52 protein-coding genes, 1 tRNA gene, 1 pseudogene and 1 riboswitch are annotated in these 45,896 nt (G+C 61.0%); of the genes and pseudogenes, 15 read left to right on the forward strand and 39 right to left on the reverse strand.

The features are described from left to right. Positions 1-667: hypothetical protein (locus tag NW826_RS04345; RefSeq protein WP_414509534.1), on the forward strand; the 667-nt coding region annotated here is incomplete at its 5' end. Positions 668-680: 13 nt separating this feature from the next. Here the strand turns inward: NW826_RS04345 and folD are convergent. From folD to xseA, 3 genes are all read right to left on the reverse strand, one after another. Beyond that, positions 681-1,550 (reverse strand): bifunctional methylenetetrahydrofolate dehydrogenase/methenyltetrahydrofolate cyclohydrolase FolD, encoded by an 870-nt coding sequence (gene folD, locus NW826_RS04350; protein ID WP_414509535.1) that lies wholly within the window; start codon positions 1,548-1,550, stop codon positions 681-683. Between the two features lie 144 nt (positions 1,551-1,694). Further along, positions 1,695-1,931, reverse strand: a complete 237-nt coding sequence (gene xseB, locus NW826_RS04355) for an exodeoxyribonuclease VII small subunit (RefSeq protein ID WP_414333250.1) — start codon at positions 1,929-1,931, stop codon at positions 1,695-1,697. Beyond that, positions 1,912-3,198: an exodeoxyribonuclease VII large subunit gene (gene xseA, locus NW826_RS04360; protein ID WP_414509536.1), complete on the reverse strand. Its 1,287-nt coding sequence runs from the start codon at positions 3,196-3,198 to the stop codon at positions 1,912-1,914. Before xseA ends, xseB begins: the two co-directional genes overlap by 20 nt. Positions 3,199-3,275: 77 nt before the next feature. Between xseA and NW826_RS04365 the strand changes: the two genes are divergently transcribed. The 4 genes from NW826_RS04365 (at position 3,276) to NW826_RS04380 (ending at position 7,185) form a co-directional block, all read left to right on the forward strand. Continuing rightward, positions 3,276-4,406 (forward strand): AI-2E family transporter, encoded by a 1,131-nt coding sequence (locus NW826_RS04365; protein ID WP_414509537.1) that lies wholly within the window; start codon positions 3,276-3,278, stop codon positions 4,404-4,406. 174 nt (positions 4,407-4,580) lie between these two features. Next, complete coding sequence (locus NW826_RS04370) at positions 4,581-5,024, forward strand: ubiquinol-cytochrome c reductase iron-sulfur subunit (protein ID WP_414333255.1); 444 nt, start codon at positions 4,581-4,583, stop codon at positions 5,022-5,024. Between the two features lie 71 nt (positions 5,025-5,095). Beyond that, positions 5,096-6,232, forward strand: a complete 1,137-nt coding sequence (locus NW826_RS04375; protein WP_414509538.1) for a glycosyltransferase family 4 protein — start codon at positions 5,096-5,098, stop codon at positions 6,230-6,232. A gap of 74 nt (positions 6,233-6,306) precedes the next feature. Continuing rightward, entirely contained in the window at positions 6,307-7,185 is an 879-nt protein-coding gene (locus tag NW826_RS04380; protein WP_414509539.1) for a PRC-barrel domain-containing protein, read from the forward strand. A 51-nt stretch (positions 7,186-7,236) separates the two neighbouring features. Here NW826_RS04380 and NW826_RS04385 read toward each other — a convergent pair whose 3' ends face one another. The 23 genes and pseudogenes from NW826_RS04385 to rplC all read right to left on the reverse strand — a co-directional run bounded on the left by NW826_RS04385 (position 7,237) and on the right by rplC (position 20,738). After that, positions 7,237-8,217 (reverse strand): alpha/beta fold hydrolase, encoded by a 981-nt coding sequence (locus tag NW826_RS04385; protein WP_414333261.1) that lies wholly within the window; start codon positions 8,215-8,217, stop codon positions 7,237-7,239. Positions 8,218-8,241: 24 nt separating this feature from the next. Further along, positions 8,242-8,466 carry a translation initiation factor IF-1 gene (gene infA / locus NW826_RS04390; protein WP_011434173.1) on the reverse strand — a complete coding sequence of 75 codons (225 nt, stop codon included), beginning with the start codon at positions 8,464-8,466 and terminating at the stop codon, positions 8,242-8,244. A gap of 266 nt (positions 8,467-8,732) precedes the next feature. Further along, positions 8,733-9,506: a type I methionyl aminopeptidase gene (map, locus tag NW826_RS04395; protein ID WP_414367909.1), complete on the reverse strand. Its 774-nt coding sequence runs from the start codon at positions 9,504-9,506 to the stop codon at positions 8,733-8,735. A 32-nt stretch (positions 9,507-9,538) separates the two neighbouring features. Then, entirely contained in the window at positions 9,539-10,120 is a 582-nt protein-coding gene (locus tag NW826_RS04400; protein ID WP_414333263.1) for an adenylate kinase, read from the reverse strand. Continuing rightward, the gene (secY, locus tag NW826_RS04405) at positions 10,120-11,418 is read right to left on the reverse strand and encodes a preprotein translocase subunit SecY (RefSeq protein ID WP_414509540.1); all 1,299 of its coding nucleotides are present in this window, start codon (positions 11,416-11,418) and stop codon (positions 10,120-10,122) included. The genes NW826_RS04400 and secY overlap by 1 nt, the downstream gene beginning before the upstream one ends. Before the next feature lie 105 nt (positions 11,419-11,523). Further along, positions 11,524-11,991: a 50S ribosomal protein L15 gene (gene rplO, locus NW826_RS04410; RefSeq protein ID WP_414333266.1), complete on the reverse strand. Its 468-nt coding sequence runs from the start codon at positions 11,989-11,991 to the stop codon at positions 11,524-11,526. Positions 11,992-12,026: 35 nt separating this feature from the next. Continuing rightward, on the reverse strand, positions 12,027-12,563 hold the full coding sequence (gene rpsE, locus NW826_RS04415; protein ID WP_414333268.1) for a 30S ribosomal protein S5: 537 nt from the start codon (positions 12,561-12,563) through the stop codon (positions 12,027-12,029). Between the two features lie 18 nt (positions 12,564-12,581). Further along, positions 12,582-12,950, reverse strand: coding sequence for a 50S ribosomal protein L18 (gene rplR / locus NW826_RS04420; RefSeq protein WP_414333269.1), 369 nt, complete (start codon positions 12,948-12,950; stop codon positions 12,582-12,584). A gap of 7 nt (positions 12,951-12,957) precedes the next feature. After that, complete coding sequence (rplF, locus tag NW826_RS04425; protein WP_414333271.1) at positions 12,958-13,503, reverse strand: 50S ribosomal protein L6; 546 nt, start codon at positions 13,501-13,503, stop codon at positions 12,958-12,960. A gap of 33 nt (positions 13,504-13,536) precedes the next feature. Further along, on the reverse strand, positions 13,537-13,947 hold the full coding sequence (gene rpsH, locus NW826_RS04430; protein ID WP_414333273.1) for a 30S ribosomal protein S8: 411 nt from the start codon (positions 13,945-13,947) through the stop codon (positions 13,537-13,539). 54 nt (positions 13,948-14,001) lie between these two features. Further along, on the reverse strand, positions 14,002-14,544 hold the full coding sequence (gene rplE, locus NW826_RS04435; RefSeq protein ID WP_414333275.1) for a 50S ribosomal protein L5: 543 nt from the start codon (positions 14,542-14,544) through the stop codon (positions 14,002-14,004). A 59-nt stretch (positions 14,545-14,603) separates the two neighbouring features. Beyond that, on the reverse strand, positions 14,604-15,002 hold the full coding sequence (gene rplX / locus NW826_RS04440) for a 50S ribosomal protein L24 (RefSeq protein WP_414333276.1): 399 nt from the start codon (positions 15,000-15,002) through the stop codon (positions 14,604-14,606). Beyond that, a complete protein-coding gene (gene rplN / locus NW826_RS04445; protein WP_011434162.1) occupies positions 15,003-15,371 on the reverse strand; it encodes a 50S ribosomal protein L14 in 369 nt (122 codons plus the stop codon). After that, entirely contained in the window at positions 15,368-15,619 is a 252-nt protein-coding gene (gene rpsQ, locus NW826_RS04450; RefSeq protein ID WP_414333277.1) for a 30S ribosomal protein S17, read from the reverse strand. The genes rplN and rpsQ overlap by 4 nt, the downstream gene beginning before the upstream one ends. Continuing rightward, positions 15,619-15,855 (reverse strand): 50S ribosomal protein L29, encoded by a 237-nt coding sequence (gene rpmC, locus NW826_RS04455; protein WP_414333279.1) that lies wholly within the window; start codon positions 15,853-15,855, stop codon positions 15,619-15,621. The genes rpsQ and rpmC overlap by 1 nt, the downstream gene beginning before the upstream one ends. Positions 15,856-15,871: 16 nt before the next feature. Continuing rightward, a complete protein-coding gene (gene rplP / locus NW826_RS04460; protein WP_414333281.1) occupies positions 15,872-16,348 on the reverse strand; it encodes a 50S ribosomal protein L16 in 477 nt (158 codons plus the stop codon). A 47-nt stretch (positions 16,349-16,395) separates the two neighbouring features. Next, complete coding sequence (gene rpsC / locus NW826_RS04465; protein ID WP_414509541.1) at positions 16,396-17,145, reverse strand: 30S ribosomal protein S3; 750 nt, start codon at positions 17,143-17,145, stop codon at positions 16,396-16,398. A 42-nt stretch (positions 17,146-17,187) separates the two neighbouring features. Continuing rightward, a complete protein-coding gene (gene rplV / locus NW826_RS04470; RefSeq protein WP_414333285.1) occupies positions 17,188-17,562 on the reverse strand; it encodes a 50S ribosomal protein L22 in 375 nt (124 codons plus the stop codon). A 41-nt stretch (positions 17,563-17,603) separates the two neighbouring features. Then, positions 17,604-17,885: a 30S ribosomal protein S19 gene (rpsS, locus tag NW826_RS04475; protein WP_414333287.1), complete on the reverse strand. Its 282-nt coding sequence runs from the start codon at positions 17,883-17,885 to the stop codon at positions 17,604-17,606. 70 nt (positions 17,886-17,955) lie between these two features. Beyond that, positions 17,956-18,840 (reverse strand): 50S ribosomal protein L2, encoded by an 885-nt coding sequence (gene rplB, locus NW826_RS04480; RefSeq protein ID WP_414509542.1) that lies wholly within the window; start codon positions 18,838-18,840, stop codon positions 17,956-17,958. A gap of 58 nt (positions 18,841-18,898) precedes the next feature. Next, a complete protein-coding gene (locus NW826_RS04485; protein WP_414333291.1) occupies positions 18,899-19,198 on the reverse strand; it encodes a 50S ribosomal protein L23 in 300 nt (99 codons plus the stop codon). A gap of 226 nt (positions 19,199-19,424) precedes the next feature. Then, positions 19,425-20,051, reverse strand: a pseudogene (gene rplD, locus NW826_RS04490) (50S ribosomal protein L4); the annotation flags it as partial. Positions 20,052-20,093: 42 nt separating this feature from the next. Beyond that, entirely contained in the window at positions 20,094-20,738 is a 645-nt protein-coding gene (gene rplC, locus NW826_RS04495; RefSeq protein WP_414333293.1) for a 50S ribosomal protein L3, read from the reverse strand. A 443-nt stretch (positions 20,739-21,181) separates the two neighbouring features. Between rplC and NW826_RS04500 the strand changes: the two genes are divergently transcribed. The 4 genes from NW826_RS04500 to NW826_RS04515 all read left to right on the forward strand — a co-directional run bounded on the left by NW826_RS04500 (position 21,182) and on the right by NW826_RS04515 (position 26,648). Beyond that, positions 21,182-23,170 (forward strand): hypothetical protein, encoded by a 1,989-nt coding sequence (locus NW826_RS04500; protein ID WP_414333295.1) that lies wholly within the window; start codon positions 21,182-21,184, stop codon positions 23,168-23,170. 16 nt (positions 23,171-23,186) lie between these two features. Continuing rightward, positions 23,187-23,480 carry a hypothetical protein gene (locus NW826_RS04505; RefSeq protein WP_414509543.1) on the forward strand — a complete coding sequence of 98 codons (294 nt, stop codon included), beginning with the start codon at positions 23,187-23,189 and terminating at the stop codon, positions 23,478-23,480. Positions 23,481-23,578: 98 nt separating this feature from the next. After that, positions 23,579-25,939, forward strand: a complete 2,361-nt coding sequence (locus NW826_RS04510) for a tetratricopeptide repeat protein (protein ID WP_414509544.1) — start codon at positions 23,579-23,581, stop codon at positions 25,937-25,939. A gap of 148 nt (positions 25,940-26,087) precedes the next feature. Next, a complete protein-coding gene (locus tag NW826_RS04515; RefSeq protein ID WP_414509545.1) occupies positions 26,088-26,648 on the forward strand; it encodes a hypothetical protein in 561 nt (186 codons plus the stop codon). Positions 26,649-27,123: 475 nt separating this feature from the next. On the opposite strand, the gene metK is transcribed toward NW826_RS04515, so the two are convergent. Both metK and NW826_RS04525 read right to left on the reverse strand, forming a co-directional pair. Continuing rightward, on the reverse strand, positions 27,124-28,368 hold the full coding sequence (gene metK / locus NW826_RS04520) for a methionine adenosyltransferase (RefSeq protein ID WP_414509554.1): 1,245 nt from the start codon (positions 28,366-28,368) through the stop codon (positions 27,124-27,126). Between the two features lie 298 nt (positions 28,369-28,666). Next, a riboswitch (SAM riboswitch) is annotated at positions 28,667-28,777 on the reverse strand. Between the two features lie 68 nt (positions 28,778-28,845). Beyond that, entirely contained in the window at positions 28,846-29,214 is a 369-nt protein-coding gene (locus NW826_RS04525) for a hypothetical protein (RefSeq protein ID WP_414509546.1), read from the reverse strand. Positions 29,215-29,314: 100 nt separating this feature from the next. Between NW826_RS04525 and cobO the strand changes: the two genes are divergently transcribed. Further along, positions 29,315-30,040: a cob(I)yrinic acid a,c-diamide adenosyltransferase gene (gene cobO, locus NW826_RS04530; RefSeq protein WP_414352266.1), complete on the forward strand. Its 726-nt coding sequence runs from the start codon at positions 29,315-29,317 to the stop codon at positions 30,038-30,040. A 17-nt stretch (positions 30,041-30,057) separates the two neighbouring features. After that, positions 30,058-31,425: a cobyrinate a,c-diamide synthase gene (locus NW826_RS04535; RefSeq protein ID WP_414509547.1), complete on the forward strand. Its 1,368-nt coding sequence runs from the start codon at positions 30,058-30,060 to the stop codon at positions 31,423-31,425. Here NW826_RS04535 and NW826_RS04540 read toward each other — a convergent pair. Then, complete coding sequence (locus tag NW826_RS04540; protein WP_414509548.1) at positions 31,422-31,574, reverse strand: hypothetical protein; 153 nt, start codon at positions 31,572-31,574, stop codon at positions 31,422-31,424. The two genes, NW826_RS04535 and NW826_RS04540, sit on opposite strands and share 4 nt — an antisense overlap. Before the next feature lie 703 nt (positions 31,575-32,277). Between NW826_RS04540 and NW826_RS04545 the strand changes: the two genes are divergently transcribed. Further along, positions 32,278-32,622 carry a DUF1815 family protein gene (locus tag NW826_RS04545; protein ID WP_414335905.1) on the forward strand — a complete coding sequence of 115 codons (345 nt, stop codon included), beginning with the start codon at positions 32,278-32,280 and terminating at the stop codon, positions 32,620-32,622. Between the two features lie 157 nt (positions 32,623-32,779). Here the strand turns inward: NW826_RS04545 and NW826_RS04550 are convergent. After that, a tRNA-Glu gene (locus NW826_RS04550) sits at positions 32,780-32,852 on the reverse strand. Between the two features lie 318 nt (positions 32,853-33,170). On the opposite strand from NW826_RS04550, the gene NW826_RS04555 reads away from it, so the two are divergent. After that, on the forward strand, positions 33,171-33,899 hold the full coding sequence (locus NW826_RS04555; RefSeq protein ID WP_414509549.1) for an HAD family hydrolase: 729 nt from the start codon (positions 33,171-33,173) through the stop codon (positions 33,897-33,899). Positions 33,900-33,912: 13 nt separating this feature from the next. Then, a complete protein-coding gene (locus tag NW826_RS04560) occupies positions 33,913-35,565 on the forward strand; it encodes a gamma-glutamyltransferase family protein (RefSeq protein ID WP_414509550.1) in 1,653 nt (550 codons plus the stop codon). Positions 35,566-35,570: 5 nt separating this feature from the next. Here the strand turns inward: NW826_RS04560 and fabG are convergent, their stop codons facing one another. From fabG to NW826_RS04575, 3 genes are all read right to left on the reverse strand, one after another. Then, a complete protein-coding gene (fabG, locus tag NW826_RS04565) occupies positions 35,571-36,314 on the reverse strand; it encodes a 3-oxoacyl-[acyl-carrier-protein] reductase (RefSeq protein WP_414334828.1) in 744 nt (247 codons plus the stop codon). 306 nt (positions 36,315-36,620) lie between these two features. Next, entirely contained in the window at positions 36,621-37,331 is a 711-nt protein-coding gene (locus NW826_RS04570) for a class I SAM-dependent methyltransferase (protein WP_414334816.1), read from the reverse strand. Between the two features lie 49 nt (positions 37,332-37,380). Next, entirely contained in the window at positions 37,381-38,328 is a 948-nt protein-coding gene (locus NW826_RS04575) for a sugar phosphate nucleotidyltransferase (protein WP_414334817.1), read from the reverse strand. 119 nt (positions 38,329-38,447) lie between these two features. Between NW826_RS04575 and NW826_RS04580 the strand changes: the two genes are divergently transcribed. Continuing rightward, the gene (locus NW826_RS04580; RefSeq protein ID WP_414509551.1) at positions 38,448-39,371 is read left to right on the forward strand and encodes an NAD(+) kinase; all 924 of its coding nucleotides are present in this window, start codon (positions 38,448-38,450) and stop codon (positions 39,369-39,371) included. A gap of 14 nt (positions 39,372-39,385) precedes the next feature. Here the strand turns inward: NW826_RS04580 and NW826_RS04585 are convergent, their stop codons facing one another. The 6 genes from NW826_RS04585 to ychF form a co-directional block, all read right to left on the reverse strand. Next, positions 39,386-40,525 (reverse strand): glucose-6-phosphate dehydrogenase assembly protein OpcA, encoded by a 1,140-nt coding sequence (locus tag NW826_RS04585; RefSeq protein ID WP_414334819.1) that lies wholly within the window; start codon positions 40,523-40,525, stop codon positions 39,386-39,388. A gap of 125 nt (positions 40,526-40,650) precedes the next feature. After that, positions 40,651-42,249 (reverse strand): glucose-6-phosphate isomerase, encoded by a 1,599-nt coding sequence (locus NW826_RS04590; protein WP_414509552.1) that lies wholly within the window; start codon positions 42,247-42,249, stop codon positions 40,651-40,653. 46 nt (positions 42,250-42,295) lie between these two features. Next, a complete protein-coding gene (gene folK, locus NW826_RS04595; RefSeq protein WP_414334821.1) occupies positions 42,296-42,802 on the reverse strand; it encodes a 2-amino-4-hydroxy-6-hydroxymethyldihydropteridine diphosphokinase in 507 nt (168 codons plus the stop codon). 8 nt (positions 42,803-42,810) lie between these two features. Beyond that, a complete protein-coding gene (gene folB / locus NW826_RS04600; RefSeq protein ID WP_414509553.1) occupies positions 42,811-43,182 on the reverse strand; it encodes a dihydroneopterin aldolase in 372 nt (123 codons plus the stop codon). Beyond that, positions 43,169-44,071, reverse strand: coding sequence for a dihydropteroate synthase (folP, locus tag NW826_RS04605; RefSeq protein WP_414334823.1), 903 nt, complete (start codon positions 44,069-44,071; stop codon positions 43,169-43,171). Before folP ends, folB begins: the two co-directional genes overlap by 14 nt. 520 nt (positions 44,072-44,591) lie before the next feature. Then, positions 44,592-45,683: a redox-regulated ATPase YchF gene (gene ychF / locus NW826_RS04610; protein WP_414334824.1), complete on the reverse strand. Its 1,092-nt coding sequence runs from the start codon at positions 45,681-45,683 to the stop codon at positions 44,592-44,594. Between the last annotated feature and the right edge of the window lie 213 nt (positions 45,684-45,896).

The raw sequence follows: 45,896 nt of genomic DNA on the forward strand, positions 1-45,896 counted from the left end.
TGCCCACCCCACCGACGCTGTGAGGGTGGTCGCTCGGGTTTTTCTCCATCTGGTATGTAGCATTCCTGGTTGCGGTAATCTGATGTTCGCCTTGATCCCCTCATTTCCTGACCGCATTGCCCAAGCTGTTGCCGCTCTTCTTGCCGGCGGGCCGTCGGTGAACATGACTGCGAAAGGCAAGGGATCCCTGTTTTTAGCTGCCGCCTTGTTTGGGGTGAGCGTTGCCGTGCAGGGGTTGAGAGCACAAACTCTGGGGAGACCGACGCCGGAAGCTCTAGAAGACTCGGTTGAGGGGAATGTTGCTCCTGTTCTGCTTGCAGAAGCGGCCTCACCCTCGCAGACCGGCCCCACCTCTGCCCGCACAGGCTCCTTTCGTGTTGGCAACCGCACCCCCCATCCGGTGCGGGTGGTGATCTTGATGCGCAGCGGCGGGCGGCTGCTCAACCCAGAAACGGCCCACTGGGATTTTGCGCCCGGAGAAGGCGGTAGCGAAGGATTGGTGCTGAGCTTGGGGGAAGAGCCGCTGCAGATCGGCCCCGGAGACATTGTGGTGGCTTTTGTCCTCGATGGAACCCGCCGCTACTGGGGGCCGAACGTGGTGGGAGAGTCTCTGGCCCCGTTTTGGAATGAGGAGAGCGGCTCCTGGTCGATGATCCTGCAGCCTTAGGGCAGTCTCCAAGCTACAGGTGGCTGCGCAGTTTGTAGCTCTCTAGGGTGTTGGCCAGCAGCATCGCTACCGTCATGGGTCCCACACCACCCGGCACGGGCGTGATGGCGGCGGCCCACTCCTTGACTGCCGCGTAATCCACATCTCCCACCAATTGCTCAGATCCGTCGGGGCCCTGGATACGGTTGATGCCTACATCGACGACCACGGCTCCCGGTTTTACCATCTCTGCCTTGAGCAAGTGGGGGCGACCGACGGCCATCACCACAATGTCGGCGGCGCGGGTTACTTCGGCTAAGTCGGGGGTGCGGGAATGGGCCAGGGTAACGGTGGCATCGGCAGCCAACAACATCAGGCTCAGGGGCTTGCCCACCAGGATGCTGCGACCGACCACCACCGCCTTTCGTCCGGCAATCGGGATCCCTTCCGCTTGCAACAGGCGCATCACGCCCAGGGGGGTACAACTGCGCAGCCCGGGCTCGCCGCGCAGCAGCCGGCCCAGGTTGAGGGGGTGAAGCCCGTCCACGTCTTTGTCGGGGTCGATGGCCAGAAGGGGCGGGATGGGATCCCAGCCGGGGGGTAAGGGCAGTTGCACGAGGATGCCATCGACGCGCTCGTCCTGGTTGAGTTGGGCGATGGCGTCGAGCAGGTAGGCGGGGGAGTCTTGGGCGGAAAAATGGCGGCCAAAGGAGGCGATGCCCACCCGCTCACAGGCCCGCTCTTTGCCGCGCACGTAAGCTGCACTGGCGGGATCCTCCCCAACCCGCAGCACCGCCAATCCCGGCGGACGCCCCACCCGCGGCAGCCAAGCCTGCACTTGGGCGGCCATCTCCGCTTGCAGGCGGGCGGCCAAGGCTTTGCCATCCAAGATCTTGGCGGACATAGAGGGCGCCCCAAGAGATCTTGACAACTTGACCATCTTCAGGGGCGCCGCCCCCTTCGTCAAGTCTTGCCGCCGTTGAGAAACAGCAGCACGGCCACCTGGGGCCTTTGCCCAGTTTTTTGGGCTGCCCCATTCCCCCCGGCTCTAGAACTCGCGCGACTCTTCTTCGCCGGGCCCTAACTCCTCAATGAGGATCTCCACCTGCTGCCGCTTTTCCTCCAAAAACTGGGCGCAGCGCTTTAGGGTCTGGGCGGCCTGCTGGAAGCGCTCCACCACCTCTGCCAGATCCAGCTCTCCCGATTCGATCTGGGCGATCAGACTTTCCACTTCGGCGATGGCTGCTTCGTAGCGCCAGGGATCCTCACGTTTGCGGCGGCTCATGGCTCTCCTCCACTCGGGCCCAGAGGCTTCCCGAGGCCAGTTGTATCCTCAGCCGGGTCTGCGGCGGTAGGTGGTGGGTGCGAACCAGGGATCCCCGTTCGTCCCGCACCAGGGCATAGCCCCGCCTGAGGACGGCGGCAGGGTCGAGGGCTTGCAGGTGCTCCTGGAGGGCCTGTTGGCGCTGTTGGTGATGGTGAAAGCGGTGGCGCACCGCCTGCACTAGGCGCTGCTGCCGTTGGGTCAAGCTCTCCTGCGCCTGTTGCAGCAGCCGCTCCGGATGGATTTGGGCGAGATGGCGCTGGGTGTGCTGGAAGCGCCGCTGTGCCCTCTCCAAAGCCTGCAGCGTGCGTTCGATCAACTTCTGACGCAACTGGGATCCCTGGCGCTGCAATTCCCGCAGATCGGGCACGATCCGCTCGGCCGCCGCTGTGGGGGTGTGGGCCGCGTAGTCGGCCGCGTAGTCCGCCAAGGTCTCGTCCCGCTGGTGGCCGATCCCCGTCACCACCGGAATAGGGCACTCGGCAATGGCCCGCACCACCCGCTCATCGTCGAAGCAAGCCAAATCCTCGCCGGATCCACCCCCTCGAGCAATCAGCAGCACTTCCGCCCGCCCATCCTGTTCCACCCGGCGAATGGCCCGCACAATCGACTCCGGGGCCGCTTCCCCTTGCACCTGGGCCGGCGAAAACAGCACCCGCAGCCCGGGGTAGCGCTGGTTGAGGGTGCGGCGGATATCGCCCCAGCCGGCGGCGTCGGGAGAGCTGACGACGGCAATGCACTGAGGGTGGGTAGGTAGAGGCCGCTGGTTGTCGAACAGGCCCTCGGCAGCCAGGCGGGCCTTGAGCTGCTGCAAGCGCCACGCCAACGGCCCCTCGCCCGCCGGCAGCAGTTGCCAGATAACGAGGCGATAGTAGCTGCCGCCGCTGTAGATGCCGATTTGCCCCAGCGCAAGCACCTGTTGCCCCACTTCCGGCCAGAAGCTGAGCCTGGAAGTTTGGCTCCGCCAGATCACCCCCTTGAGGACATCGCCGCTTTCCGGATCCACCAAGGTCAGAAACAGGTGGCCGTTGCGGTTGCGCTGGCAACTGGAGACTTCTCCAACCACCCACAGCCTGGCCAAGTAGGGATCCCCGGCCAGCAGCGACTTCAAGTAGCCGGACACTCCCCCCACCGAGAGGAGAGGGACTTCCTCGGCAGGAAAGGATTCTGTCCCGAAGTCGAGGCCATCAAAGGCCAGAGCCATTGCTTGCGGATCCAGATCGCGCATACGGCGCTTCCCCATGGGAATGCTCGGGATCCCATCTAGAATAGGCGACGACAGGACGAGAGAGGAGGTGAGCTGCGGTGACCTTCGCCCATTGGCTGGGGCTGGCAGCGCTGCTGGGCCTGTTGGTTCTGCTCTGGCAGATCCGGCAGATCCTGCTATTGGTGTTTGCGGCCATCGTCTTGGCAGTAGCTTTGGACACCCTGGCCCAGATCCCGCAGCGCTACGGCTTTCGCCGCGGCCCCTCGCTCCTCATCACCGGTTTGACGGTTCTGGTGGGGGCGATTCTGGTGGGGCTGATCGTAGTGCCTCCCCTGGCGGATCAGTTGCGGCGGCTGTTTACCGATGGGGTGCCCGCCGGGATCGTGCAGGCGCAGCGGCTATTTGAGAGCCTCATCCTCTCGTTGCCGACGGATATCGAGCTGCCGACGCTGCGGGAGTTGGCCAATAGCCTCGTGCCCCAGGCCACTGAGTTGGTGCGCCAGGTGCGGGACTTTTTCTCCCAGTCCTTCACCGCCTTCTTTGCCACCCTGCTCAATCTGTTGTTTGTCATCATCCTCACCATCCTGCTGTTGGTGGATCCCCAGGCCTACAGCCGCGCCTTTGTCTCGGTTTTCCCCGCCTTTTACCGCCCCCGCGTCCGCTACATCCTCAAGCGCTGCGAGCTGGCGCTGCGAGGGTGGCTGGTGGGGATCCTCTTCACCAGCAGCCTGGTGATGCTGCTGAGCGGCATTGGGCTGTGGATTTTGGGCGTGCCTTTAATCTTGGCCAATGCCGTGCTGGCGGGACTGTTTAATTTCATCCCCAACATCGGCCCCACCTTGAGCGTGGTCGCCCCCATGCTGGTGGCCCTCACCGATGCCCCCTGGAAATCGCTGGCGGTGCTGGGGCTCTACATCTTCATCCAACAGTTGGAAAGCAGCGTCTTCACCCCCATCGTCATGTCGCGGCAGGTGTCGCTTTTGCCGGCTCTGACTTTGGTGGCCCAAATTACCTCGGCCTTTTTCTTCGGGGTGCTGGGCCTGTTTTTGGCTGTGCCCTTGGCAGCCATCCTGCAGGTGTGGATCCAAGAGGTGCTGATTCGGGATGTGTTGGATCCTTGGCAGGGATCCCGGACGCTCCCCTTGCTCAGATTGGAGAGCAGGGCAGACCAGAGCTCCACCCATCTGCCGGACTCCGCCTCGCTACCGCAATCGGCGCCAACAGATTGAAGCAACCCAGATGCCTGCTGCGGACTTTGGCCAGAAAAAATGGGGCTCAGCTCTGGCCGAAACTGTCTTGGCGTAACAAAATATTAAGGGCAGCACTTGCATTGGGATCCCTTGCGGGGCAGGCTGTTGCTGGCCCACGACCGACATTTGCCAGATATTTAGGGACACATAGCCATGTACAACAATCGTCGCGGTTTTCTTCGCTGGTTGGCTCTCGGTTTCGGCTCGCTGGCGGGTTTGTTACCGGCCTTGGCCCGGCGCCGTTTTGCCCTTGCCCGGGAAACCAAGGCTCCTGAACCAGAGTTTGTGAAAGTGGCCAACCTCGCCGATTTCAAAGATGGCCCCTTCAAAGTGGAAAACGCCTTTGGAAAGAACACCGCCACCCTCTGGTTGGTCAAGGATCCCCAAAAAGAAGACTCTTTCCTGGCTCTGGATGCCGCTTGTCCCCATGCCGGGTGTGACGTGGACTGGCGGGGGGAGAACTTTGTCTGCCCTTGTCATGGCTCGGCCTTTGCTGTCGATGGCAGCCGTACCCGGGGCCCGGCCAAGGCCGACCTGACCGCTTACAAAGTTAAGGTGGAGAAGGAGGAGATTTTCGTAGCCAAAAGCCAATCCTAGGCGGGTAGCCAGCTTTCTGCAAAAGCAGGTAATGGGCTGAGCCAATGAGGCCACCCAGGGAGCGTTGCTACTTGCGCTATTTGTTTGTCTCCACCCCCGTTGGCCCGCTCGGATCGGGGGCTGGCGGCGGCGTGGAGCTCAATCTTGCCAACCTGACCCGTGTCTTGCTGCAGATGGGATCCCAGGTGCGGGTGTTGGCCCCCGAGGGATCCCAAATCGACGCATTGCCGGTGGAGGTGATCGAGGCGGTAACCGGCCTTCCCCCGACCTATGCGCAAAGCCAGCGCCGCGACCAGCCGGTTCAGATCCACACCCCCTCTCTGCTGGCCAATCTGTGGCAGCGGGCTGCCCAACTGCAAGACCAGTTCGATCTGATTGTGAACTGGAGCTACGATTGGCTGTCGTTTTATTTGACGGATTTTTTCCGCACCCCGGTGGCCCACATCGTCAGCATGGGATCCCTCAGCGACGCCGTCGATCAGGCCTTGGAGCACATTGCGCAGACCTACCCTGGCCGGCTGGCGGTGCACTCGCGGGCGCAAGCCCAGACCTTTGCCTTTGCCCGCGCCCAGATGGCGGCAGGTCGGGATCCCTTTGTCTATCTGCCCTGCGGCGTTGATCTCAGCCGCTACGACTTTGTGCCCGAAGGGAACGGATCCCTGTGTTGGATTGGCCGCATTGCTCCGGAAAAGGGCCTGGAAGACTGTGCTGCCCTGGCCGAGAAGACGGGAAGATCGGTGGTGCTCCTGGGCCACCTGCAAGAGCCAAGCTACTGGCAGCAGATCCAGGAACAGTACCCACAGGCCCAACTGGATTACCGAGGGTTTCTGCCCACATCGCAAATGCAGCGAATTTTAGGTCAATGCTCCGCCTTGGTCATGACCCCCAAGTGGGTGGAAGCCTTTGGCCTGGTGGCAGTGGAGGCTTTGGCTTGTGGCGTGCCGGTGATCACCTACCGGCGCGGGGGCCCGGCGGAAATCGTTGGCAATGGCGAAACCGGCTGGGTGGTGGATCCAGACGACGTGGCGGCCTTGGCCAGGGCTGTAGAAAACTTGGATCGCATCGACCGCAGCCGCTGCCGACACCATGCAGAACAGCGCTATTCCCTGCAGGCCATGGCGGAGCGGTTTTTGGCCTGGAGCGAGGCAATTGGCCGGGATCCCATCTGGGCAGCCCGCGAGGGAGGAGACAGGCAATGGTACTATTAACTTGATTCTGGCAATCTGCGCCAGACGCGCAGCCCAACGACGCGAACATTTTGACTTACGACAGGGAAACCACCATGACGACTGGGAAAGGATCTGTTGCGCTGGTGCGATCAGAGGTTCGTCGGCGGTCACAGGTTCTGGGAACGCAGGTGATCAGCCAGGTCAATGCGGCCCGGCTCGGAGTAGTTAGCGAAGTTTGGGCAGATCTGGAAGCCAAGCAAGTGCTGGTGCTGGGGGTGCTGGAGAAAGCCTTTGCCGGATCCCCACGGTTGCTGGAGCTGCGGCAGGTAACGGCCTTGGGCCAGGATGCCATCCTCGTCCCCAACGATGAGGTTTTCGACGACTTGGATTTGGAAGGCCTGAGCCGGGTGGTTGGCAGCGAGGTGGTTACGGAAGAAGGGATCCGCCTCGGCAAGGTCAAAGATTTTCAATTTAACTCCGTCTCCGGCCTGATCACGGGTTTAATCCTCTCCAACCTTGGCCTCACCTTTTTGCCCGGCTTTATCCTCAGCACCTATTTGCTTCCGGCTAATGAGATCGTCTCGGTTGGCGGCGAGCGCCTCATTGTTGCCGATGGCGCCGAAACCCGCCTGACCCAACTGGCCAAGGGAATCTTGGAAACCCTGGGACTCGGCAAGCCTCCTTGGGAATCCGGAGTCAGTCCTGCCCCTGCCCTGCCCAGGGCTGTCGATGACTACTCTGCCGTCGAGGAAAACTACGAGTACGACGAGGAAGGCGAACAAGAAGACGATTACGCCGAAGAAGAGCCCGAACTCCAGGGCGAAGCAGGGTCTCCCCGTCGGCCCGAGCCGCCTCCTGTCTCTGAACAACCGGAATGGGAGCAAGAGTACGCCAAAGAGGAAGCTCCTCCTTCTCCTCCCGAGCCCACTCCTCCCCCCTCTACGCCCACGGATATCGACCCCTGGGAAGACAAGTCCGGCGAGCCCACCTGATGGCGGAGCGTATCCCATCCCCAACGGATGCGACGCCTGGGGCGTTGAGGTCTATCCCGGCAGGGCAGGATCGGCCTCGGCTAAAAAGCGCAAAGCCACCGATAAAAAAGCTTGCGGCGCTTCGATGTGGGGGAAAGCAGCTCCCGGCAATCGGTAAACCGGCACCTCTGGCCGCAGAGCGCGATACCGCTCCACCTGCTCAAGGCCGGTAAGGCGGTTCTGTTCCCCCCAAACCAAAGCCATGGGTTTGGCCACAACGCGAAAGTCGTCTTGAATGGGCAAATTGAGTTTGCCGGTCAAAAAAGAACGGGGAGCAAATTGGGCCCCCGCCTGGTGAGCCGCCTGATAGTAGTAATCCACCACCGCCTCCTCCAGAGCATACCCCGGCGAGAACAGGCTCTGCTCCGTAAACAGACGTATATTCCAGGGGGCGGTGATGCCGTTGTAAAAGGCTAACCCCAACACAGGCAGGCTGAGGAAGCCGTAGAGGGCCTCGGCCAAAGGGATCCCCAGCGCCGGGGGGATAAGGCTGTTGTCTCCCAGGGGGGCGATGAGCAGCAGCTTCTGCCACTGCTGAGGTTGCAGCCGGGCCGAGCGCAGCACAAATCCTGCCGAGAGGGAATTGGCGATGGCGTGGCAGGGCCGCCCGATCACCTGCCGAACAAAATCCCCGATCAGCTCGGCGTAGAGATAACCGGTGTACTCCAGATCGGGGCGCTCCGAGTTGCCCCAACCCAACCAATCCAAAGCATAAACCTGATAGTGCTGGCTCAGCTCCGCCATGATGGCGCGGAACTCGTAGCTGGAAGAGCCAGCCCCGATGCCGTGCAGCAGCAACAAGGGCTGGCCGGATCCCGCCACTTTGTAAAACAGGCGATGGCCCCGCCAAAAGTGGTGCCTCTCCTCTCCCGGCAACAGGCTGGGCAAAGGCTGGGTGCGAGAAGCAATCCAGGCGTTGAGAACGGCCAGGGCGCCCACCCCGCCGGCTGCAACCCAAAGACCGGTCTTGAAAACTTGGCTCAGCTCCTTCATGAGCAGCAACCCCCGCCGGGGATCCTACTTTTTCTTGAGGCGGTAGGTGATGCGCCCTTTGTTGAGGTCATAAGGGCTGAGCTCCACCTTGACCCGATCTCCGGGCAGGATCTTGATGTAGTTACGGCGAATCTTGCCGGAGATATGAGCGAGCACGTTGAAGCCGTTATCCAGATCCACCCGGAACATGGCGTTGGGCAGGGACTCTGTGACGACCCCTTCCATTTCAATGGCATCTTCCTTAGACAAGGAGACCTCCCAAAAAACGACACAGTGAGCAACGCACTCCTCACAGCCGCGACGACACGCGCTGTTAAGAAGTGAAAAAATACTCCACCTCTTCTATCCTAGCTGTTGCAGTCCTTCACTAGGGGATCCTTCAGCTAGAAACCGCAGGAGCCCGTCCCTATACCGTCTCGACCCCTCCCCCCCTATACGGGGAGAGAGGGGCCCGGGCTGTTGGCTTGCCAACTGCAGGGCTACCCAAAGCCCGCTCCGTATCGGGGTTGGTTAGTTTAGGACTGAAAAGGCGTGCGATCGGTCAAAATCTCTGCTCCCGATTCGGTGACCAAGACCGTGTGCTCGAACTGAGCCGACCAAGCGCCATCCACCGTAACCACCGTCCACCCATCCGACAACACTCGGGTGGCCTCTCCTCCTGCATTCACCATGGGCTCAATGGCCACGGTCATGCCGGAGCGCAGCTTGGGATTGGGCAGATCGCGGGTGCGATAGTTGGGGAATTGCGGCTCTTCGTGCAGGTTGCGCCCCACCCCGTGACCGACATACTGCTTCACCACAGAATAGCCCCGCCCCTCGATGTAATCTTCAATGGCACCCGAAACATCCTGCAGCCAGACGCCGTGGCGCACCTGGTCGATGCCCGTCTGCAAGGCTTTGGCCGCAGTATCGATCAGATCCCGGGCTGCATCGCTCAGGGGTTCTAGGCCGATGCTGAGGCAAGAATCCGCATGCCAGCCCTCCACAACGGCGCCGAAATCCACCTTGACCACATCTCCCGGCTGCACCACTTTGCGGGGACTGGGGATCCCGTGCACCACCTCGTGGTTAATGCTGACACAGACGCAGGCCGGGAAGCCGTAGTAGCCTTTGAAGCTGGGCAGAGCGTTCAGTTCGGCCACCCGTCGCTCGGCGTAGGCATCGATATCTGCCGTCGTCCAGCCCGGCTCTAAGCGCTCGGCGATCTCCTGCAACACTTGGGCCACCACCCGCCCGGCCCGCCGCATTTTTTCCACTTCGCGGCGAGATTTGATCTCGATGAGCTGCATGCCCCGCCGCTGCTTCTCAGCTCCTGGTCTGATCACGCTGTCCTCCTGAAGCCGTCCAAAAGAGCCTGCAGATGTTCTTGTACGGATTCCATCGGCTGGTTGCCGTTGACTCGCTGCAAGCGCCCCTTGGCCGCATAAAAATCGATCAGGGGAGCCGTCTGCTGCCGATAGACCTCCAAACGCTTGAGAATCACCGAGGGATCCGCATCATCGCTGCGCCCCTGTTCCTTGCCCCGGGCCAACAGACGGGCCACCACCACTTCGTCCGGCACATCCAAGTTGAGGACGCAGTCGTAATCTTGCCCCAGCTCGCGCAGCAGCTCTTCCAGGGCTTCCGCCTGGGCTAGGGTGCGAGGAAATCCGTCCAGGATCCAACCCTGCTCTGGAGACTGCTGCAACTGGCCTCTGACCATCCCGATCAACACCTCATCGGGCACCAGCTCTCCCGCGTCCATGTATACTTTGGCCTGGCATCCCAGCGGGGTCTGGGCCTTCACCTCTGCCCGCAGCAGATCGCCTGTGGAAATTTTGGGCGTGTGGTAGATGGCCGCCAGCCGCTCCGCCTGTGTACCCTTGCCCGCCCCCGGCGGCCCCAAAAAGATCAACCTCGGCACTACTGCTTGACCATCCCTTCGTAGCGTTGTGAGATGACATAGGTCTGGATTTGTTTGGAGGTCTCGATCGCCACCCCCACCAAAATCAGCAGCGAAGTCGCCCCCAAACCTTGGAAAGTGGTGATGCCGGTCGCCCGCTCCACCGTCGTCGGGATGATGGCCACCGCACACAAGAATAGGGCTCCCAGCAGCGTCAGCCGGTTGAGGATCCCTTCGATGTATTCAGCCGTAGCCTTGCCCGGTCGCACCCCTGGAATACTGGCCCCCATCTTCTTCAAGTTTTGCGCCAGATCCACCGGGTTGATGATCAAGGAAGCATAGAAGTAGCTGAAGAAAAGGATCAGCACGAAATAGAAGGGAATGTAAAACCAGGAGGTGGGAGATAAAAAGTTGGCCACCTGCACCAACGTTAGGTTCTGGGTGTACTGAGCCAAAGCCAAGGGCAGAGACATCACCGAGTAGGCGAAGATGATCGGCATCACCCCCCCTTGGTTTAGCCGCAGGGGCAGGTAGCTCTTCTGCTCGCGGAATAGTTTGTTGCCCACCTGGCGCTTGGCGTAGACGATCGGGATCTTGCGGCTGCCCTCTTGGACAAAGACAATACCGACAATGGTGGCCAAAAAGATAGCCGTCAACAGCAAGATGCCGCCGATGGTGCTGCTATCGGCGCGGGCCAAGCTGATGGTCTGGCCCAGGGCGCGGGGCAGCGTGGCCACGATGTTGACAAAGATCAGCAGCGACGGGCCACTGCCCACCCCCTTTTCCGTGATCATTTCCCCCAACCACATGACGAACATGGATCCCGCCGCCAGAGCCAAGGTGGTGGAGGCCATAAAGGCCAGCTCATTGTTGGTGTTGGCAAACTCCCGCACCCAGAAGGAGATGCCGATGCCCTGGATGATGGCCCAAATCAAAGTAACGTAGCGGGTGTACTGAGAAATCTGTCGCCGCCCCTGTTCTCCCTCGTTTTTCTGCAGGTTCTCCAGGGCCGGAATGGCCGAGACCAGCAGTTGCATGATGATGGAAGCGTTGATGAAGGGCAGGATCCCAAGGGCGAAGATCCCGAGGGCAGAGATACCGCCTCCGGAGAAGATATCCAGAAAGCCGAACACTGGGCTGTTGGCGGCCTCGGCGGCAAAGCGGGCCCGGTCAATGCTGGGGATCGGAATGTAGATGCCCAGCCGCACCAACAACAACAGTCCTAGGGTCAGCAACAGACGGCTGCGCAGGCCAGAGGCCATCGCCATCTGCATGAAGGTCTCTTGGGCGGAGGGAGCAGAGCCTCGTGTGTCAGCCATAGGTAAAGAAAACCTCGCAGGAGCAAAGGGCCAGGTGAGCTACTTACCACTCTACGCTTCCGCTGGGGAAGTCGGCAAAATGAAATGCTGCCAACCTCGGCCCATCTAGGAGCCGGCGGCTTGGGATCCCACAAGCTCGACCCGGCCGCCGGCTGCCTCGATCTTGGCTTGGGCTGAGGGGGTGATGGCAGCCGCCCTGATCGTCAGGGGCACGCCGATTTCCCCATCTCCCAAGATCTTCAGCGGGCCATCGTTGGTGGTCACGATCCCCCGTTCCATCAGACTTTCCAGGCTAACCTCGCTGCCGGCAGGCAGCTCTGTCAAGGCGCGCAGGTTGATCAGCGTGTACTCCAGACGCCGGGTGTAGCGGGGGAAATGTTTAAGCTTGGGCAAACGCCGATAAAGAGGGGTCTGGCCGCCTTCAAAGCCGGGTCGCGTGCTGCCTCCCTTGCGGGCCTTCTGCCCTCGCATCCCCTTGCCACAGGAGGCTCCCTGCCCGGCAGCAACGCCACGGCCCAGGCGCCGCCGCCGCCGCCTCGAACCTGCTTGAGGTCGAATGTCTTCCAGTCGCATGGCTTCCAGCTCCCTTGCTCTATATCATGGGTTCATCACTTGCTGAATAGGCGGCGCACATCGATATCTCGATCTTGAGCCACCTGTTCAAAGGTTCGCATCCGCCGCAGCGCATCAATGGTGGCACGGGCATTGTTGAGGGGGTTGCTGGATCCCAGTTGCTTGGCCAAGCTGTTGCGTACACCTGCCAACTCCAGAACGGTGCGCACCGCTCCCCCGGCGATGACGCCTGTGCCGGGAGCTGCTGGCATCACCAAGACGGCGGCACCGCCACCTGCCCCCCGCATGGGATGGGGGACGGACAATCCTTTGGTGAGGGGAACTTCAATGAGGTGCTTTTTGCCGTCCACCACTCCCTTGCGCACGGCCCCGATCACGTCGTTGGCTTTGCCCACGCCGACTCCAACTTGGCCGCGCTCGTTGCCGACCACCACCACCGCGCGAAAGCTCAGTTTTTTGCCGCCCTTGACCACCTTGGTGACGCGCCGAATCTGGATAACCCGTTCTTGCCACTCGGTGGGTTGCTCTTCGCGGCTTTTTTTGCTTCTGCGACGTTCTCTCTGCTCAGCCATGTGCCTTTTCCTCAGTAGCTAGAACTGTAACCCCGCCTCTCGGGCAGCCTCTGCCAGCGCTTGAACGCGCCCGTGATAAAGCTTGCCCCCCCGATCGAAAACCACGCGAGAAATACCCATTTGCAAGGCCCGCTCGGCAACTGAGCGGCCCACCAAGGCAGCCGCCTCTTGGGTGGCCGTCCCGGTCTCTTTGAATTTTTCGCGCAGCTCCGTGTCCAGGGTGGAGGCAGAGGTTAGGGTATGCTGAGCTACATCGTCGATCACCTGGGCGTAGATGTGTCGATGGGAGCGAAACACAGCCAGGCGAGGCCGCTCGGCAGTGCCAAAGACCTTGCGGCGAATGCGGCGATGGCGACGTTGGGTGGTGATTTTGCGGTTGGTTTTCATAGGCTATTTACTTCTTGGCTTTGCCCGATTTACCTGCCTTACGGCGAACTTGTTCTCCCAGATAACGGATCCCTTTTCCCTTGTAGGGCTCTGGGGGCCGGACGGCCCGAATGCGGGCGGCAGTGTTGCCCACCAGTTCTTTATCCATACCTGAGACGACAACGATGTTGTTTCCTTCAACGGCCATTTGGATGCCGGGGGGAAAGGGGATCTCCACCGGGTGGCTGTAGCCGACGTTCAGGATTAACTTGCTGCCTTGGGTGGAAGCGCGGTAACCGACACCTACCAGCTCCAGCCGCCGCTCAAATCCCTTCGATACCCCATCTACCATGTTGGCCACCAGGGTGCGGCAGAGGCCGTGCAGTTGGCGGGCGGGACGGGAATCGTTGAGCCGGCTGACCGTGAGCATCTGAGCGTCTTGCCGGACGGTGATCAGGGGAGGCAAACTGCGGGACAGTTGTCCTTTCGGGCCTTTCACCGCAATGTGCTGGCCGTCGATCTGGATCTCCACCTTGGCAGGAAGGGCGATGGGGCGTCTACCGATGCGAGACATGGGAAAAACTCCTGACAAGAGAAAACTGAGAACCTAGTAGACAAAACAGAGTACTTCGCCACCAATGCCCTGTTTGCGAGCCTCCCGATCGGTCATGATGCCGTTGGAAGTAGAGATGATGGCAATCCCAATTCCGCCCAATACGCGGGGCAGCTCTTTGTGGCTGCGGTAAACCCGCAGGCCCGGTCGGCTCACTCGCTTTAAGCCGTTGATGATGGGCCTGCAGTTGCGCCCTTTGCCTTTATACTTCAACCGCAACACCACGCGGGCTTGGATCCCTTCTCCTTCCTCTTTCCATTCGCTGACGAACCCTTCTTCATGAAGAACGCGAGCGATGCTGCGGGTCATGCGCGTGGCCGGAACTGCCACCGACTCGTGCCGAGCCAGGGTGGCATTGCGAATGCGGGTGAGCATGTCGGCGATCGTGTCGTTGGTGTGGGCCATCGGTGGGTCAGTGCTCCTCGGAAGATCGATCAAGAAAACTCAGGATAGGCAAACCTAAGAAGCAAAGGGCATGCCAAACGCCTTGAGCAGGGCACGGCCTTCTTCATCGGTTTTAGCAGTGGTCACGATGGAGATATCCATACCTCGCAGCTGATCTACAGAGTCGTAGTTAATTTCCGGAAAGATCAGTTGTTCACGAATGCCAAGGGTGTAGTTGCCGCGTCCGTCGAAGGCTTTGGGGCTGATGCCGCGGAAGTCGCGGATACGGGGCAGGGCAACATTGATCAAGCGATCCAAAAATGCATACATGCGCTCCCGCCTTAGGGTTACCATCAGGCCAACCGGCATGCCCTTGCGGATTTTGAAGCTGGCGATGGCCTTTCTGGCGCGGGTGATCACCGGACGCTGGCCGGTGATGGCGCTGATCTCGGCAATGGAGGACTCCAGAGCTTTGGCATTTTGGGAGGCTTCCCCTAAGCCGCGGTTGATGACGATCTTCTCCAGGCGGGGCACCTGATGGATGTTGGTGTAGCCCAACTCTTTTTGTAGCTTGGGGACGATGACAGTGTTGTAGTGGATTTGCAGGCGTTGCGGCATGGTGGCTTCTCCTTTTGGCTCTGGGCTGGGTCAGAGCCCTAGTCAACTTCAAGGGACACTTAGTCGAGGATCTCGCCTGTTTTCTTGAGGACACGGACTTTGCGGCCATCGGCGGTGATTTGATAGCGGATGCGGCTGGCCACCTCTTGCTTCTTGGAATAGAGCATCACCTTGCAGGCGTGGATCGGGGCTTCTTTGGTCTCAATTCGGCCACTTTCCCCTTCTCGCTGCGGCTTGCGGTGGTAGGTGACGATGTTGACTCCTTCCACCACAACCATGTTGCGCTCGGGAAAAACCCGCAGCACCTCGCCGATTTTGCCTTTGTCATCGCCGGAGATCACCTGCACGGTATCCCCCTGCTTGATGCGCATTTTGTAGCGCAGGCTGTTGCGGTGCTTGCGAATGCCGGGTTGCCGGATTAAGCGCCGAATTTGGCTGGGCTTGAGGGGGCGGGCCATCTAGAGTACCTCCGGAGCAAGGGAGATGATCTTGGTGAAGTTTTTCTCCCGCAGCTCGCGAGCCACAGGGCCGAAAACACGAGTCCCACGGGGGTTACCGTCGTTGTTGATGATCACGGCGGCGTTGTCGTCGAAGCGGATGCACATGCCGTCAGGGCGACGTACGGTATCGACGGTGCGGATGACCACGGCCTTGACGACGTCAGATTTTTTGACGGGCATGTTGGGCAGGGCATCTTTGACGACGCCGATAATCACATCGCCCAAGCTGGCGTAGCGGCGGCCACTGCTGCCCAACACGCGAATACACATCATCTTGCGGGCGCCGGTGTTATCGGCAACCGTCAGCATGGTTTGCTGCTGAATCATAGTTTCTTCACCTCCCGTAAGATTTCGGCCACTTGCCAACGCTTGGTGCGGCTGAGGGGACGGGTTTCGGTGATGCGCACCAGATCCCCTTCTTGGCAGCGGTTCTCCTCGTCGTGGGCTTTAAACTTTTTGGTTTTGACGACGATTTTGCCGTATTTGGGGTGGGCAACCCGGTTTTCCACGGCAACAACCACCGTCTTTTGCATCTTGTTGCTGACAACAACGCCGATCTTTTCGCGAGCAGGCATTACTCCTCCTTCTGGGTCTGAGTTGAGGGCAAGAACTTGCCGCGTTTGCGCTCGGATTCAACGGTCAGCAGTTGAGCCAGCTTGTGTTTGCGCAGGCGAATGAGGTGGGGCTGGTTCAACTGCCGCGTGGCCTGCTGCAAACGCAGCTCGAACAACTCTTTTTTGACGGCGTAGATCTCCTGGCTCAGTTCCTCGTCCGATAGGGCACGGGCATCGGCAATTTTGGGCATGGGCATGGTTGACTCTCCTCCCTCAGGTAGGGCTAGCTACCGGTTCTGGGGTTTCCGGAACTGCTTCCTGGGCAGGTTCCGGCTTCTCAAAGTCGGCTTTGGTTACAAACTTGACTTTGATCGGCAGCTTTTGGGCGGCCAGGCGCATGGCCTCTCGAGCCGTGGCTTCAGGCACTCCTCCCATCTCAAAGAGGATGCGGCCTGGCTTGACGACGCAAACCCAATACTCGGGGTTGCCTTTGCCGGATCCCATGCGGGTTTCGGCAGGCCGTTGGGTAACAGGCTTGTCGGGAAAGATGCGGATCCAGATTTGGCCGCCTCGCCGGACGTAGCGCGTCATGGCCCGACGGCTGGCTTCGATCTGCCGAGCCGTAATCCAGGCGGGTTCTAGGGCCACAAGGCCGTATTCCCCAAAGTTGATGCGGTTGCCGCGGGTCGCTTTGCCTTTCATGCGCCCGCGCTGTTGCTTACGGTATTTGGTGCGTTTGGGGCTTAACATAGCCGTTCCTCAATCATTGGCGAACCGATGGGATCCCTAGCCAACGCTCAAGTCTCTGCTGTTGCCGAGCGATCTTCAAAGGTGGGCCGCCGCCGCTGCTGCCGGCGTTTGGGCTGTTGCAGGGGAACCTTTTGTTCGGGACGTTCCTGCCCGGGCAGAACTTCTCCTTTAAAGACCCAAACTTTGACCCCGATGATGCCGAAGGTGGTGCGGGCGAGGTGCTCGGCGTAGTCGATGTCGGCCCGCAGGGTGTGCAAAGGGATCCGCCCCTCCCGCGTCCATTCGGTGCGGGCGATCTCGGCCCCGTTGAGGCGACCGGCAATTTGGATTTTGATCCCTTGTACACCGGCCCGCTGCGCCCGCTGGATGACCTGGCGCACGATGCGGCGAAAGGCAATCCGCCGTTCCAACTGTTGAGCAATGTTTTCCGCCAGCAAAGCTGCTTCGGCATCGGCACGGGTAACTTCCACAACGTTGATGCGGATGGTTCGTTCGCCGCCACCTCGTGAGCTCAGCTCTTTTTGTAGGCCTTGGCGCAAAGTCTCTAAGCCGGATCCTCCCCGACCCACCACCACCCCAGGGCGAGCAGCGCGGATCTCGAGGTCAATTTGATCCGCCTTACGCTCAATCTGGATGTCGGCCAGGCCGGCACTGCTCAACTGCTTGGTCAGGTAGGCGCGGATCTGATCGTCCTCCTGCAACAAGGCCGGGTAGCGGGCCGGATCGGCAAACCAGCGGCTGCGATGTTCTTTGATCACGCCGAGGCGGAAACCGGTGGGGTGGATCTTCTGTCCCATGGTGTTGTCGGTTGAGGGGTAGAGGTCTGGGAATAGGGAAGGTTAGGAAGTTGTTGCTGCTCCAGCTTCTTCTATGGGCCGGACGGCGATGGTGATGTGACAGGTGCGCTTGCGAATGGGGTAGGCCCGACCTTGAGCGCGGGGGCGAAACCGCTTCAGCACAGGCCCCTGATCGGCGTAGGCTTGGCTGATCACCAGATCCCGCGGATCCAGGCCGCTGTTGTGTTCCGCATTGGCCACCGCCGAGCGCAGCACCTTGCGCACCGGCTCACAAGCAGCGTAGGGCATGAACTCCAACAGGATCAGGGCGTCGGCATAGGTGCGCCCTCGGATCTGGTTCAGCACCCGCCGCACTTTGAAGGGGGACATGCGGATGTAGCGGGCTACCGCTTTAATATCCGATGATGAATCAGCCATAACGCTCTCCTACTAGATCGCTCTCCTTATCAGCCGCTCAGTTAACGGCGAGATGCTTTTTTGTCGCTACCCGCATGGCCGCGGAAGGTACGGGTGGGAACAAACTCGCCCAGCTTGTGGCCCACCATCTGATCGGTGATGTAGATGGGCACGTGTTGCTTGCCGTTGTGCACGGCAATGGTGTGGCCGATCATCACCGGCAGGATGGTGCTGGCCCGCGACCAGGTTTTGATCATGTGCTTCTCGTTGCGCTCATTCATCTTCTCCACCTTGAGAAGAAGCTTGGCATCCACAAAGGGGCCTTTTTTTAGCGAACGTCCCATAAGAACCTCGACAGTTTGACAAGCAATTCAGCCTCGAAAACGCTTGAGGATACGGATGGCCAGCAGATTGCTATTGAGCGGCTCTCCCACCTCTGTCGCGACGACCTCCACGACGGCGACCGCGCACGATGAACTTGTTGCTGGGCTTGTTGCGCTTACGAGTTTTGTAGCCCAGGGTGGGCTTGCCCCAAGGGGTGACAGGGGTACTGCGACCGATGGGTGCTTTTCCTTCCCCGCCGCCGTGGGGGTGATCGACGGGGTTCATCACCGAGCCACGCACGTGGGGACGGCGCCCCAACCAACGGCTGCGACCGGCCTTGCCCAGGCTGAGGTTGTTGTGGTCGACGTTGCCCAGTTGGCCGATGGTGGCGTAGCACTCGCCGCGGATCATGCGGACTTCGCCAGAGGGCAGCTTAAGGGAGACATATTTGCCCTCTCTGGCCACCACTTGAGCTCCAGCCCCGGCAGCGCGAACGATCTGCCCGCCGCGACCGGGATACAGCTCCACATTGTGAACCACCGTTCCCAACGGGATCCGCTCTAAAGGCATGGCATTGCCGATCTCAAAGGGGGCCTCAGGCCCGGCCATGATGGTGGATCCCACCTGTAGGTTACGGGGAGCGAGGATGTAGCGTTTCTCACCGTCTTTGTATTCCACCAGGCAGATGTGGGCACTGCGGTTGGGATCGTACTCCACGGTTTTGACGGTGGCCGGGATCCCGCGTTTGTCGCGGCGGAAGTCGATGATGCGATAAAGCCGCTTGTGGCCGCCGCCCCGGTGGCGGCAGGTGATGACGCCGCGGTTGTTGCGCCCTTTCTTGCGGTGAAGAAATTGCAGCAGAGACTTTTCCGGTCTGGGCCGCTTGCCGTTCTCGTCACGGGACAGCTCCTCGAAGTCAGAGACCGTCATGTGACGGGTGCTGGGGGTGTACGGTCGGAGAGTACGAATGCCCATGGCTCGGGTGGGGGTGGAGGACTAGGGGTAGCGGCTTAGTAACAAGGGATCAAAGGGTCTAGGTATCCGGGAAGAGGGTGATGGAATCTCCCTCGGCCAAGGTGACGATGGCTCGCTTGGGACGGGTGCGATAGCCAACAAAGCGACCCACCCGCCGTTGCTTGCGGGGCAGCTTTAGGGTGTTGACCGAGGTGACCCGCACTCCGAACATCTCCTCGACGGCGGCTCGGATGAGGGGCTTGGTGGCGGTGGGCATCACTTCAAAGACGTATTTGCGCTGTTCCATCAGGGCGGTTGCCTTTTCGGTGATGACGGGTCGCAACAAGATATCGGCCAGGATCCGCTTGCTCTCAGTCATCGTCTTCCTCCTCTGCTGCGGCTGTTTCGGCCTCTTCTACGGCTGGTGGCTGGGCACTGTCCTGCTCCTGCAACTCTTCCTCGGCTACAGCCTGATCTGTTGGCTCTTGGAGAGTTGCTGGAGCAACTTCTTGATCCGCCTGATCTGCTTGCGCTTTTGGATCTTCTGGCTGAGCTTGACCTTCGGCGGCTTCGGCTTGGGTTACAGCTTCTGTTGCTGCGCCGGATCCCCAGCGGGCCTTGAGCTGTTCCAGGGCAGAGGTGGTGATCAGCACCCAATCGACGTTGAGCAGATCAAAAACGTTGATCTGATCCAGGCCGATCAGCTTGACGCGGGCAATGTTGCGCACGGCCCGCTCTACAGCTTGCGAGCGTTCGGCAACAATGAGCAAAGCTGATTGATCCTCCATCACTCCCCAGCGCAGCAGAGCTTGGGCCACGGCGCGGGTCTTGGGTGGGTTGAGCTGCTCCTGGAAATCTTCCACCACGATCAGGTCTTCCACCCGGCTTTGCAGAGCGGTGCGCAGGGCCAGTTGCCGCTCTTTGCGGTTCATGGCCAGGTTGTACTCCCGCTTGCGGGGGCCGAAGATCACCCCACCTTTGCGCCACAGGGGGGAGCGAATGGAGCCGGCGCGAGCCCGACCGGTACCTTTCTGCTTCCAAGGCTTGCGACCGCCACCCCGCACTTCGGCTCGGGTCTTGGTGTGGGCGTTGCCCTGGCGAGCGTTGGTCATCTGCCGGCGCAGAGCCAGATAGAGGATGTGGGGAGCTGTTGCGGGACGAGCCACTTTAAGACTTAGCTCGGCGCTGCCCACCGTTTCCCCTTGCCAATTTTTCACCACACAACTTGCCATGGTTTCCTCGTCTTCGCGGATGCCGGTCAGCCTTGGTTTTGCCTAACGTCTGTTGCCCACCTGCTTAGCAGGGGTGATCTCCAGCAGCCCCCCTTCCACGCCGGGCACGCAACCCTTGATCACCAGCAGATCCCGCTCCGGATCCACCTGCACCAATTGCAATTTACGGGTGGTGGCTCGGCCACCTCCCAGCCGCCCTGCCATGCGCATCCCCGGAAAGACGCGGCCTGGAGTTGTGCCGGCGCCGATGGAGCCTGGCCGGCGGTGGTTTTTGGAGCCGTGGGACATGGGGCCACGGCCGAAGTGGTGCCGCTTCTGATAGCCGGCAAACCCTCGCCCGATGGAGGTGCCCGCCACATCCACCAATTGGCCGGGGGAGAAAATCTCAACGGTAATTTTTTGCCCCAACTGGTAGGCTTCTGGCTGGTCAACCCGAAACTCCCGCAGGTGGCGCAGTAGCTCTGCCACCCCCGCTTTGCTGAGGTGGCCCCGCTGCGCCCGCGTGAGATGCTTTTCGGCAGTGGGCAAGTAGCCCAACTGAACGGCGTTGTAGCCATCTGTGGCTTGGGTTTTGATCTGGGTCACCGTGCAAGGCCCGGCCTGTACAACGGTGACCGGAATGGCCAGCCCTTCTGGAGAGAAGATCTGGGTCATGCCGACTTTTCTGCCAAGGATGCCAAGTGCCACAAGAACCTCCCCTCGAGCCTGCACGACTCGTTTTCATCAACTCAGAACCGGCTCACTCCGACAATCAGCTAGCCGTCGAGACGGAGCCCTTTGGCTGGGTCAGCCAGATGCGTAGAGCAGCAGCGTGACGGCAGGAAAATCAGACTCTGGCTAAGTCTGCTGGCTCAGGCAAAAAAACAGTGCAGGGAGAGGCTAGGATCCCTGCCAATCTGAACAGCACTGGGCCTGCTGCTCAGCTCGGCCTGAAGTTACACGCCAAACTGCTTTTGCTTAGAACTGCTCAGACTTGCCTGCAAAGAGGCAGTATCTGGAATAGCAGTACGTTGGGTTGCCGAAGCGCGTGGGCTTAGTTGGCAACGAAAACCAATCATAATGAAGCGAAGGCCTATTTGTCCAGTCTTTTGCCGAGAAAATGGTTGGGGAGGCCAATGACGGTGGAAGCAATGAGGAACCATTGGCGGGATCCCTTCCAAAGTGTGCTGGGCTGGGCAGGCAGTGGGCTGACCCAGGCTTGTGTGGAGCGCTATTGGAGTTTGTTGCAGGCGGGATCCGATCCGGCGCGGATCTTGTTTTTGGTGCGGAGTCAACGGCAGGCGGATGAGGTGTTGCGGCGCTTGCAGCAGTCCAGCTTGGGTTTGGTGGGGCCGTGGCGGATCGAGACGTTCTTGCAGCGGGTGGGGCGCTCTCTGGCCGATCATTGGCCGCAGGTGTGTGCCCGCCTCCCGCAGTTGCCCCCTCAGTTTGAGCCGATCCCCTTGGCCAAGGATCTGACTCAATTTCTCTGCCAACGGGCCTGCGCTTTGTGCCCGCGGCATGGGCAAGTCTTTGCCGGCGTTGGGCTCAAGGAGTTCCAGATCTGGGATCAGATCAGCAGTGCTGCCTATATTGCGGGGGCTTCGGGTTTGGCGGCGGAAGCGGTGGGATCCCGGCTGGCAGCGGCCTGGCCAGCGGAGGGGGATCCGGGGCGGGCAGAGGCTTTGCAGGCGATGGGCTGTTGTGTGGAGCGGCTGTGGGAGGTGGGGTTGCGGCTGGGATCCCTGGATTTTGGCTTGCAGATCCGGCTGTTTGGTGAGTACATCTTGCCGCTGGCGGAGTTTTGGCAGGAGTGGGATCACCTGATCGTGGATCAGGCGGAAGACAGTTGCGGGGTGGCGCTGGAGTTTTACCGGCAAGGGCAAGCCCATCTGCAAAGCCAGTTTTTTAGCTACACCCTCGGCGGCGGAGTCTCGTTGACCGGGATCCCGGAGGCAGTAGCTGACTTTTTGATGGAAAACACCCGGGTTCAGCTTCTGGAGAGGAGCTATCGCGGCTCGGCCGGCATGATTCGGCTGGGGGTGCAGATTGTGCGGGTGCTGGATCCCCAGTTTTCGCATTCGCTGCCCGAACCGAAGGGGGGAGAGCCGCCGAAGGTGCAGGTGCTGGAGGGAGAGACTCTGTTTACAGCGGTGGAAGGGATGGTTGCTGAGATCCGGCAGCTTTTGCGGGCCGGGATCCCGGCCTCTCGCATTGCTGTTTTGCTGCCGCGTATGGATGTGGGGGTGAGCCTGAGGCTGCAGGAGCAATTGCCGGAGGTCTTGCCGATCGCCCCTTTCCCGGCGTTGATCCGCTACCCGTTGGTGCGCGCAGTGCTGACGGCAGCGGAATTGGCCCATCCCGAGTGGGGCGCTTTTCCCACCCTGCCGGCCTGGCGGCTGCTGTTGAGCTGGGTGTTGGATCTGGATCCCATCCGGGCAGCCCTGTTGGCCCAAGATACCTGGGATCCGGTGGGTCGTTCTCTGCGTTCCCGAACCGCGGTACGGCAGCCGGAGCGGGTGGGGTTTGCCAACCTGGAGCGCTACCAGCGATTGTTCGATTGGCTACGCGGCTATCCTCCTGGGCCTTCATTGGCCGTCTTCTTTCAGCGGTTTTTTGCCGATCACTTGGCCCCGGTGATTTCCTCCCCTCAGGATCAGGAGCTGCTGCGCGTGCTGATAGAGGCGGCGCAACGGTTTCGCCGGGCCTTCCCTACCGAAGGGGATGCCGCCTTTTTGGCCATGATCCGCTCGGGACAAACCCCCAGCAGCGGACGCTTTGAGCCCGACTATTCCCGCTACCTGGTGGTGGCGACGCCGGTGGCCTATATCAATCGAGGTTTAGAGGCAGATTACCAGTTTTGGTTCGACATCACCAATCCGCTTTGGTCCCGTTCTCTCTGGCGTGTGCTTTACAACAGCCGTGTGCTGACACCGGAGTGGGATGGGGAGGTTTTCGACGCGGCCCAAGACCTACAGGCGCGTCAACAAATTCTGGCTCGCACGCTGCTCAACCTCTGTTGCCGAACTCGGAAGGGGCTGTGGCTGGTGCGCTCCACTTGTAACTACCGCGGCGAAGAGAACACCGGCATGTTAGATTACCTCATTTTAAAGGCCGCGAAGGCCATGGCCACGGCTTGATTCAGAGCGCTACGACTTGCTCCTGGCGGCAGATGTGTTCATCTATCTGGGGGATTTGGGCCAGGTCTTGCCGGCCTGTGGGCAGGTGCTCAATCCCGGCGGGCTTTTGGCCTTCACCGTCGAGCAGGGATCCGTCCCCGGCTACGAGCTGGGATCCACCACGGAGCGCTCTGCCCACTCCGCCGCCTACGTGCTGCGGCAGGCAGAACGGGCAGGGCTGGATCCCGTCTATCATCAGAACTTTACCCTGCGGCGAGAGGGAGAAACCGACGTGCCCGGAGCCGTGTGGTGTTTACGTCGGCAGCCGTGATCGAAAGCGGCCGGCCCGAAATGGCTGTAGGCCCTCTATCCGCGCTCGGAAAGAATCGAGTAGAGTGGGGACGCCCGCCTGGACTTGGATTGGGTTTTATGAATCCGGATACCCCGGCGCCCTCGTCCCGCCGCTTTCCCCTTCGTCCTGTGGCAACGCTGGCCCTCGCCGCCAGCCTCCTGGCGGGGCTGGGAGCAGGGGGCTACGTCCTACTGCAGCGGCTACGGCTGCAGATGCACCGGGATCTGATCCTCTATCGGTACGCCGCTTTCTCCGGCTATGAAGATGTGGCAGCGTTCGATCCCGGCCCAAGCGACCGCTGGTTTCCTCTGATCTATCCTGTGATAGCCCGCTGGGGGGGATCCGCCGACCCAAGCCGCCGCAGCTACGCCTTTTACACTTTACAAAGCCATGGCCTGCCTTACAGCCGCTGGTGGTTGGAGGATCGGCTGCGGCAAAATCCGGCTGAGTTTTTCGCCCCAGCGGCGTTGTTCGGGGGCTACGACTACTCCAGCGGTCAGGAGATCCCGCCCCAGTACGAGCTGTTTGGGCTGGATCGGCCAGAGTCGGTGCAGCGCCTCACCGAGCTGGCCTTGGCCGGGATCCAAGCCGATAGCCCGGAGTGGAGTTTCAATCTCAACTGGCTCAACAGCTTGCTCACCCAAGAAGGATTTCCCTTTCGAGAGCAGGTCTACGGGGTGCTGATCCCCGCCTTGGAAAGCAGCCCTCCACAGCGGGCCAAGAAACTCTTGAGCGTCTTGCCCTATGAGGAGGAAGGGATCCCATCCTGGGCGCTATCCCAGGTGCAGGCGGTGCGGCAGCGGGTTGAGGGGAGTACCACCTCTTACATCGATTTTTATGGGCGCGCCGACCAGGTGCTGCTCCTAGAACAGCCAACGGTGCAGGCGGTGCGCCCTCTGTATGAAGGTTTGCCACCCTCATCTCGAGAGTTTTTTCTGCTGCAGATAGCGGAGCCGGAAACCCTCAACCCTGGTGCTCAGGTGTTGTTGCGCAGTGTGGTGGCCGATGATGCCGACCCACAGCGGTTTTTGGCGGCGGCCCTGCTCTACATCAAGGGGGATCCCGTCGGGGAGCCGCTGCTGCAGAGGTCTCTCAACGAGGATTTGGCCGCCCTGCACGGCATCAGCAATGGTTTGGTTTTGCTGCAGCTGGCGGAGGCTTTTCCCAACTCCCGCTTTACCCAAGCTTGCCGGGAATATGCCCGCATTCGCGGGGGCAGCTATTTTGGCTATTCCCCCCACAATCCCGAGACCGGCGAGCCGATCCCGCGGCCTTTCCCCCCGGCAGAAGAAGAGGCCCTTTGGCGGGCTTGGCTGACCACCTACCCGGATCACCCCGGCGCCGACGATGCCCTCTTTTGGTTGACGCGCACCTTGGAGTGGCAAAGCAAGCGGGAGGAGGCGCTGCTCCTTTTGGCCAACTGGCTGGCGGAGCCCTTTGGCGATGGGGACATGCGCTACGTCTTGCGCCGCCGCCTGCTTTTGCTCCTAGACAGCGGCGCAACCCCCGGCGAGTTGCAGGCTTTTCTCGACCGCCACGGGGATCATCCTCTGGCTGCCGCCGTCCGCTATGCGCTGGCGGTGCGCTACGCCCGCGAGCACCGCTACGACCAAGCCCTCCGGTTGACGGAAAATCTGGCTTTGGATGCGGTGTTGGAGCGCTACCCCTTGCTGGATGGCAGCTACTGGCTTTACGACTGGGATCCAGAACCCGGCAGCCGCACCCCTTTGGATCCGGAAATCCAGGCCCAACGAGAACGCTGGCGAGAATTGAGCCGTTGGCAAGCCCAATCCACCCCCCAACAACGCTATCAACTGGCCGCCCACTGGGCCGCTGCCGACGGTTGGCGCAATGGGTACCTGTGGCTGTTTAACCGCAACCGTGCGGGTGGCCTGAGTGGGAATGCCGATGCGCCGCCGCGACCGGCTTCCTCTGGTTCTCTATCCGACTATCAGCGGGCCAATCACCATGCTGTGGCAGCAGAGTTGCTCGGCTCTGTGCTGGCGGATCCCGCTGCCCCTGACCACTGGCAAGAGAAAAGTCTTTACTGGCAGGTGGTGATCCTCTACCGCCAGTACACCGCCTACCCTCCCGACGAAACGGCAGCCATCTATCCGCTGCCGGGTTTTCCCCCAGGGGTGACCGAAGATGCCAGCTTGTTCGACACGCCGCTGCCCGACTACGTGGATCCCAGTGACCCTGGAGATCGCTACTTTCTGGAAGCCAAAGTCCTGCGGGACGGCTATGCCCGCCAGGCGATCTACGCCGGGAATGAGCTGCTGGCCCGCTTCCCGCAGAGCCGCTATGCCGGGGATGTGCTCATGAGTCTGTACGGCCTGACGGGAGAGGCCACCTTTCTAGGGCGGCTGCTAGCGCAATTTCCCGACAGCGATCGCGCTCTGGAGGCAGCGCTGGAGCTGGGGCCCGTTGACCACTGAGTCTTCACCGTACCGCAGCTTCATAGCCTCTTCACAGAGCCTGCATGGAAGGCCAATAGCGGTATTCTAGGACGAGAGCCGTCTTGCGGGATCCGGGAAGGAAAGCTTTATCTCCCCTTTATCTCGCCCGATCTGGGTTAGCCTTGGGTTGAGTTTCCTTGGGCCCTGCCTGATGGATCCCGCCACCTTTTTGGAGCGCTACGGGTTTGAGCTGGAGGGGCAGCCCGGCCAGGCGTGGGTGGAGCGCTGGAGCCAGCGGTTCCCGGCCTCTTGGATCCCGGCGGCCCTGGTGGAAGCCCTCTACCAGGGGCGCTACAAGGCCGCCTCTGTGGAACAGATCCTCCGCCTCTGGCAGCGCCGCGGCGCTCCTCACCTCACCTTTCCCCCAGAAATCAGCCAATCCCTGTGGCGGGAACAGCAGGAGCTGATCCGGTCTTTGGTTGCGGATGCCCTTGCCCGTTCTCCTTTGCCACCCGTAGCCCCGGCGGGATCCCTGTTTTCCAGAGAATCGGCCATATCTCTAAACTTGTTGTTGGATCAGTTGCAGGATCTCCCGCCCAAGCTGCGCCACCTGCTCGTTCATTTGCATCCTGCCCCGCCAACCTCCTCGGCGGCTCGCGCTGGCGGGACGGAGCTTTTGGTAACTTTGGAGCTGCAGCTTGCCGACCCTTCGGATCCTGCCCAGCCATCCCAAGGACAGCCTCGGTGAGTTTGCAATTTTGCCTCAGGGATCCTTGCCATCACCAACTCCGGCGTACTCCCGCCACAGCAGAGCTTGTCGGGATGGGGGATAGGATTGACACTCCCCCGACTAAAGTCGGGGGATTCTTACGCAGTCCATAGACGGACTCGCAAAGGCGCTGTCAAGACGCCCCTAGACGGTTCCTTGGAACCAAGTCTCAAGGTTCCGCTTACTTGCTGACTTACAGCACTGTCCGGGTCTTTCACCGGGGTGGGTGCTTGCTTGGGATTGGTAATCATAGCATTGGCGAGCGACTCAAGTCGCTCAAGGACTACGTCCCGCTAACGCGAACAGGCTTTTCCGCTCCGTACTACTCGCGTCAGCGGTGCGGAGCGCTTAGTACAGGGCTACCCAGCTGCCCCCCTGTGTCGCCACCCTGGCAGAGCCAAAACCGAGGGCCCCCAAACCGTCTCTGTCGCCGCCTGGGGATCCCAACTCTTGCCTAGGCCAGGATGGCGGCCGCTCCCGCGAGAGCTTCCTCCCGCAGCAGGGCAGCTTTGTCAGTGCGCTCCCAGGGCAGATCCAGATGGGTTTGCCCGAAGTGCCCATAGACCGCCACGTTTTGATAGAAACGCCCTCCCCGTTGACGGGGTAACTCTCGCAGTTGGAACTGGGCCAGAATGGCTGCCGGCCTCAGGTCGAAGTGGCGCTGCACCAGCCGCAGCAGATCTTCGTCGGGGATGCGCCCTGTGCCAAAGGTTTCCACCAAAAGGTTGATGGGACGGGCCACCCCGATAGCATAGCTAACCTGCACCTCGCATTTTTGCGCCAGGCCGGCAGCCACGATGTTCTTGGCCACATAGCGGGCAGCATAGGCGGCGCTGCGATCCACCTTGGTGGGATCCTTGCCGGAGAAGGCCCCGCCCCCATGACGGGAATAGCCGCCATAGGTATCGACGATGATCTTGCGGCCGGTCAAGCCGGCATCCCCCTGCGGGCCGCCGATGACGAACTTGCCGGTGGGATTGGTGAGGAAGCGGGTATGGCTGTCGGGTTTAATGGACAGCTCGGCAAATACCGGCTGCACCACCGCCTCCCAGAGATCGGCGCGGATGCGCTCTTGCACCGCCGCCTCTTCTGTGATGGCGCCAATGGTGGGCGTGTGCTGGGTGGAGATGAGCAGGGTGTGGATGCCCACCGGGCGCCCCTCCTCATAGGCCACGGTTACCTGCGTTTTGCCATCCGGGCGCAGGTAGGGCAGGGTGCCGTTTTTGCGAACAGTGGCCAACTGGCGGCTGAGGCGGTGGGCCAAGCTGATGGGCAGTGGCATCAGCTCAGGGGTTTCATCGCAGGCGAAGCCGAACATCAAGCCCTGATCCCCGGCCCCGACCAAGTCGAATTGATCTTCCTGGGATGCGCGACTTTCCAGGGCCACGTTCACCCCTTGGGCAATATCGGGAGATTGCTCATCAAAAGCCACCAACACCGCGCAGCTATCGGCAGAGAAACCGTTCTTGGCGTCGGTGTAGCCAATTTCGGCCACCTTGTCCCGCACCAGATGGGTGAAGTTGACATGCGCCTGCGAGGTGATCTCCCCGGTCAGGATCACCATGCCCGTATTCACCACCACCTCTGCCGCCACCCGGCTCATGGGATCCGCCGTCAAGAGGGCATCCACGATGGCATCGGAGATCTGATCGCAGATTTTGTCGGGGTGCCCCTCCGTCACCGACTCCGAGGAAAACAAAAACGACTTGGACAACGAACCTCTCCTTAAGACGAAACAGATGAAACTGGGAGCCTGCTCAGGCCAGAAAGCCAGGCCCACCTGTCCGTTCATCGGCGGCCAGGATCCAGAAAGGCAGGCCTAGCCGGTGGATCAGCGCAGTTGCCAGAGCAACCCACCGCACCCGAGGACTTCGTCCCACTGACGCGATAGAGCCTTGCTCCGCCGCTGCGACCAGAGCTGTGGGAGCCGCTAAAGGGTAAAGTCGCCAGAAAAAGCCCCCACCTAAAAGGGCTATCCTCTAGAGAAAACTTTATTGCCTTTATCTTTCGGTTACTGACTAACCGCAGGAATTGGCACCGTAGCGGAGACTTCCGCCGGTTGCCGCAGCTTCATTGGGCCTGATCCCTCAGTCTGCTCTGGATAAAGAACGGAACTTGTCCTTATCGTACCCCTAACCTCTCCGCATTTGTCAAAAAAATGCACTCCGGGCAGGTCTCAGCCAAATAGCTCCTGCCACCAGTCGGTGGACTGGGCGGCCCTGAGAAAAAGGACGCCCGCCAAGCCCAGAGGGAAGAGAACTCCCAGAAAGCCAACCGCCCCCAGTGCCCAAGCCAAGCGATGCAGATGCCTTTTGCTGGCAGCGCCCGCGGTTGTTTCCGCCAAGACGGCCAACATCGATCCCAGGGCCGCCAACAGGGATCCCCCCAGCCCGGCCAGATAGGCGGGCCCCAGCCACGGCTGTAACTGGGCGGCAGAGGCAATTTGCAAACGGGGCAGGACTTGAAAACACCCTACCGCCAGCACGGCCCAGATGAAGGAGTACATCAGCAGGCTATCTCGAAAAGCGGTAGCCGGTTCTTTCATGATCCCAGCCCAATCCAGCCAGAGGTAGGATAAAAGCAGTTTGCTGGGGAAGAGCTTGCTCGGCCCACCCGAATTTCCTCTGATTATGGCCCAACCCGCCATGTCTGACCTCTCTGCACCGGCTTGGGGATCCCACTCGACAACAGAGCCTGAGGCTGTTGGCGTTGGCAATTGCGGGACGGAGTCTCTAGCGGGCACAGAGACTGACCTCAACCAGTGGCACCGCCGCAGAATGCAGCGCCGCCAGCAAATCCAGCGGCAGCGCCTATCGGGCATGCGCGATGACAAGGGCTTGATCATCGTGCATACAGGGCAGGGCAAAGGCAAGAGCACGGCTGCTTTCGGCATGATCTTCCGTGCCCTCGGCCAAGGCTTGTCGGTGGGGGTGGTGCAATTCATCAAGGGGGCCTGGGATCCGGGGGAAGCCAAACTGTTGCGCCAGTTGGCCGCCCATCCGGAGCTGGGCCTGGGGAAAATCGCCTTTTACGCCATGGGGGAAGGTTTTACCTGGGAAACCCAGGATCGCGAGCGGGATATCGCCCATGCGCAGGCGGCCTGGGCAAAGGGGCGGGAGCTGCTCAGCAGCGGCGAGTACCACCTGGTACTTTTGGATGAGATCAACGTCGCCCTCAAGCTGGGGTACCTCTCCCTGGAGCAGGTATTGGCCGGCCTGGCCGAAAAACCGGAGCGGGTGCATGTGATCCTGACCGGGCGGGGCGCGCCGGCTGCCCTGATCGACCGGGCCGACTTGGTAACCGAGATGACCTTGGTCAAGCATCCTTTCCGCGACCAGGGGATCAAAGCGCAAATCGGCATTGAGTTCTAGTCCTTGGGTAGGGCAAGATGGCCATTCTGGTGGCGGCAGCCACAAGCGGCAGCGGCAAGACCACTGTCACGCTGGCTCTGTTGGCCGCTCTCAGGCGGCGGGGCCTGCGCATTCAGCCCTTCAAGGTGGGGCCGGATTACATTGATCCCCTGTTCCACACAGCGGTGAGCGGGATCCCCTGTCGCAACTTGGATCCCTTTTTAACCGATGAGAACTTTGTGCAGCGCTGCTTTCGCCACCACTGCCAAGGCAAAGATGGAGCAATTGTAGAGGGAGTGATGGGCCTCTTCGATGGACGAGCGCCCGCATCCCTGCCCGGCGAGACAGAACCCTTTTTGGCCAGCAGCGCCCACGTGGCCCGCCTGCTGGGGATCCCTGTGGTGTTGGTTATCGACGGCAGCGGCCTGGGAATGACGGTGGCCGCTCTGCTCTACGGCTTGAGCCGCTTTGATCCCCGCCTCACCATTGCCGGGGTGATTTTCAACCGGGTAGCCTCGGAGCGGCACGGCCAGATTTTACAGCAAGCAGCAGCGGCGGCGGGGATCCCGGTCTTGGGCCAGTTTCCCCGCCGTGAGGATCTGCGCCTGCCCAGCCGCCACCTGGGGTTGGTGCCCGTCTCAGAACTGGATCACTTCCCCCGCTGGCAGGAGACCTGGGCCGATCTGGCCGAGCAACACCTGAATTGGGATGAGCTACTGCCCTTGATTCGCTCCTTGCCGCCGGCGGTGGGGGAGCTGTGGCCAGAGATTTCCCCACAACCGCGTCGGGTTCGGGTAGGGGTGGCCCAAGACGCCGCCTTTAACTTCTACTACGCCGACAACCTAGATCTCTTGCGAGCCTGTGGCGCCGAGCTGCTGGAGTACTCTCCCCTGCAGGAGGGTCTGTGGCCGCCGGATCCCTGCGATGGCCTGCTGCTGGGGGGCGGGTTCCCAGAACTGTTTGCCGCCACCCTCTCCGAAAAAATAAGCCACCGCCCACCGCCGCCCGCCCATCCACCCCTCTATGCCGAATGCGGCGGGCTGATGGTGCTGGGACGATCCCTCACCGATTTCAAGGGAAAGACCTACCCCCTGGCCGGGCTGCTGCCTATCCAGGTGGACATGGGCGAGCGGCTATGCCTGGGCTACCGCGAGGCCACTGTCCTGCGCCCCACCCTGCTGGCCAAGGCCGGGGATCGCCTACGAGGGCACGAATTTCACCGCTCCCGCAGCACCCCTCTCTCCCCCAACCCAATCTACATCTGGGGATCCCCGCCTCACCAGGAAGGCTGGGCCGGTCGGCGCCTGCACGCCTCCTACCTGCATCTCCACTGGGGATCCCGTCCCGACCTGGCCATGCGGCTCTTACAAAGCTTCTTGAGGACAACTCTGCCCATCTCCCCTTAGAAGACCATGCCATCGCTGAGCCGTTGCATGGGCGGAGAAACATCTGACCTGAGCTCCGGCGGATCCAGGTCTTTGAGCCGCTTTTCCGGCCAGGCCAAGCGATCCGCGGATCCTCCGCGAGAATGTCGCCAGCGCCTGTGGAAGGGCATTTCCCCGCTGGGATCGTGATCGTGGCGGTCACGCAGTCGGCATCGAGGCGAGAATGCTCCGATTCACCGGCCAAAACCCTTTCAAATAGCAACTTACAGCGATCCCGAATGGCTTGAGGACTCTGAAAATAAGTCACTCGTTTTTCCTGAACAACAGATGCCGACCTTGAGCCCTTCCCTCTCAAGCATCCCTCGCTTCATCCAAGAGTTTTTCAGCATAATTGGGCGGGAACTCACCTTGCTCCACATTCGTCTACAAAACTTAGCCTTCTTGACTCCAAACACGCCAGCCTCTTGCAGAGGCTCAGAAACCTAGAGGGCAACCCAACCCAAAGGACTACATCTTGCTTCCCCACTGCTGAAACCCCTGTAGGAGTGGGCTTTGAGGCAATTGTCCACAAAAGGACTGCGTCGGGGCATTTCGAGAAAAGACTGAGCTAAGCACTGGGTGAGGATCCCAGTAGGTAAGAAGTTTTGAGTCGGGGTAAATTTTGATGTCTTTGGTTAAGACGAGTATGGGATACTACACCTTGGTGGGCTAGACTTTGCCTACCCTGTGGCTTTAATCACTTCCTTGAGGGTTTGTCGGTTGTTATCCTAGACATGTCTTTAGCTCTCAAGCATAATAAGCATAAATTACTAGTTGGCTCATTTTCGGCTAGACTGAGCCCCACAGCGGGCGATTCATGTAGGGAGGAGTGTGATGTTCACACGGTTGGCGGAACAGTACCGCAGCTATGTTCAAGATCTGGTGATGAGTTTGCAGGCTCTGGCCATTGTTTTGGAGAAGCGGGGCTATCCAGCTTCTTGCTACACCTGCGGTACTTCATTTGAGAGCGCCTCCTTCATGGTCAGCTTACGGGAGGGGCACTTGATTCGCTTTTTGGTTTCCGAATGCTCCATTAGCTGGACAGAAATGCGGGATGACCGGGAGCTCATGAAACTGGAAGGAGCAGAGGCGATTCGCCAACTGCAGGATTTGGCAGAGCTGATCAAAGATGAGTTGGTGGCTGCCGCTCCGGCTGAGGCTCTGGTAGCCAGCACCTGAAAAACAAGCCGTAAGTCTCTCGCCCCCAAGTCCCAAGCGATTGGACAACCGGGTCTGGCCTCAGCTCAAGTTGCAACAGGAGGCCGAGAACTTCCCTCGGCTCCTGGGCTGCCTGGAGTTGTTGTAGGGTTCATTTTCTCCGTCGGCCATTTCGCCATACCCCCAAGGGGATTCGAACCCCTGTCGCATCCGTGAAAGGGATGTGTCCTAGGCCTCTAGACGATGGGGGCGCTCGTGAATGCAGCGATCCTAATCCTAGAGAAGGAGGGACGAGCTTGTCAACTTGACACGCCCCCACCCAAACAAGAGATTCTTGCTCCTGCTTCTGCGGCTGCGCTTGGCTGTTCCAGGTCGCCTCAGGCGTTCCTCCGCTTGCCAAGGTGCGGCGGGAATTTCTCTTGGCTCCTGTGTGGGGTGATGCTGAGTTTGCAGACTACGGTGAGGATGTGAGACAGTTTCAGGCGGTGAAGTGATGGCTGCAACTGGAGCATCCCTTGCTTCATCTCTCCAGCCTACGGAGGCAGGGGACTCATGCCATTGGACTGCTTATGCAACCCAAAGTTCTATTGCTGGGCAACGCTGGCACGCACGGGAACTGCGCCGCTGACGCAACTGCCGGCCTGCTTTTGGATATGGACGGGGTGATCGTGGATTCGGAGCCGATCCACGCCCGCGCCGGAGTCATCGCCCTGCAGCGCTGTCAGATCTCTCTGGATCTGGCTCCCATCTCCCTGCAGTTTAAGGGGCGCACCGACCAGGACATGTTCGAGTATCTCGTAGAACACCTGACGGACACCCCGCCTGCGGAACGATCCCTGCTGGTGCAGCGTTTGATCGAGGAAAAGGCCAAGGCTTTTGGAGAACTACTGGGAGAGGTGCCGCTGGTGCCAGGGGTGCTGGAGTTTTTGGCGGCCAGCCGCCGCCGCTTCTCCGCCCTCGCCCTCACCACCTCGGCCACCCGTCGGGATCAAGAGCAGATTTTCCAGCGCTTTAACCTGCACCGCTGGTTCGACGCCGTGGTTACTGCCGAAGATATCCGGCGGGCCAAGCCCGACCCCGAGCCCTATTTGAAAACGGCTGCCAAGGTGGGCTTGGATCCCAGCCGGTGTTTGGTGGTCGAAGACTCCACCCACGGGATCCGCGCCGCCAAGGGGGCCGGCTGCTTGGCAGTTGGCCTCACCACTGCTTTCACTGCCGAGGAACTGCGCCGGGCGGGGGCCGATGCGGTGGTGGACAGCTTTGCCGAGTTGGCAGCACTTCTGAGCTTGCCTGTATAGGGAGCACAGACCCATGCAGGAGCCTCTCTCTCCAGCACCGGTTTTTTTACGGCAGGCCCTGGATCGCTATCCATTTGCCTCGCGGCGACGGGTGGTGATGGGCAGACAGGGAGCAGTGACCACCAGCCAACCGCTGGCGGCAATGGCGGGTATGGAGATGTTCTGGGCCGGCGGCAATGCCGTGGATGCAGCCGTGGCGATGGCGGTGGCTTTGACGGTGGTGGAGCCGACTTCCAATGGCATTGGTGGCGATGCTTTTGCGCTGGTGTGGGAGGGAGGGGAGAAGGGCCGGCTGCACGGCTTGAATGCTTCCGGTCGCAGCCCAGCTGCCCTGACGCCGGAGCGCTGTGTCGGCCAGATTCCCGCTTACGATTGGTTGGCAGTAACGGTGCCGGGGGCTGTTTCGGCTTGGCAAGCCTTGCACCGGCGCTGGGGACGGCTGCCCTTCGAGCGCCTGTTTGGGCCCGCCCTTCGCTTGGCCTGCGAGGGGTTTCCGGTTTCTCCCCGGATTGCCCAACTGTGGCAGGCGGCGGAGGCCACCTATTTGCCGCTGCCGGATCCCCGCCACGAGGCCTTCAAAGCCGTTTTTTTCCCCCAGGGGCGTGCTCCACGGGCGGGGGAGCGCTGGAGCAGCCCTCTGCATGCACAAACCCTGGCAGAGATTGCCCATAGTGGCGGCGAGAGTTTTTACCGGGGGGAGCTGGCGGAGAAGCTGCTGGCTTTTTCGGATACCACCGGCGGTCTCCTGTCCCGCGCCGACTTGGCAGAACATCGGGCCGACTGGGTAGAACCCATCCATACCGATTACCGCGGCTACACCGTCTGGGAGATCCCCCCCAATGGCCAGGGCATTGCCGCCCTGATGGCCCTCAACCTTTTGGAGGGTTTTGAGCTGGGTCGGATCCCCTACGAGGCCGGCGAGCGCTATCACCTGCAGATTGAGGCGATGAAGCTGGCTTTTGCCGATGTGAGCCGACAGGTAGCGGATCCCGACTATCTGCGGGTGAGTCCCGCCCAAATGCTGGATAAACGTTATGCCCAGCAACGGCGGCTGTTGATCGGTTCTAGGGCCATCCCCTTGGCTCAGCCAGGGCTACCTCAGGGGGGAACGGTTTACTTGGCCACAGCCGATGGCGACCTGATGGTGTCTTTGATCCAATCCAACTTCGACGGCTTCGGCAGCGGCCTGCTGGTTCCAGGGACAGGGATTGCCCTCCACAATCGCGGCACCGGATTCACCTTGGAACCCGGTCATCCCAACCAGGTGGGCCCGCGCAAGCGCCCCTACCACACGATTATCCCCGCCTTTCTTTCCAAAGATGGGATCCCCCTCGGCCCTTTCGGTGTCATGGGAGGGACGATGCAGCCCCAAGGCCATGTGCAGGTGGTGGTGAATCTGGTGGATTACGGCCTGAACCCCCAAGCGGCTCTGGATGCGCCCCGCTGGCGAGTGCTTCTCGACCAAGGGATCCCGCAGGTGGCGCTGGAGAGCACGGCCCCCCCTCAGGTGGTGGGAGAGCTTGCTGCGCGGGGCCACGCGGTGCAGGTGGTAGCTGCAGAAGAGGACTACGGCCTTTTTGGCCGGGGACAGATCATCTTTCGCGATGGGGATCACTTAATCGGGGCTTCCGAACCCCGTGCCGATGGGTTGGCCCTGGCCTGGTAGAAGGATCAGCTCATCACCATGCCACCGTCGATGGCGAAAACCTGCCCGGTGATGTAGGCTGCCGCCGGGTCGGCCGCCAAAAAGCGCACCAGCCCCGCCACTTCCGCTGGGGATCCCAGTCGCCCCAGGGGGATCTGCGCCAGGATAGGGCCGGGATCCAACTTCTCGGTCATCTGGGTGGTGATAAAGCCGGGGGCAACGGCGTTGACGGTGATGTTGCGGCTGGCCAGCTCGCGGGCTGCTGTCTTCGTCAGACCAATCACCCCTGCTTTGGCGGCGCTGTAGTTGGCCTGGCCGGCGTTGCCCACCAGGCCCACCACCGAGGTGATGTTGATGATCCGCCCCTGCCGCTGCTTGACCATGATCTTGGCGGCTGCCTTCAGGCAGAGAAAGACGCCGGTGAGATTGAGATCCAGCACCGCCTGCCAATCTTCCGGCTTCATGCGCAGCAGCAGGGTGTCGCGGGCCATGCCGGCGTTGTTCACCAGCACGTTCACCCGCCCCCAGCGCTCCATCACCTGCTCAAAGAGCTGCTCCACTTCTGCCGGCTGGGAGACATCGGCGGCCACGGCCATCCCTTCTCCCCCCAGAGCGGCGATCTCCTGCACCAGCGACTCGGCCTCGGCGGCGGAGCGGGCGTAGTTGACGACCACCTTGGCACCAATCGCCCCCAAGTGCAGGGCAACGGCCCGGCCAATGCCCCGGCTGGCTCCGGTGACCACCGCCACCTGGTTGTGGAGCGAAGGCAAGGGGAGAAGCTCAGACATAAGCGGCAGGTTCCTCGTTGTTGGGACAGCCGCAACAGTATAGGATGCTTTGGCTGTGTCTGGGGCCAGGTTTTTTGTCCACTCCCCACCCTTCTCCTGAGGGAATAGTAAACCGGGGGGCTGGGCCAGATTCAGGATAGCGCTCCGCGCCGCTGGCGCGTTCGTGACAGCGTTGCAGAGCAATAACGACGCCGCAAACTGTTTCATTGATAATTGATATTTGAAACGACTATAAAAGTTATCTCAATATCTTGCAAATGCTCGGCTACTTTCCCGCTCATGAGCATGTCAAGGTTTGCGCTGAATCCAATAGGTGGTAAACAGTTCGCCACCGGCCTGTTTCTGAATTTTGCCCCCTAAGTCTGCGATGCGTCGCTCCCACTCTGTTAGGGGAGTGAAAATCGGTTCGGTGCCTTTGAATAGCTCGATGAGACCCCATTGTTCTGCCCACACCGAGTCAGGATTGACCACTTCGATGATCACCGGCGCAGCCGGTCGCAACACCCGCAGCAACTCTGCCCAAACCGCGTCGAAGTACTCAATCGGGTAGTAGTACAAAAATCCGGTGGCGATGGCCAGATCAAACTGCTCCGGCTCGTAGTTTTCCAGATGGTGGGCGGATCCCTGTTGCATCGACTTGAATAGCTTGGAGTTGAGCTGAGGTGCTCGCGAGCGAATAAAGCGTACGATCTCGCCACTCAGCTCATGGCCGTAAAAGTGGGCTTGCCAATCGTTCCAGGGATAAGTCAGGAAGCTCACCCCACAGCCCAAATCCAGGCAGGCTTCCCGTTTTTTGGGGGCACGCAACTGCCAAAAGGGGATCCCGAGGCGCTCTTGCAGATGATCTCGCTGCTGGGCTTGCCAAAAGGGCAGTTGCTCCAGATCTGGGGGAAGTTGCCAGCCTGGCCGACCCAGTTGCATTTCCAGCTCTCGGTTGAAGCGAGCGGCTACAGAAGCCAGGTAGGGATCCCAGCGTTCCCCGGTTTGCGGTAGCTCCATCTTTGGATGGCTTTGTTGTGGATGGTTGTGGACTTAACTGGCACTTAACCTACACTACCAAGACCCTTGACCCATAGGCTCCCGGCTGCAGGGATCCATTCACCCAACTGTGGCTGCCGAGGATGGTGCCGGCGGGGACTTGAGCTTGGGATCCCAGACAGGTGTGGGCGCCGATGTAGCAGGGGGCGTGCAGTTGGGCGTTGGGATGGATCTCAGCCGTTTTGTGCACCCATATCCCCGGCGCTTGTTCTTCCACATCCTTCAGGGGAAAATCCGTCATCCGGCCCAAGAGAATGTCCAGTTGGCCGTGGTAGTAGCTGGCCGGCGTGCCCAGATCCCGCCAGTAGCCTGCATGAAGATAGGCTTGCATTCGTTGCCCTCGCCGGAGCAAATCAGGAAAGACGCGCCGCTCGAAGCTGAGGGGATCCCCGCTGGGGTAGTCTTTGAAAATGGCCGGATCGAGGACATAGGTGCCGGCGTTGATCGTGTTGGTGGTGAGGGTGAGGGCTTCGGCAGGGGTGGGCTTTTCCCGAAAAGACTGGATCTGGCCCCCTTCCCCCACTTCCACCAGGCCATAGGCGGTGATGTCCTCCACGCGGGTGAGGGTGAGGGTGGCAACGGCCTGGCTCTGCAGGTGGCATTGCATGAGCGCCTGCAAATCCAGATCCGTGAGGATATCGGCATTGAAGACCACCAAGGGATCCCCGCTGAAATAGGGCTGGGCCAGCACCAGGGCTCCTGCTGTATCCAAAGGCGTCTCTTCGGCAAGGTAGCGAAGCTTCACCCCCCAAGCAGCGCCATCTCCCAAAGCAGCCTCAATTTGTTGGCCCAAATACCCCACGCTGAGCAAAATGTCCGTCAGGCCGGCTCGTCGGCAGCGCCCCAGCAGCCATTCCAAGAAAGGCACCTCCAAAAGGGGCAGCAAAGGCTTGGGTTGCACAAAGGTAAAAGGCCGTAAGCGAGTGCCTTTCCCGCCCGCCAAGATCACCGCCTGCATACCCCCCCTCAACCCTGATTCCCTACCTGTAATATAGAGCAGCGCTTTGTCGGCGATCTGGCCGGCAGAAGAGCCTACAGAACTGATAGAGTTTTGGCACCTCTGCCTTGCCACCGCCCATGACCAAGCCCAAAGCCGGGATCCTCTACAACGATGCCAAGCCCGCCGCCAAACGCAGCAGCGAGGCCCTCTCCCGCTGGTTTCAGGAACAAGGCTGGGAAGTCTGTGTGGCCCCCAACTGGGGCGGCATCCTCGGCTACGCCAAGCCCGATAGCCCCATCTGCCTGACCAAAGTGGATAGCCTGGCCCCGGCTGGATTTGACGAGACCATGAAATTTGCGGTGGTGCTGGGGGGAGATGGCACCGTCTTGGCAGCAGCGCGGCAACTGGCCCCCAAAAGGATCCCCCTGTTGGCGGTGAACACAGGCCACCTGGGCTTTTTGACGGAGACTTACCTTTCTCACCTAGAAGAGGCTGCCAGCGCCGCCATCGCCGGGGAGTACACCCTGGATCGCCGCAGCATGTTGCTGGTGCAAGCCTACCGAGGGCAGGAATTGCGCTGGGAGGTCTTGAGCTTAAACGAGATGGTGCTGCACCGGGAGCCTTTGACCAGCATGTGCCATTTCGAGATCACCATTGGGGATCACTCTCCCCTGGATGTAGCTGCCGACGGAGTGATTTTGGCTACCCCCACCGGCTCGACGGCCTATGCCCTCTCGGCGGGCGGGCCGGTGATCACGCCGGGGGTGCCGGTTTTGCAGTTGATCCCGATTTGCCCCCATTCCATGGCCTCGCGGGCCTTGGTCTTCCCCGATTCGGAGGAGGTGTGGATCAGCCCCGTTACTCCTCAGCCGCTGGTTTTGGTGGTAGATGGGAATGCCGGCTGCTACATCCTGCCGGAAGACCAAATTCGGGTGGTGCGTGCCCCTTACTGGACGGATCTGATGCGCCTACGCCGACCGGAGTTTTTCCGCGTCATGCGAGAGAAGTTGGGGTGGGGACTGCCCCATGCTTCTAAGCCCACATCGGTGGAGTTGCCTTGAACCAGAAGCAGATCTCAGCTTTTGCCCAGCTTCAGCATCTGATCCACCACCCCCAGCGTTTCTTCGTAGAGGTAGTCGGGGCCGGGCCGCTGCAACTCAGCGGCCAACAGGGTATCGAGGGAATCCTGCTCCAGGGGAGCCACCTGGCGAATCACACATCTCTGAGCGCCCCCCATGGCTTCCATGCGCATACACCCTGTGGTTTCCGAACACAGCACGGTACAGGCATTGGCTTCTTGATTGCTGGCGGTGAGGCGCAGCCCGATGAGATCCCCCGGCTGGCTGATTTCCGAGGCCAAGGGCACAGCGGCCAATTCCGCCATCACCTGGCCGCCCGTTTGGGTTTGAAAGCAGAGGCGGTCGATCTTGTAATCGTGTTCTTGAGCCTGAACCCGCTCTGTGGGCGTCCACCCCAGGCGACCAGCCAGCCAGCCCAAAAAAAGGAACGCCTGGCAGGGATTGCCGGCTTTGTAGTCGAGGGTCACGCGATCCACAAGGTATAGGGACTCCCGCCGGTCGGGAGGGTCAAAGGCTTGGGCGGTGAGTTCCTGCCAGGGCAGCAGCCGCCGCCAGTTAAGATCCCCGCAGTGGCGCCCCTCGCCGACCAAGAGGTGGATCTCCTGCAGATCTTCTTCTGGATTGACAAAGCCGCGCGAATCGACGATGACCCGGTTGCTGAGGGCCACCAATTTTTGAAACAGCAGGCTGTTCAAGTCCAGATCCCCTTGCCACCACAAAAAGGTGGGCAAGTTGGGGATCAGCAGGGAAGCGATGGTGCTGCAGGCCCGCACAAAGGCCGATTCCGGCGCCTTCAGGGTGATGTATTCGCAACAGACCAACGAGCTGCGCTGCTCGCGAGTTACCGGACAATAGGCGGCCACCTGGGCCTCGATGGTGTCGTCTGCGGATCCCGCCCGTTTGGCTCGCAGGTCGATGACGCGACAGGGGTTCTGGGTGGCAATGGCCTCGACGGTGGGGGAGGGCAGCAACAGCGCGTCGTCCAGAGATTCATAGACCACTAGGGTAAAGGTGGCGGCGCGGGCGGCAACGCTCTCTCCCTTAGAAGACCAGATTTTGTTCAGCTCCTGCTCAATATCCTCGATGGAGACATCTTTCGGGGTTTGCAAAGGCAGGACGGCGGTGGATTGATCCATGGTCTCCTCCTGGAGCGGGCTCTTGCTCGATTCTAAGCAGATGGGCCGGCTGGCCGGGAAGGGTTTAAGGTGGGGTACAGATTGGCCGGCTCCAGCTTCTGCACCCGATCTGCGAAACAGCAGGCTCAGGCGGGCCGGGGCTGGATGGTCAGCTCTGAGGGACGGGCGGGATCCCCTACCAACAGCACGCCGCGACCGTTGGCGTGCAGGTGCCGCACAATCCAGTACAGGGTTTCGATGCGCTCCGGGCAGCCTAGTTTTTCTGCCAGCTGGGGCAAAGTCAGGGATCCCTGCTGCGCCTGTACCGTCTCCAGCACCTGCCGTTGCAGCTCCAAGACGGCGCGGGCAGCTTTTTTGCCTGCCTCTACCCCCGGTTGATGGTAGGCGTTGATCCGGATGAGAGAAGCATAGAGGCCCACGGCTCGTTCGTAGAGGGCGATCAAGGCCCCCACTGAACGGGCATCCACCCGTGGCAGCGTCACGGTAATGGAGTCGCGCCCGTTTTCGTAGAGGGCCTGGCGGGTGCCCTGCAACAGGCCGTCCAGGTAGTCGCCGCTGGTTACCTGCGGCTCCACGAAGGGGGAAGGGATCCCGGGCTCTCGATCCTGGAGCACCTCGATGAAGGTAACAAAAAAGTTGTTCAAACCATCCCGCAACTGCTGCACGTAGGCGTGTTGATCGGTGGTGCCTTTGTTGCCGTAAACGGCGATGCCCTGCTCCACGCGGTTGCCGTTCAGATCATGGGATTTGCCCAGGGATTCCATCACCAACTGTTGTAAGTAGCGGCTAAACAGCAGCAGGCGATCCTTGTAGGGCAAAACCACCATATCTTTGCGCCCTTGGCCCTGACCGACGATGTACCAAGCCATGGCCAGCAGGGCGGCAGGATTGCGCTCCAGGTGGGGCAGGCGGGTGGCTGCGTCCATGGTGGCGGCCCCGGCCAGCAAAGCCCGGATGTCGATCCCCTGCAATGCTGCCGGCAACAGGCCCACTGCCGAAGTTTCGGAGGTGCGTCCCCCCACCCAGTCGAAGATGGGGAAGACCGCCAGCCACCCCTCTTGCCGCGCCTGTTGCTCCAATTGGCTGCCGGGCCCGGTGATGGCCACCGCATGGTCAGAAAAAGGGATCCCGGCCTTTTGGTAGGCCAGCTTCACCTCCACCAAGCCATTGCGCGGCTCTGGGGTGCCGCCGGATTTGGAGGTGGTGATCACCAGGGTTTGTCCCAGCTTGCCCGCCAGCCGTCCCAGCACCCGATCAAACCCATCGGGATCCGTATTGTCGATGAAGTGGATATTCAGAGGAGGGTGCAGAGGAGCCAGGGCCTCGGCCACAAATTGCGGCCCCAGAGCCGAGCCGCCGATGCCGATGCAGAGGAGCTCGGTGAAACGCCCCCCGCCGCTGGCCGGGATGGCTCCACGATGGATCTGTTGGGCAAAGGTTTCCACTTGCTCAATGCAATCCTGAATGGCCTGCCGGATCTCCGGGGTGGGAGCCAGCTCCGGCGCCCGCAGCCAATAGTGGCCCACCTGGCGGCCTTCGTCGGGGTTGGCGATGGCCCCGGCTTCCAAAGCCTGCATCTCGGCAAAAGCCTGGGCAAAGCGAGGCCGCAGCGCTTCCACCTGAGGAGGAGTCAAGCGGATGCGGCTGATATCGACGAAAATCTCCAGGCTGGGATGGTAGTAAAGCCAGTTGCAGTAGTGCTGCCAGAGTTGAAGGCCGTCCATGGGATCCTTTTCGCCAAAAGCCGTAACCAGCTTACCAAACCCTTCTCTACTCCCAGCCGAGGGTCGTGCGCTCCAGCCAGGATCGATCCAAACTGACCAGCGCCTCTTCGACCCCGACGCCCGTCTCAGGGTGACGCCAGTTGGGGGCGATCTCACACAAGGGAGCTAAGACAAAGGCACGTTCCATCATGCGAGGGTGGGGCAACGTCAGCTCGGGGCTATTTAGGATCCGGTTGCCCACGGCCAGCAGATCCAAATCCAGAGTTCTGGCCTCCCAGCGGATGCGCCGCACCCGCCCCGCCTCCTGCTCGATGGCCAGCAGCGCCCCAATCAACTCCAGAGGGGACTGGTAAGGGGGAAAGGGATCCAACGCCACCACGGCGTTGAGGTAGTCGGGCTGGCCGGCTGGCCCCCCTTGGGCAGGGCTGCGGTAGAGGCTGGAGCGAGCCACCACCTGGCCCAACCTGAGCAACTTCTGCCCAGCCGAGCGCAATTGCCGCAGCGGATCCCCCAGGTTGCTGCCCAGGGCAATGTAGGCCAGGTCGGGATTCATGAGGCTTCTCATCTGCTGACGGATCGCCAGCGGTCGATCTCTACGTAGACATCCCCAAACAGCCCCGGCAGGGGAGCTTGGGGCTTGTGCACCCGCACCGTCAGGGCCTCCAGTTGGGGATAGCTCTGCCACAGCCGCTCGGCAATCTGGTCTGCCAAGGTCTCGATCAAGCGGTAGCGCCGCTCGGTCACCTCTTGCCGCACCACCTCATACACTTGGGCGTAGTCCACCGTGCCAGAGAGGTCATCCTGGATCGGGGCCAGGGAAAGCTGCATCTCCACATCCACCACAAAGCGCCCGCCCAAAACCGCTTCCTCAGGGCAGTAGCCGTGGCGGGCATGAAAGACAAGACCCTGCAGCACCAGCCTAGCCTGGGTCACGGTGGAGACCTTCCCAAACAGCCAGGGCGGAGACATGAGCAGGGACGTTGTGGACTCGCACCAAGGCAGCACCCTGGCTGGCGGCAAAAAGATGCACGGCCACGCTGGCGCTATCCCGCTCTTTGGGCACGGCGATGCCGGCCAGCTTGCCCACAAAACTTTTGCGGGAGGCCCCCACCAACACGGGGTAACCGCAGGCAACCAGCCGTGGCAGGGCTTTGAGCAGGGCCACATTCTGCTCGGCGGTTTTGGCAAAACCCAAGCCGGGATCCAAAACCACGCTGGGCACACCGGCCGCCAGAGCCCGCTCCGCCTGGGCCTGCAGAAAGCCAAAAACCTCCCCCTCCAGGTCGTCGTAGTCGGTCTGCTGCTGCATGGTGCGCGGCTCTCCCCGCATGTGCATGATCACCGCCGGCACCCCCTTCTCGGCGCACACCTGCATCATCTGCGGATCGCGCAGCCCGGTGACATCGTTAACGATGTGCGCTCCCGCGGCCAGGGCCGCCGCCGCCACCTCCGTTCGGCGCGTATCGACGCTGATGGGGATCCCGGATCCTTCCAGGGCCCGGATCACAGGCAAGACCCGGTCGCATTCCACCTCCACGGATACCGGCTCCGCCCCCGGACGGGTGGACTCGCCGCCGATATCCACAATCAAGGCCCCCGCCGCCGCCATGGCCCTGGCTGCCTGTACGGCTGCTTCCACGGATCCCCACTGGCCGCCGTCGCTGAAGCTGTCAGGGGTTACATTCAGCACCCCCATCACCGCCACCCCGCGCCACGAGAGGCGGTAGCCCTCGGCCACCTGTTCGGCCCTGGGCAGGGGACGCCGAGAAGTTAAGCCGGTAACACGTGTAAGCAGTAGACCATGATCCCGTGCAACAAGCATGTCGCCTTATGCTGCTGAAGCAGAGACATTTTTCTGTAGCTCAGGATACTACAGCCTAAGCTCTGCACCTGCCTGAAATCCAATAAAGCGCTTTGGCCTCTCCAGCTTCTAGGAGCAAGCTCAGGGAGGAGCTCCCACCGGCTTAGGCGCGGGGAGTGGCCTGAGCCGGCAGAGAAGCTCATCCCGTTCTAGAACATGATGTCGTCTTCCGAACGACCCCAGATGCACCAAATGATAGAGGCAAAGATCGCCATGTAAACCCAGGCCATCGGGCTATATTGCAGCAGATCCATCAATACATCCCTAAAACATTTGTTTATCTAGTCCAATTATTGTGATGTTTCGTTACAGCGTCAACAGTTCTCTCAGGAAAAAGCTCCTCCTCAGGCCAGACCGGAGCTGTGCTGGGATCCCTTGCCGGAAGGGGGCTAGGTTTTTTGGCCTACAGGGTATGGGCAGATTCTCAGTGCTGAGCAAAGCCGGTTGCCTGAGAGAAAGGCAGGGGGAGCTGGACATGAGCCTAGACATTGAAGCGGAAGTGCATCACATCCCCTTCCTGCACCACGTAGTCTTTGCCCTCGCTGCGCACCAGGCCCTTCTCTCTAGCGGCATTCAGGGATCCCGCCGCCACCAGATCAGCATAGGCCACCGTCTCGGCCCGGATGAAGCCCCGCTCGAAATCGGAGTGGATCACGCCGGCTGCCTGGGGGGCTGTGGCTCCGACGGGGATCGTCCAGGCGCGGGTTTCCTTGGGGCCGGAGGTGAAGTAGGTGCGCAGGCCCAGCAGCTCGTAGGTGGCCCGGATGAGGGATTTCAGCCCGCCTTCTTTCACCCCCAACGAATCCAGATAGGCCTGTCGCTCCTCAGGGGGCAGCTCCACCAGCTCTGCTTCCACCTGGGCTGAGACCACCACCACGCCCGCCCCTTCCGCCTTGGCAAACTGGCGCACCTGCTCCACCCAGGCATTGCCGCCGGCCAGATCCGTTTCCGCCACGTTGGCAGCGTAGATCACCTTCTTGCGGGTGAGCAGCCCCAGCCCTTTGATCAACTGCTCTTCTTCCGGGCTGAGGGGCACCAGCCGGGCCGGTTTGCCCTCGTCCAGAGCGGCCTGCAGCTTCTCCAGCGCCTGCAGCTCCGCTTGGGCAGCTTTGTCGGATTTGGCCTGCTTGCGCACCCGTTCCAAGCGCCGCTCGATCTGGGCCAGATCCGCCAGGGCCAGCTCCAAGTTGATGACGCCGATATCCCGCAGAGGATCCACCGAGCCGGCCACATGCACGATGTTTTCGTCCTGGAAGCAGCGCACCACATGCACCACGGCGTCCACCTGGCGAATGTGGGAGAGAAACTGGTTGCCCAGCCCCTCTCCCTTGCTGGCCCCTGCCACCAGCCCGGCAATATCCACAAACTCGATTTGGCTGGGGACGATCTCGGCAGAGCCGCTGATCTTGGCCAGCACCTCTAGGCGCTCATCCGGCACCGCCACCCGCCCCACATTCGGCTCAATGGTGCAAAAGGGAAAGTTGGCCGCCTCGGCTTTGGCATTTTCGCAGAGGGCGTTGAACAGAGTCGATTTGCCTACATTGGGCAGGCCGACAATTCCAGCTCTGAGCATCGAGATCGCGGAGGAAAAAGCTAGGGTAACGGCAAGGGGATCCGTTGCAAAACTTTAAGATCACTATTTTGACGTTAGCATTTGTCGCCTCCGGCTGGAGCACCTTCCCCGGTGACAGATCCGCTCCCTCACCCCCCCCCCCCCACCCCCCCCCCCCCCCCCCCCCCCCCCCCCCCCCCCCAAAATAAAAAACAAGAACGCAAGCCCCAAACC

The sequence above is a fragment of the Synechococcus sp. OH20 genome (assembly GCF_047502685.1).
In the GTDB taxonomy this organism is placed as follows: domain Bacteria; phylum Cyanobacteriota; class Cyanobacteriia; order Thermostichales; family Thermostichaceae; genus Thermostichus.

Excerpts from the sequence above, each read along its gene's own strand:
- folD (WP_414509535.1), bottom strand. The coding sequence starts at position 1,550 with ATGTCCGCCAAGATCTTGGATGGCAAAGCCTTGGCCGCCCGCCTGCAA.
- xseB (WP_414333250.1), bottom strand. The coding sequence starts at position 1,931 with ATGAGCCGCCGCAAACGTGAGGATCCCTGGCGCTACGAAGCAGCCATC.
- xseA (WP_414509536.1), bottom strand. The coding sequence starts at position 3,198 with ATGCGCGATCTGGATCCGCAAGCAATGGCTCTGGCCTTTGATGGCCTC.
- NW826_RS04370 (WP_414333255.1), top strand. The coding sequence starts at position 4,581 with ATGTACAACAATCGTCGCGGTTTTCTTCGCTGGTTGGCTCTCGGTTTC.
- NW826_RS04380 (WP_414509539.1), top strand. The coding sequence starts at position 6,307 with ATGACGACTGGGAAAGGATCTGTTGCGCTGGTGCGATCAGAGGTTCGT.
- NW826_RS04385 (WP_414333261.1), bottom strand. The coding sequence starts at position 8,217 with ATGAAGGAGCTGAGCCAAGTTTTCAAGACCGGTCTTTGGGTTGCAGCC.
- map (WP_414367909.1), bottom strand. The coding sequence starts at position 9,506 with ATGCAGCTCATCGAGATCAAATCTCGCCGCGAAGTGGAAAAAATGCGG.
- secY (WP_414509540.1), bottom strand. The coding sequence starts at position 11,418 with ATGGCTGACACACGAGGCTCTGCTCCCTCCGCCCAAGAGACCTTCATG.
- rplO (WP_414333266.1), bottom strand. The coding sequence starts at position 11,991 with ATGCGACTGGAAGACATTCGACCTCAAGCAGGTTCGAGGCGGCGGCGG.
- rpsE (WP_414333268.1), bottom strand. The coding sequence starts at position 12,563 with ATGGCTGAGCAGAGAGAACGTCGCAGAAGCAAAAAAAGCCGCGAAGAG.
- rplR (WP_414333269.1), bottom strand. The coding sequence starts at position 12,950 with ATGAAAACCAACCGCAAAATCACCACCCAACGTCGCCATCGCCGCATT.
- rplF (WP_414333271.1), bottom strand. The coding sequence starts at position 13,503 with ATGTCTCGCATCGGTAGACGCCCCATCGCCCTTCCTGCCAAGGTGGAG.
- rpsH (WP_414333273.1), bottom strand. The coding sequence starts at position 13,947 with ATGGCCCACACCAACGACACGATCGCCGACATGCTCACCCGCATTCGC.
- rplE (WP_414333275.1), bottom strand. The coding sequence starts at position 14,544 with ATGCCGCAACGCCTGCAAATCCACTACAACACTGTCATCGTCCCCAAG.
- rplX (WP_414333276.1), bottom strand. The coding sequence starts at position 15,002 with ATGGCCCGCCCCCTCAAGCCCAGCCAAATTCGGCGCTTAATCCGGCAA.
- rplN (WP_011434162.1), bottom strand. The coding sequence starts at position 15,371 with ATGATTCAGCAGCAAACCATGCTGACGGTTGCCGATAACACCGGCGCC.
- rpsQ (WP_414333277.1), bottom strand. The coding sequence starts at position 15,619 with ATGCCTGCTCGCGAAAAGATCGGCGTTGTTGTCAGCAACAAGATGCAA.
- rpmC (WP_414333279.1), bottom strand. The coding sequence starts at position 15,855 with ATGCCCATGCCCAAAATTGCCGATGCCCGTGCCCTATCGGACGAGGAA.
- rplP (WP_414333281.1), bottom strand. The coding sequence starts at position 16,348 with ATGTTAAGCCCCAAACGCACCAAATACCGTAAGCAACAGCGCGGGCGC.
- rpsC (WP_414509541.1), bottom strand. The coding sequence starts at position 17,145 with ATGGGACAGAAGATCCACCCCACCGGTTTCCGCCTCGGCGTGATCAAA.
- rplV (WP_414333285.1), bottom strand. The coding sequence starts at position 17,562 with ATGGCTGATTCATCATCGGATATTAAAGCGGTAGCCCGCTACATCCGC.
- rpsS (WP_414333287.1), bottom strand. The coding sequence starts at position 17,885 with ATGGGACGTTCGCTAAAAAAAGGCCCCTTTGTGGATGCCAAGCTTCTT.
- rplB (WP_414509542.1), bottom strand. The coding sequence starts at position 18,840 with ATGGGCATTCGTACTCTCCGACCGTACACCCCCAGCACCCGTCACATG.
- NW826_RS04485 (WP_414333291.1), bottom strand. The coding sequence starts at position 19,198 with ATGACTGAGAGCAAGCGGATCCTGGCCGATATCTTGTTGCGACCCGTC.
- NW826_RS04500 (WP_414333295.1), top strand. The coding sequence starts at position 21,182 with ATGAGGAACCATTGGCGGGATCCCTTCCAAAGTGTGCTGGGCTGGGCA.
- NW826_RS04510 (WP_414509544.1), top strand. The coding sequence starts at position 23,579 with ATGAATCCGGATACCCCGGCGCCCTCGTCCCGCCGCTTTCCCCTTCGT.
- NW826_RS04525 (WP_414509546.1), bottom strand. The coding sequence starts at position 29,214 with ATGAAAGAACCGGCTACCGCTTTTCGAGATAGCCTGCTGATGTACTCC.
- cobO (WP_414352266.1), top strand. The coding sequence starts at position 29,315 with ATGTCTGACCTCTCTGCACCGGCTTGGGGATCCCACTCGACAACAGAG.
- NW826_RS04535 (WP_414509547.1), top strand. The coding sequence starts at position 30,058 with ATGGCCATTCTGGTGGCGGCAGCCACAAGCGGCAGCGGCAAGACCACT.
- NW826_RS04540 (WP_414509548.1), bottom strand. The coding sequence starts at position 31,574 with ATGCCCTTCCACAGGCGCTGGCGACATTCTCGCGGAGGATCCGCGGAT.
- NW826_RS04545 (WP_414335905.1), top strand. The coding sequence starts at position 32,278 with ATGTTCACACGGTTGGCGGAACAGTACCGCAGCTATGTTCAAGATCTG.
- NW826_RS04555 (WP_414509549.1), top strand. The coding sequence starts at position 33,171 with ATGCAACCCAAAGTTCTATTGCTGGGCAACGCTGGCACGCACGGGAAC.
- NW826_RS04560 (WP_414509550.1), top strand. The coding sequence starts at position 33,913 with ATGCAGGAGCCTCTCTCTCCAGCACCGGTTTTTTTACGGCAGGCCCTG.
- NW826_RS04570 (WP_414334816.1), bottom strand. The coding sequence starts at position 37,331 with ATGGAGCTACCGCAAACCGGGGAACGCTGGGATCCCTACCTGGCTTCT.
- NW826_RS04575 (WP_414334817.1), bottom strand. The coding sequence starts at position 38,328 with ATGCAGGCGGTGATCTTGGCGGGCGGGAAAGGCACTCGCTTACGGCCT.
- NW826_RS04580 (WP_414509551.1), top strand. The coding sequence starts at position 38,448 with ATGACCAAGCCCAAAGCCGGGATCCTCTACAACGATGCCAAGCCCGCC.
- NW826_RS04585 (WP_414334819.1), bottom strand. The coding sequence starts at position 40,525 with ATGGATCAATCCACCGCCGTCCTGCCTTTGCAAACCCCGAAAGATGTC.
- NW826_RS04590 (WP_414509552.1), bottom strand. The coding sequence starts at position 42,249 with ATGGACGGCCTTCAACTCTGGCAGCACTACTGCAACTGGCTTTACTAC.
- folK (WP_414334821.1), bottom strand. The coding sequence starts at position 42,802 with ATGAATCCCGACCTGGCCTACATTGCCCTGGGCAGCAACCTGGGGGAT.
- folP (WP_414334823.1), bottom strand. The coding sequence starts at position 44,071 with ATGCTTGTTGCACGGGATCATGGTCTACTGCTTACACGTGTTACCGGC.
- ychF (WP_414334824.1), bottom strand. The coding sequence starts at position 45,683 with ATGCTCAGAGCTGGAATTGTCGGCCTGCCCAATGTAGGCAAATCGACT.